This window comes from Acidobacteriota bacterium (genome assembly GCA_040756905.1).
Classification (GTDB): Bacteria; Acidobacteriota; Aminicenantia; order JBFLYD01; family JBFLYD01; genus JBFLYD01.
This window is the reverse complement of record JBFLYD010000046.1, coordinates 1-57,641: the sequence shown is the minus strand read 5'-3', so window position 1 is coordinate 57,641 and position 57,641 is coordinate 1. Positions and strand designations below refer to the sequence as shown.

Genomic DNA, 57,641 nt, shown 5'->3' with positions numbered 1-57,641 from the left:
ATATAAATTATTATTTATTTTTTCTATTTCAACACTATATTTTTCTCCATCCACAGAAACGCAATATCCTCTCTCTTCTTTCCCAATGAGATCAAACTTAATTAATTTACTTCCTGTTTGAAACTCCATATCAAATTTACAATCTGCTCTGTAAATAGAGCCATCTTCCAATTGTTTTCCAAGGAGACGAAATCTTTCTATCATCCTGTCTTATACTTTCTGATTTATCCATAATTTCTCTTAACCCAACTGCGATCACCGCAATTTTTCTTGTCTCTTCAAACTCTTCTTTTTTCTTCTCCAATTTGTCAATAAAATGGGTATTATAACTACCGCTCATAAACTCTGGATGTTTCAGTATCTTCTCAAAAAACGGAATCGTTGTTTTTACTCCAATGATGTAATATTCAGAAAGAGCCCTTAACATTCTGTTGATTGCTTCTCTTCTATCATTTCCCCACGAAATCAGTTTTGATATCAACGGGTCATAAAAAATTGGAATTTCATAACCTTCATAAACTCCACAATCATCCCTTATCCCAAATCCCGAGGGATTTTGAATTGCTAAAATTTTTCCGGGTGAAGGAGCAAAATCATTATCCGGATCTTCTGCATATATTCTGGACTCAATCGAACATCCTTTTGGATTTATACTTTCCTGAGTGTATTGGAGGGTTTTCCCTGAGGCTATCTCAACCTGACATTTAACAAGGTCAATCCCTGTAACCATTTCAGTAATGGGATGCTCCACCTGTAACCTTGTATTCATCTCTAAAAAATAAAAATTTTTATCCTTGTCCACGATAAATTCCATTGTTCCTGCACTCCTGTATCCCAATTTACGAGCGGCTTCTGCTGCAATTTCACCCATTATTTTTCTTGATTCAGAATCCAGGAAAGGAGAAGGAGTTTCTTCAACCACCTTCTGGTATCTTCTCTGAATTGAACATTCTCTCTCTCCTAAATATATTACATTACCATAATTATCGCCAAGAATCTGAATTTCGATGTGATGCGGTTCGTTAATATATTTTTCAATATAAATCGAAGGGTCGCCAAAAGATGATAAAGCTTCAGATCTGGAAAGCTCGTAGAAAGACTTCAACTCATCGATATTTCTTGCAAACCTCATTCCTTTTCCACCTCCTCCCAGGTCTGCCTTTAAGAGAACAGGGTATCCCAATTTTTCTGCTTCTTTTATGAGTTCTTTAATGTCCTTTGCTGGATACAACGTTCCAGGAACAACCGGCACTCCAAGATCTTTCATGGTTTTTCTTGCTTCAGTTTTTGAACCCATCAGAGAAATCGATTCAGGGTGCGAGCCGATAAATATCAAACTCTCCTTTTCCACCAATCTTCCAAATTCGGAATTCTCAGCTAAAAATCCATAACCCGGGTGAATTGCCTGACATCCTGAATCCTTTGCAATTTGAATGATCTTTCCCATGTTTAAATAACTCTCTGAAGATGGAGAAGGACCTACATAGTATGCCTCATCTGCCATTCTAACATGAAGGGCAGTTCTATCTGCATCAGAATAGATCGCCACTGATATTATTCCCATCTCTCTCAGCGTTCTTATAATTCTTACCGCTATCTCTCCCCTATTGGCGATCAAAACTTTTTCAATTGCTCTTATCTTTCTCATAGTGGTATATTTCCGTGCTTTTTGGGTGGATTTTTATCTCTTTTATTATCAAGCAGTTGAAGAGACTCAATGAGCTTCATCCTGGTGTATTTTGGCTCAATCACTTCATCTATGAAACCCTTTTCTGCTGAGATGTATGGATTTGCTAATTTCTCCCTGAATTCTTTAATCTTTTTCTCTCTCAGCTCGTCTGGATTTGGATGCTGGGAAATCTCTCTTTTATAAATAATATTTACTGCACCCTCAGGTCCCATTACAGCGATTTCTGCTGTTGGATAGGCAAAATTTACATCGGTTCTTATGTGTTTTGAGGCCATCACACAATATGCTCCTCCATAAGCCTTTCTCGTAATCACTGTAAGCTTTGGAACAGTTGCTTCTGCAAAGGCATACAAGAGTTTAGCTCCATGCTTTATTATACCGCCATGTTCCTGGTCCACTCCTGGAAGAAATCCAGGAACATCTTCAAAAGTAACAAGGGGAATGTTAAAGGCATCACAGAATCTTACAAATCTTGCTCCTTTTATCGAAGCATTTATATCAAGGACACCAGCAAGATAATCAGGCTGATTTGCAACGACTCCCACAGATTTTCCTCCCAATCGCCCAAAACCGATTATAATGTTTGGAGCAAAATGTTCCTGTATTTCAAAAAAATAATTATCATCTAAAACTTTTAGAATTATTTTTTTTATGTCATAAGGCTGATTTGGATTTTCTGGAACCACAAAGTCTAACTCTTCATCGATTCTATCGAAAGGATCACTTGCCTCTTTAAAAGGAGGATCTTCTAAATTATTTGATGGGATAAAAGATAAAAGCTCCTTTATAATTGAAAGAGTGTGTTCTTCATTTTCTCCTACCAGATGGGCAACTCCACTCACAGTACTATGAGTCTCTGTACCTCCTAACTTTTCCATGGTAACTTCTTCGTGAGTTACAGCCTTTATTACATCAGGGCCGGTGATAAACATGTAACTTTTTCCTTTTGTCATGATGATAAAATCTGTAATTGCCGGAGAGTAAACTGCTCCCCCTGCACAGGGGCCCATGATAGCTGAAATTTGTGGAATTACACCAGAGGCAAGAGTATTTCTGAGGAAAATATCTGCGTATCCTCCAAGGCTTCCCACTCCTTCCTGGATTCTCGCGCCTCCAGAATCATTCAATCCTATAACAGGAACACCTATTTTCATCGCCATATCCATGATCTTACATATTTTAGCTGCATTTGCCTCGCTCATCGTTCCACCAAAAACAGTGAAGTCCTGAGCAAAAATGGCAGCCAATCTTCCATTAATTTTTCCCCATCCAGCAACCACACCATCACCATAAATCCTCTGTTTTTCCATTCCAAAATCATGACATTTATGAACAACAAGTTTATCTATTTCTTCAAAACTACCTTTATCCAAAAGTATTTCAATCCTTTCTCTTGCGGTTAATTTCCCATCCTTGTGCTGTTTCTCTATTTTTTCCTTTCCTCCTCCTAATTCAGCTAATTTTATTTTCTCAGATAATGTTTTAAATTTCTCTTCTATCGCCATTTATTTCCTCACTTTTTTCCAGTCCTCTAAAAATTTATTAATACCAATATCTGTTAATGGATGCCTTACAAGTTTTTCAAGCACTGGAAATGGAACTGTTACTATCGGCGCACCAATTAAAGCAGCTTCTACGATATGCACTGGATGTCTTATAGAAGCAACGATAACCTGGGTTTTGAAAGAATAATTCTCATACATTGTTAATATATCTTCAATTAAATTCATCCCATCTGTACTTATATCATCAAGCCTTCCAATAAAAGGACTTATATAATCAGCTCCAGCTTTTGCGGCAAGAATGGCCTGGGAAGGCGAAAACACAAGAGTCACGTTGGTTTTTATTTTTAAATCATTCAATTTTTTTACAGCTTTTATTCCATCGACCGTCATGGGAATTTTTATTACTACATTTGGAGATATCTTTGATAATTCTTTTCCCTCTTCGACTATTTCATCAGAGGAAGTAGATACAGCTTCGACAGAAACAGGACCATTCACTACTCTGCATATCTCTTTGATTATCTTTTCGAATTTCCCTTCTTCTTTTGATATTAATGTCGGATTTGTTGTAACTCCATCCACCACTCCCCATGCAACACCCTCTCGAATTTCATTTAAATTTGCAGTATCAAGAAATATTTTCAATTTATTCCTCCTAAAATTCTACTTTTTATTATTTTATTTCTCTTCAATAAATCTTATGAACAGTATTGCTCAGTGTTCCAATCTCACTGATTTGAACCTCAACCCTATCCCCTGGAGATAAAGGGCCACTGCCTGCTGGAGTTCCTGTAGCTATTACATCTCCAGGAAGAAGGGTCATAATCTGTGAAAGATAATAGACTAAATAAAAGGGATCAAAAATCATATTTTTTGTTTTGGATGATTGTTTTAATTTTCCATTTAAAAAAGTTTTCAACGTGAGGTTTTTTGGGTCAACTTCAGTTCCTATCCATGGGCCTAAAGGAGCAAAAGTGTCAAAGGATTTGGCCTTTGTGTTGTGTTGCTCTTTCTGTTGAATATCTCTTGCAGTAACATCATTAAAGCATGCATACCCAAGAATATAATCCGATGGATTATCATTTTCTGAAAGACAAAAAGCTCTTTTTTTTATTACTACTGCCAGCTCGCCTTCAAAGTCAACTCTCTTACTCAATTTTGGCAAAATAATACTATCATTCTGACCAATCACAGAAGTTGAAGGCTTTATAAAAATCAGGGGAGATTCTGGAATCTCCACATTCCTTTCCCCAGCATGGCTTTTATAATTATAACCTACACATACAATTTTTGTTGGGGAAACTGGCGGAAGAATTATAGCCTCTGATATTGAAATAGATCTCTCTTCAATTCCAAATTCATTAAAAATAGACCCTCTTATAAAAAATAGATTTTCTTCTCTCAGAACCCCATAAGATTCTTTTTCCTTATAATGAAACCTTACAATCTTCATCAATCCTTATCTCACAATTTCCTGAATTTCTGCAGATTTTTTACTTTCATTTCCATTTCTATCCACAGCTGATATTCTGTATGTATATTTAACCATCGGCTTTAAACCTTCGTCCTTAAAAGTATTTCCCAAAACTGGATTCTTTGTCAACAATATCTCCTTCCCTCTTTCCTCTCTTCTATATATATTGTATCCAAGAATATCTTTTTCTTTGTTTTCAACCCAACTAAGCATTATGAAGCCTTCCCCTGAAAAACTCTGTAACCCATGAGGAGGCTCAGGAGGAAAGGTATCCACTAGCACTATTTTTAAAACCATAGAATCTGAACTCTCTATATTTCGCTCATAAAATGATTTAATTGACCTTACTTTGTAATAGTATTGCTCTCCAAATTCAAAATCTTTATCTCGATAAACTTCTTCTAAAAGAGGTGCTTCATTCATTTTTTTAAATTCTTTTTCCTCTCCAATCTTTTTATATATGTTATAACCAGAAACTAAAGGAGGAACTGATTCATCAATATTTTTTGATGGAGGATTCCATCTTATTTCTATTTCATCTTTTTTTATTTCATAAGAAAAATTCTCAGGAGGAGTAGAGACAATTGAAGGAGAATAGAATATTAAACTCTTTGATTCATATTTTCTTTTTTTATCATCCCAGTAATTGACTGAAAAAAAATAGTTTTTCCTGTTAATATCATTTAATTTAATGTTTTTTTCTGTTGTTATATCCTCAAATGGATTAAAATTTTTAGTTTCAACTCCCATGAGTTCCTTTAAAACAATTGCTTTTTTCTTGAATTTTGAGAATGATAATGATTTTTCCTTCCCAGTGTATTCTAAAACCTGAATTCGTGAGATCCCCTTTACAGGAGTTCCGTTTTTATATGTAGCAGCTATCCTGAATTTTATTACCACTTTATCTCCAATCTGATTGATATCCAGAATTTCAGGTGGTTTTAGATTCAGGATTACTGGGGGAAGTGGAGGACCCTTTATCCCACAAAAATTTAAAAAAAATAAAACTATTATTATAAAAAAATTCTTGATGAACATATTTTTTAATTTATATTAAAGAATGAACCTGCTCAAATCCTGATTCTTCAAAACACCATCAAGCCTTTCTTTTACATATTTTCTATCAATTATTATCTTCTTCTCACTTATCTCAGGCCCCTGAAAAGAAATTTCTTCCATAACTTTTTCCATTACTGTATGAAGTCTTCGAGCACCAATGTTTTCCATTTCCTGATTAACCATTTCTGCAATTTCAGCTATCTCTTCAAGAGAATCATCTGTAAATTCTACATCAATACCTTCAGTTTTCATCAATGCTTTATATTGTTTTACCAGAGCATTCTGAGGCTCTTTCAAAATTCTTATAAAATCGTTCTTATTCAGAGGTTCCAATTCTACTCTTATAGGAAACCTGCCTTGAAGTTCTGGAATTAAATCAGAAGGCTTCGACACATGAAAAGCTCCAGCTCCTATGAAAAGAATATGGTCTGTTCTGAGAATTCCATATTTTGTATTTACCGTTGTTCCTTCTATGATGGGAAGAAGGTCTCTTTGAACTCCTTCACGACTCACCTCAGGTCCATGACCTGATTCTCTTCCTGCAATTTTATCAATCTCGTCGAGAAAAACAATTCCTGAATGCTCAACCTTTTCAATGGCAAGTTTTATCACCTGGTCCATGTCAACCAACTTTTTCTGCTCCTCCTCCACAAGGTATCTGAGTGCTTCCTTTATTTTTAACTTTCTTTTCTTTATTTTCCCACCTAAAAATCCTGGTATTACTTCTTGAATTGATATTCCTATCTCCTCAAAACCAGTGCTCGTAAAAATTTCAAAAGGAGGAAATGCTCTTTCTCTGACCTCTATTTCAATTTTTCTATCATCCAGTTTTCCTTCCATTAACTGTTTTCTGAGTTTCTCTCTTGTCTCTTTAAAATATTCATGATTAGAATTAATTACATTATTGTTCAATTTTCCTTTTATCTTTGGAGGCGGGGGTATGAGTAAATCCAGGATTCTCTCCTCAGCATTTCTATAAGCCTTGTCCCTCACTTCTTCCATCTTCTCAGCTTTTACCATATCTACAGAAAGCTCGGTTAAATCTCTGACTATCGATTCCACATCCCTTCCCACATATCCAACCTCAGTAAACTTGGAAGCTTCAATTTTCAGAAATGGAGATAAGGTCAACTTCGCAAGCCTTCTGGCTATTTCAGTTTTTCCAACCCCAGTGGGACCTATCATCAGAATATTCTTGGGAGCGACTTCATCTGCAAGCTCAGGCGATAACTTTCTCCTCCTTATCCTGTTTCTCAAAGCAATCGCAACAGCCTTTTTTGCTTCTCTCTGCCCCACTATATACTTGTCCAGCTCTTCTACGATTTCTCTTGGAGTCAACTCATCTTTATCTTTTAAAATTACCTCATCTTTTTGAAAAACAGATGGCAATGAAATTTGAGTATTCATATTATAATTCCTCCAGAACGATCTCTGAATTTGTATAAACGCATATCTCAGAAGCAATCTTCATAGCCTCCATGGCGATCTCTTTTGCTGAAAGCTCTGTGTGTTTTCTAAGCGCTCTTGCTGCTGCCAGAGCATAAGGTCCTCCAGATCCAACAGCTAAAATTCCATCATCCGGCTCGATTAAATCTCCTGTTCCTGAAAGAAGAAATGACCTTTCCTTATCCGAAACAATCAAAAGAGCCTCCAGTCTTCTTAAAGCTCTGTCCAATCTCCATTCTTTCGCAAGTTCAATTGAGGCTCTGTATAAATTCCCTCTATATTCTTCAAGTTTTGATTCAAACCTTGTAAAAAGGGCAAGAGCATCTGAAGTAGCTCCTGCAAAGCCGGCTAAAATCTGATTGTTGTAAATTCTCCTTATCTTTTTTGCCTTATGCTTGAAAATTGTCTCTCCCATTGAAACCTGTCCGTCAGCAGCCATCGCAACTGCTCCATTATGCCTTACAGAAATAACGGTTGTGGATTTAAAACCTGATTTCATTTATTATCCTGAGCTATTTTTCACTTAAAATATTTTAAATCAAAAGATATTAACTGTCAAATACATCTTTCCCTTTTTTCTTCTTTCCTTTTCCAGGATGTTCATCATCTTTTTGTTTCCCTCTGCCTTTTCCTTGACTTTTTCCAGTTCCTTTCTTTGCTTTATCCTGATGTTTTTTTAAATTTTCCATTATTATATTTTTTAAACCCAGGTTCCAGGAATAATTTTCTTACAATGCTTACATTTACTTGCTGAATATCATTCCTTAAAACCTCAAAATGATACCTGTGGATTAAAACATTTCCGCTCTTCTTTCATATCTCTTTTCAATTAAATTATACCATACAAAAAAACAATTCTTTATCATCCATCTTTTATTTGTTTTAAATATAGCCTCCTGATCGACAAGAATTCATCCTTCCAGTCTGTTTTTCTCAGGTCAGAATAGGTCCATTCAAGATATTTAATATCATTCTTTTTGAATAGAAATTCCAGATGAGCATATATTCCATGTTGAAGAGGCACTCTATGGGAATAATTTTTTGTTGTTGCCATGATTAAGGCTGTGGCAGTTACATATCCAGGATCGATATTTACAACCCTTCCCATAGGGTTAAAAATTTTTTTATATTTTTTCTCAATTTTTATTGCTCTTAGCTTTATTTTTGAGATTTCTTCAGGCTTTATGAGGGATTTAAATGAATAAAAAATCCTTTTAAGATTTTTCCCCATTTCTTCTTCATAATAATCTGTCAAATCAAATGGAACAATTTTTGTTTTATAATCAATTTCTCCCCATTTTTTTCTTAAATCTCTCTCTAATTTTATGAGGTATTCTTCTCGACCGAATATAACTCCACAGATAAGTTTTACTTTTTTAAATTTATTCAGATATTCCACTTTTATTTTTATATACTTACTTTTTAATAGAAGCAAGTCCAATTCACGGGAAGATTTTTTTTATTTACACTTAATCCTTGTAATTTTTCCTCAGATTAATCTATAATTAATTTCATTATTTTTCCAAGAGTCGAAATCTCTTTAAAAATAAAATGATGATAGAAGAATTTAAAAATAAGTTTGAGAATCAAGGGATACTTTTAAAATCTACAATTATTGATATAAAATTCAGGAATTAGAAATGGAAAACAATCTTATCAAAATGATCAGGGAAATAAGTGCGGAGAGAAAAATCTCTCCCCAAGCTGTCTTTAAGGCAATAAAAGAAGCTATCAGTGAAGCATCAAAAAAATACTTTGGAGCTAATGAAATTGTTGATGTGGATTTCAATGAAAAAACAGGAGAGGTTAAAGTATATGTTAAGAAAAAAGTTGTCCAGAAAGTAGTAAATGAAGCGAAAGAAATCGCCTGGGAACAGGCAAGAAAAATTTTCCCGGATGTAAAGATAGGGAAGATTGTTGAGATCAATCTTCCTGCTGAAACTTTGGGGAGAATTGCAGCTCAGGTTGCAAAAAACATAATCTTTCAAAAAGTTAGAGAAGCTGAGAAAGAAATGGTTTTCAGAGAATTTTCTCCAAAAATAGGAGAATTAACCTTTGGAATAATCCGAAGGTTTGACAACGACGATGTAATTGTAGACCTTGAAAAAGCAGAAGGAGTTCTTCCAAAAAAGGAAAGGCCGGAAAATGAAACCTATCCAAGGGGTGACATGATTAAGGTACTGATAAAGAATGTTTTAAAAGATTCAAAAGGCCCTCAGGTTATCCTTTCGAGGTCAGACCCTAAGTTTCTTATAAAGCTATTGGAATTAGAAATTCCTGAAATATCCGAAGGTATAATTGAGATAAAGGGAATATCAAGGATTCCAGGGGAAAGGTCAAAGGTTGCAGTATGGTCAAAAGAGAAAGATGTTGACCCCGTTGGGTCCTGTATTGGAATGAAAGGAGCAAGAATAAGTTCCCTTCTAAAAGAACTCAGGGGAGAAAAGATTGATATAATTCCATGGTCACCCAACATAGAAGAATATGTAAGAGCCGCTCTGAGCCCTGCGAAGGTTGACAAAATATCAATTCTAAATACAAAAGAAAGAACAGCAGAAATTATAGTATCTTCAGATCAGCTCTCCCTTGCAATTGGAAAAAAAGGACATAACGTAAAGCTGGCATCAAGATTATTAGAGTGGAAAATTGAGATAAAAAGCAACGAGGAAAAGATAGATGAGATACTGAAAAAAATTGAAGGAGAAAAAAATTAAAAAAGAAAAAAATGGACAACATCAAGATTCATGAATTAGCAAAAAAACTTAACAAACCGTCCAGAGAAATAATTGAAATACTCGAAAAATATGGCATCTCTACAAAAAGCTCACAAAAAACAATAAGCTCAGAAATTGCAAAAGAAATTGAGAAACACTTCAAACAGAAGCCTAAAGAAAAAAAAGAAGTCGGGGCAAAACAAATTGTCAGAGAGAAACCAAAAAAAGCAGAAAAGAAAAAAATACCCAAAAAGGTTAAGGAAGAAAAATTGAGAGAAGAAAAGTTAGAAGAAATAAAAATTGAAGAACCTATAGTAATTAAAGAAACAATAGAAGAAAAAAAGACTGAGGAACTAAAAGAAGAAATTAAAAAAGAGATCATACCTGAAAAAGTTCCTATTAAAATCAGAGAGGGTATTTCTCTTAGAGAGCTATCTGAAAGAGCAGGTATTAAAGCAAAAGATATAATTCAGAAATTATTTTTCAAAGGAATCATGCTTACAGTAAACAAATCTCTTGATAGAAGTTTAATTGAGATGATATCAAAAGAATTCAATTTAAATATCGAGATTTTATCTTTTGAAGAAGAAATCTCCCTGGAAATTGAAGAAAAACCTGAGGATTTAAGGCCAAGACCCCCTGTTGTAACGGTAATGGGGCATGTAGACCATGGAAAAACTACTCTCCTCGATTACATAAGAAAAACCCGGGTCGCAGAGAAAGAAGCAGGAGGAATTACCCAGCATATCGGAGCTTATAAAGTAAATGTCAAAAGAAGAGAAATAACTTTCATCGATACTCCTGGCCATGAAGCTTTCACAAGAATGAGAGCAAGGGGTACAAAAGTAACTGATATCGTTGTTCTGGTGGTAGCTGCAGATGATGGAGTAATGCCCCAAACAGTAGAAGCCATTCGTCATTCACAGGCCGCAAAGGTTCCAATAATCGTGGCTATAAATAAAATAGATAAACCAGAGACAAATGTTGAAAGAGTTAAAAAACAGCTTTCAAGTCATGGAATAGTTACTGAGGACTGGGGAGGAAATACAGTATCTGTAGAAATTTCAGCAAAAACTGGAAAAGGCATAGAAGAATTACTCGAGATGATTCTCTTAGTTGGTGACCTCCAAGATTTAAAGGCAAACCCAAATGCCCTTGCTCAGGGTATAATATTAGAAAGCAAGCTTGATCCAAAAAAAGGGTCTCTCGGAACAGTTTTGATTCAAAAAGGAACTCTTCATGAGGGAGATTTCTTTCTTTCAGGGTCAATTCTCGGTAAAGTAAGAGCTCTCTTCAATGAAAATGGCCTCAGAGTGAATCATGCAGGTCCTTCAACTCCAGTTGTTGTAATGGGATTTGACGAAGTTCCTGAAATAGGACAGACTTTTCAGGCAGTAAAAAATATAGAAAAAGCAAAGCAGATTGCGCTTTATAGAAAAGAAAAAATCAAAGAAAGTATGGAAAGAGTACCGTCAAAGATAACTCTTGAAAATCTCTTTAAAAAAATAGAAGAGGGAAAATTCAGAGAGCTTCCTGTAATTATAAAAGCAGATGTCCAGGGTTCAGTTGAAGTTGTCGAAGATGCATTATTGAAATTAGGAAGCGAAAAATTAAAGATAAACATAACTCATAGCTCTCCTGGAGCTCCTTCTGAATCTGATATACTCCTTGCATCTGCTTCAAATGGTATCATAATAGGCCTAAATGTACGGCCTCCGAGGAAAGTAGTAGAGCTTGCCCAACAAGAAAAAGTTGAAATGAGACTCTATACTGTTATTTACGAATTGATTAACGACATAAAAAATGCCCTTGCTGGAATGCTTCAACCAGAATTTCGAGAAGTATACCTGGGAACAGCTGAAGTAAAAAAGACATTTAGAATATCAAGGGTTGGAATTGTTGCGGGATGCTATGTAAATGATGGAAAAATTGCAAAAAATGCTGAGGTAAGAATTATAAGGGAAAACAAAATTGTTTTTACTGGAAAAATAGCATCTTTAAGGAGATTTGAGAATGACATGGATGAGGTTAAAAATGGTCTTGAATGTGGAATTGCAATAGAAAGATTCAATGATATCAAACCAGGAGATTTAATAGAGGCGTTCGTCAGGGAAAAGATCCAATGATAATCGGATTATGTTCTTTTGAAATCTGGATACCATACTCCAGAAGTCTTAAAGAAAAGAGAGCGGTAATCAGAAAAATTATTGAAAAAATAAAACCTAAATATAATGTTTCAATTTCTGAAATCGATTTTCAGAATCTCTGGCAAAGGGCCAAGATAGGGATAGTCTCAATAAATGCAGAGAAAAGTGTTATAGAGAAAGTGTTTAATTCAATTCTAAAAGACCTTGAAAATAGTTTAGATGGGCATATATTAAATTTTGAAACTAAATTTTTTTGAGATGGACAGAAGAAAAGAAAGAATAGGAAGTCTTTTGAAGGAAGAAATTTCGAAAATTATACTTTATCAGATGAAAAACCCAAAAATAGGCTTTATAACTGTAACTGATGTGAGAATGAGTGGAGACTTAAAAATTGCAAGTGTTTATATAAGTGTCCTATCTGAAAAAAGTATGAAGGAAAATACAATCGAAATATTGAATAACTCAAAGGGTTACATCAGAAGAGAAATAGCTAAAAAATTAAACTTGAAATGGAATCCTGAAATAAATTTTTATTTAGACAACTCCCACATTATCGGAGAAAAAATAGATAAGATTCTCAGAAAAAAGGATTGAAATGAAGAAATATTCAGAAGTAATAAATAAAATCAAGAAAAAAATTAATTTTAGCAAATCAATTGTTATTTCATCCCATTTAAGACCCGATGGAGATTCAATTGGCTCAGGACTTGCATTAAAATTAATGTTCAATAAATTAAATAAATCTGCAGATTTCATAAATAAAGACAATACTCCTTTTCCTTTTATGAATCTTCCAGGAGCTGACGAAATAATAATAGGTCAGATTCCTTCTTCAAAATATGACCTGGTAATTCTTTTAGAGTGCAGTGAAATTGATCGTTCAGGCCAGGAAAACATCTCAAATAGTTTTATCATAAACGTGGATCACCATACAATCAATGGAAAATATGGAAACATCAACTGGATCGATGAAAAAGCTTCTGCATTGGGTGAAATGATCTTTTACCTCGCAAAAAGCCTGAGAGTGGAAATTGATCAAAAAATTGCCACAAATCTTTATGGAGCAATTGCTTCTGATACTGGTTTCTTCAGATTTTCAAATACAACACCAGAATCCCTTGAAATCTGTTCATATCTTGCAAAAAAAGGCGTTAACCCTCATTCAGTATCAAATATGCTAATCGACAATAACACCTACCAAAGAATCAAACTTCAAGGACTTGTTCTCTCCACTTTAAATTTAGAGGAAAATGGAAAATTAGCCCATATTACAATGTTCAAGAAATTCCTCGATGAGCTCCATCTGAAAGAAGTGGACACAGAAGAGATAATTTCTCTTGTTAGATCTATAAGAGGGGTTGAAATTGTTCTTTTCTTTAAAGAAATCTCGCATAATAATTTCAGAATAAGTATCAGATCAAAAGGGGATATAAATTCTGGAAAATTAGCTGAGAATTTTGGAGGTGGTGGACATTACCACGCTGCTGGCTTCTCTCTTTCAGGAAAGTATGAAGATGTGGTAAAATGTGCCATAAAAGAAATAAAAACCAGAATTAATTTCTAAAAACCTTATATCTATGCTCTATTTTTACAAACAGATAAGATATCATCTTTTCTGATTGCTCCTTCCCGGAGAATAGTTAATCTGCCTGAAGATAAATCTATAACTGTAGAAGGTCTGAATCCTTTGGTATTTCCACCGTCAATCAGTAACTCTACCTTATTCAGAAGATCTTTAATAGCTCTCTCTGGTGAAGAAATTTCATGCTCACCCGATACATTTGCTGAAGTTGACGTAATAGGAAATTCGCAGGTTCGAATAAGTTCTACACAGAATTTGGAATTTGGGATTCTAACGCCTATCGAATTACTGTTAGCCATTATAGAGCGTGGCGCTTTTGATGATGCTTTTAAAACAACAGTAAGAGCCCCCGGCCAGAATTTTTCAACTAATTTGTAAAATATATCTGGAATGCTTCCAGCCATTTCTTCTGCCATCTTTACATCTGATACAATCACTGGAATTGGCTTGCCCCTTTCTCTCTCTTTGATTCTGTAGATCCTTTCCACCACCTCTCTATTGTAGGGGTCTCCACCCAGTCCGTAGAAAGTATCGGTTGGATAAACCATTATTTTCCCTTCTTTTAGATAAAATGCAACTTCTTCAATTCTTTTGAAATCAGGATTTTCAGGGTCTATTTTTATCAATCTTTTCATTCTTTACCAATATATCCTTTAGTTAACAAACTATTAACACTTTACTCTTTATTGTCTCCAGCTTATGGTTTATTATTCTCTGACTTCTGTCAACTTTTCACTGCTCAATGCTAACTATTTACAGTTTACAGTTAATGGTTTTAATATTTTACTCTCACTCTATACTTCAGGATTGATTCTGAGTTTTTCTTTACTGGAACGCTAAAAAGAATGGTTCTTGCATCTTCCTTCTTGAATTCAAAATTTTTCTCTACCACTTCCCAGTCCCCACTCATCGGCTCAAGAACTTCGACAACTACATCTTCTTCCTTATGATTTCTTATAGAAATTTCCCAAGATGATTCATAAATATTCCTCGCAATTTTTTTAAAATCCATCTGTTTTCTCGATGCTACAACATCAAACGCCTCTCCCATCTTCAATTTAAACTTTTCATCTTTTGGTGTATGGTCAATTCTATCCTCTCCGACAAATTGAATCTCTCCCCTATGATCTTCTTTATAAACTCTTACTATCCCCTTTGGGAGAGCAATTCCTAAATTATTCTCTTTAGAATTTTTAATCTCTATGTAAACTCCAACTTTCTCGCTCTTTTCAAAGTCTGAATAAGAAGAAAGGAAATAGTAATTTTTCCCAAAAAATATAAACCTCTTTCTTAAAGGAATGTCCGCTGAAGAAAGAAGGGTTATCTGCTTGGTTTGATTATTCTTAATCGTTGTCTTTCTTTCAAGAATATAGATATGGTATTCAAAAAATTCTTTCTCTTCAAATTGAGGCACTGCTTTAGCCTCAGCCCTGTATAATTCTCTGCCTCTCACTACCTCCTCCTCAACTCTATGAATTTCTCCTGCTATTAGCTTTAAAGAAGCATTCTTATAGCCTGCTCCGCTTCTATTATCGAGTGTGACCCATCCTGTTAAATCTCCTTTTGTATCATCTTTATTAAGAAGCAGAACATAATCAGCTTTCCAGTTAATTCCATTCGAGAGATATGATGCTTCAATTTTCTGGGTTCCATCAAAATTATTCTTCAATCTCCAGATAAGAGTGGGCCTTGAGATTAAATTTTCAGGAAGTTTTGGAAGTTCTATCCTTCCAGGATGTCCGATCAGAATTCTATCATCCATTTTAAATATATTTCCTTCATTTGTGCTCAGAAGAACTGCTTTTTCTCTTATCTCCTCTTTGGTCTTCGGGTCTGTATGGATCAAAAACAACTCCTTCCCTATGTATTTATCCAAAAGTTTTGATGGGCTCATTAAGTCATACTCATAGTTCTGCTCAAGTACAAAAATAGCATTTGGAGAAGTGATTGATTTAATATGAACTGTCACTGGATTAATCTGATAGGGAACATCTTCAAACTTCAAATCAAATTCACCTTTTGGGAGCTTAAGTTGCCTTATCTCTTTTATAAGGCCGATATTTAAATTGTAAACTGTTAAAGATATTGAGATCTGATCCTCAGAAGATGTTGAAAGCTCTTGAGCAAGAATAAAAGAATTGAAAAATAGAAAAAGGAATAAAAGTACAAAATATTTTTTCATTCTTTTTTCTCCCTACCTCATTCCTTTTCTTTTTTAGCTGATGAAGCTGGAGGTCTCAAAAATTCTCCTAAACTCAAAATTGACCTTCCATCACTTATTATTGCTTGCACATTAGGAGCTACCTTCTGCACATACTCATACTGGATCAAAGCTGGATTCTGGCCCAGAGCTTTTCCTTTTAATTTTATTGCTTCTGCTTCTCCCTCTGCCTCAATAATTTTTCTCTGCTTTTCCCTTTCTTCCCTTTCAAGAACATACTTCATCCTCTCCGCTTCCTGCTGAGCTATCTGTTTCTGCTCAATTGCCTGCTGGAATTCAGTGGAGAATCGAACATCTCTCAACAAAACTTCATCGAGAATAATGAAATTCTCTGCAAAAGACTTTTTCAATTTTTCTTCAATTTGATTCTGAATGTTCTCTCTTTTTCCTGAATAAACATCCATCACAGGATAGTTTGAGACCGTTAATCTTGCTTCACTTCTTACTTGAGGTCTCACGATTTTTTGAATATAATCTCTTCCTATCCTTCTGTGAAGGTTAATCAATTTCTCAGGGTCCGGATGATATCGAACTGTCACATCAAGAGAAACCTGCTGTCCATCTGATGTTAATGCAAGAAGGGAATCATCCCCTTTTACTTCACCCTCTAAAAAAGCTTTTGCCATCGTGTAGGATTGAACTTTTATATCGTAGATAACAACTGATTCAATAATCGGAATGAGTAGATAAAATCCCTCTGCAGATGTAACTCTTAAATTTCCAGATAGTTTATTAAAAATAATTCCTCTTTCTCCAGGTTCAACGATAACATAGGATTTAAAAATAAACACCAAAATCACTATTGCTATCAAACCTATAAAAATCAATTTTGCGATATTTTTTTGCATTTTTCCTCCTCGTTCAAAAAAATCTCTCCTTTTCCTTAAATTTATTATTCTTCTCATTAAAATCTCTTTTTATTTTCTTAAATAATTAAAACAATGTCAAATATACTTTATCTTATCCTTTACTTTCAATAGCTTTTCTGTATCCAAATCTGATGAGGAAATCAATACACTAAGTTCATAGACAACTACAATAAAGCTAATTGTTTCTATTTTTAGGTGAGATGCTCTCCTTTTATCCGTTCCCTATAATCCTCATAATCAGGAATCAGACGATGGTATTCTCCGTGCATCAAGGACGATGAAATCATGAAATCAACGGAAGCCCTGTTGCAGGCTACTGGAATGTTCCAGACCACAGAGATCCGTAGGAGAGCTTTCACATCTGGATCATGGGGGAGCGGTTTGACGTTTGTGGCGGAGAGGCCACCGCCACCACACCTGGTCTATCAGGAACTCTTGATGGCCGCTGAGGCCTCAACTGAATATCTCTCATGAGCTTCACTTTAACCAGGAGGAGAGGTCTGGGAGATTTCTGGCACTTTTGGCGCTTCGGACGGCTTCGTAGAGATTTCCGAGCCCCAAAAGCCTTCCTTGACATTTTTTTGAGTCGTGATTTATACTTCCTCACGATGTTTGAAGGGGTAAATGGAGATAAAGATGCTCCCTCGGCCAACGCAGCCGAAAAGGAATTCCTTGTCCATATCCATCATATCCATCATTTACTTTTTCAAGTTCTCTCCTGAATTCTGAATTATTTCTTATCATCTTCTTAATCCATATTATTGATGGTTATAATCAGCAATAATTATTACATTATTACTGATTATAGTCTACAATAAATAACAATCAATAACTACTCCAGTACGGGCGACCAGAAGGAAAGCTGCAACCCTGTAGATTAAAGCAGATCAACTTTCTACGAAAAATTTAATTTTTGACTCTCAAAGCTGGCTGGAATAAAAAAATTCTATAGTTACACTGAGATCTTCTATTTTAATTATTCTGAAGATAATATAGTTTCCTTCCTCTCCTTCCTGGGCAAGAGAGACATAAGTGTGGCCTTCTACTGCTGATACACCAAAGCGATTGTAACCAATTGATGGGATATCAACCTGATTCAGTGGAACTTGACCGATATCACCTAAATCTAATACTCCTCTCTGACCCTCGTTATTAGCCCAAAACTTTAAATCCAAAAGATAGAAATCACCGCCGGTAGTCTCACCTCTTTTTCCCTCTGAAAAATCATAGCTATCTTTATCATTTAAAGTAATTTTGGGCGAAGGCTTATGTATAAAAACCTTGCGTATAAGCTCTTTTTTGGCAGGGATATCGATACCAGTTCCGCTCAGCCTCCCAGCAGAATAAATGCAAGATATCTTTAAAGTAATGTTTGCCATGAGTGCCTGCCCACCATTAGTCCTGTAAACCCTGAATTCTATATTTTCATGAAGAGGAGTGGAAGGGATATGAATGGTGTCAAATTCAAGAACTGTGCTTTGGTCCGGATCTAATTCTGGAAGCGTTCTTCTGCTTCTCCACTTTAATGTTGGAGAATCAACCATGATTGTTGTCTCTTGTGAACGAAGGCTTCCGTAGTTTTTGACCTCCACCGATATTTGAACTGAACTGTCCAGAGTTGGATTCGAGGGATTGAAAATAAATCGGGTGATCGTGATTTGAGTTTTTTCTGAGAAAGCCTCTGAAAAATTAAATAAAAGAATAAAGGAAAGAAGTAAACAAAATGAAGAAGTTTTTTTATTCATTTACGCACCTAAAAATTTTTAGTTGATATATTTATTTTATTTAATTCTTATCTCATATTCTATCTTTGCTCCTCCCTTGTAACCAGATCCATCCTGTGCAGCATCTTCATTAACAATATGATATATATGGCCATTTTCATAGAATTTTTTACTAAAAACGCGATCCTCACAAGTAATAATGTACTGATCTCCTTCTCTTCTACACCGTGAATAATATTCACAATGTTCTATTAGGTCAGATAGATATAGTGTTTCAGAGGTGATGCCAATTTCGTCATCCGGTTCTGGATCATCTTCATCCCATATGCCAACTTCTACATAAATAGCAGGAATATAAGAATTGTTAAAAAGGCGGCTAAAAATTAATTGAGGACCACCAAAATCCCATGTATCTCCGTCGTCCATGTCGTGCTCTCCAGAATTAGGGAATCTATAAATATCTATAGCAGAGAAAGGATGCTTATCTATCTCATTTTCCCAACTATGGCTACTTCCTGATGGGTTTCCTCCTATGGCAGCAACCTTAGTATTAACAAATATATCTCCCAGACCTCGCCCCGATGTATCTCCATCATCAAAAACAGTTATTCTTTTTAAAATTACTTGAATCTCCTTAACCGGAACAGATTTGACAGATCGGATCCATATTTTTCCCTGCAGCCATGGAAAAGCTCCTTCCGATATGCCACTTGCAGCTTCTCCATTGAAGGGCCTGAGCCTGTCCAAGCATATTGAAGCGTAATTATGTATGGTATCAAGCATATCATTTGATCTTTGATCCGGACTTCCTTTCACAGTAAATTCTCTATAACTGCCATTTCCCATTCTAAGCCCATATTGCTGATTTTTATTAGTGATAAAGTTAGCAGTACCCATATCATCATCTGCTTTACTTCTTATGTGATCAGCTATTCCTGTGACAGCTGCCGTTATGTTACACAAAGCATCTGTGCAAGCAGCAGGGCCACCTACGCCTGTGCTACATGCTATTGCTTCCAGACCTGCCATTAGCAGGTTTTCTGCATATTCAAGCCAATTCAGAGGGTTAAAATAATAAAGTAAATCATGGTCATCTTCAAAAGCACTAAGTGTAATTCCTAAACCATCACCTAATTGATCCCTAGGAAGAGCAAAAATCGGCATTCTTGGCCAGGCAAAAGGAGTTTTATTTCTAGGAGAACCTAAATCATTGACCTGAATCCATTGTTTCTCCGGATATTTCAGTGAAAATTCATTATTATCATCATAACCAGTTGCTGTAAGAAACATTTCTCCATTATCTGTATCTGAATCATGGCTAAAAACAATTTCTGCCAATTCAACTATATAATATTCTGGAGGAACATAATGCTTGACATTCACAACAAATATACCCGGCTTTTTCTGTTCATCATGAGTATATAAATTGATATATAGATAATATTCCACTCCAACTCCATGACCTAAAACTATTCTCCACAGACCTATATCATCCGAATCTGCGTAAAAGGTCTGATGGAATAAATCACGTCCATGAAACTCTTCTCCACTTGGTAAGATTATCTTATAGAACAGGTGCTCCATAGGTTCCCTTCTTAAAGGAGCAAAAGGATGTAAACCTAATAAGATTTCTATTTTTTCATTTTTTTCAAACACTTGAAACTCATAAAGCTTAATGTCACCTAGCACAAAGTTTTCCAGGGGTGGGATTAGACGGGTTTCAAACGTGGGAGGAGTTTCGGGCTCGATAGTTTTCAGGAACTGAATATCACCTTCAGCTGGACCAGCATCTATGCCATAATCGGTAGCATTGTAAATGTAAAAATAGATTATACTCCCAATCTCTTCTCTTGATACCGAAATAAATAGGAAATTGTCTCCTTGTATATCATCTGATATAAATTTTGTTTCTATATAGCCAAATCGATTTTCTAGTTCACGTCTTGCAGTCTCAACATCTACATCTCTATCAAAAACTATAATTTTTATTCGTCCTTGAGTAACATTAACCTTAAATTTTAAAATTCCGGCCTTATCTACTAACCATTTCGCTCCAAGTTGTTTAATATCTCTTGGGTTAGCGAGGAAAAAAGAAGTGATTTCTTCACCAATTTTCTCCAAATCTTTCTTGATAATCTCTGCAGGAGCAGGAATCTTCTCTCTTGTCCAAGAAGGAGGCATAGGGATTTCGGATGGAATTCTACTAACTTCTAATTTTTCTTTCTTAGGAAAGCCTATCCCATCCATAAAAATAGGACCATCGATTTTGCTAAGATCAAAAATAGGCTTTGCATTTTTTGCTATTTGTATCCAATTTTTAATGTCGTTTATAGATGGTATTTTTCCTCTACTCTTAAATCCTGTTGCTACTGCCGTCCATTTTAACAACATATACATCTGATTCAGCTCTTCTGGATTGTTAATGTCAATTGAATTTAATTGAGAAACCGTTCCTACACCAGCTGTAAATAAAAGATCAAGGTGATCGTTTGTAAGCGTATTCTTATCAAAGACTGTACGCATCTCTGTTCTGAGAGCTATTCTCAAGAGGTCATCTTCGGTAATATTAATTTGTTTACTCAAAATTTCTAGCTTCTCATAGGTACAAGCCCTTTCTAAGAGATCTTGTGCAGTAATGATTCCAATAAGATGAAACTTTGTTATTACATCTTGAAATTTTACAGGAAATTCAATATCGGCAATCGTAGGATTCATATTCAAAGGTGGTAAAGTAACTGACGGAGGTTGAGGAGGTATTAGTGGCTTTTTTGGAGTAACCACAGGAGCAGTAACTTTTGGCTTATAAAGAGGTTTCTTAGGAGTAATTTTTGGGTTGAAGTAAATAATTTCCATAGTTGAGCCAGGTGTACGCTTACTTCCTGGTTTCTGAGCTTGGCTAACAACTTTTCCCTCTTTCCCTTTGTATCGAGGATCAAATTGATTTATTTCTTTTACTCTTGTTTCAAATCCCTTTTCTTTTAATGATTTCTTTGCTTCTTCTAACGACATTCCCACTACATTTGGAACCACTGTCATCTTAACTTTTGGAGGGATAAACTTTATCAATGGAGCTATCTTTTTTTCTTCCGGATATGTGACTTTAATAGTTCCTCTTGCTGAACCTATACGACTAAAGTTTACTATTGAAACTTTCCAATTTGTTCCTTTATTCAGGATTTCTTGAGTAACATCATGGGATACTATAAGAGGACTTGTTCCATCTTTTCTTGCAAATTCTTGACGTGTTGGTCCGTTCAATATTAAGGCAAGGTTCGATGCACCGCCTGTCCATGAAGCTTCAACAGTTATTGTCCCTTCTTGCGTAACATTAAATTCAAACACATCACTGTCACCAAAAATCGCCCTTACTTCGAATTGGAATTCTTTTGTCTTGATTTTTTCTTGGAAAGTAGAGAGAGAGTCTGAAAATTGGGATAAGGTAAATAAAAGAATAAAATAAAGAATTAATGAAAAAAGAAGGCGATTTTTTCTCATCTTTTCCTCCTATTACGTTGTTTTTCTCTTCTTTTAAATTATAACATTATTGTCAAGACAGGGGCACATCGCAATAATGAGTGCCTAGAAAGGATTATAAAGAACCGAAGGTATAAATTATATAAATAATTGAGGCGGGTGGAGGCCTGGCGGGAAAGCTCTGACCTCGCGAAATAAAGCAGGACGCTTTCGCGAATTATCGTTTCATTTTATAGACGATAAATGGCGAAAATAATTCTCATTGAATAAAAGAAGATGCTTTTGCATCTCCTTTTTCCTCTCTGCCATCTATTCAAAACGCAAGCTTGCAAAGTAATGAATTATTTATGCTTCATCCATCGCCTTGAACTCTTCAAGGGGAAGGGTCACAAGCTTTCGGCCTCTCCTTTCAAGTTCCACGCTTTTCTCCCAAGTTTCTTCCTTCTGGGCAGCCAGGGCCAGGGCGTTTGCGATTCCGTACTTATCATATTCAGGCTCTGTACCAAATGCTATAAGAATATTCTCTTTTTGGGCCTCGCTAAGTTTGTATTGTTCCACAACGTTGTTTATCACCTTCTGAGGGTTCTTGACTTTTATTTCTGTCGCTTCCCTTAAAATCTGAGTTATTTCTCCAAACCTATTGAATAGTTCCTTAATTGATCTTCTGCCGGAAAGGTAAATCATTTCATCTAAAACCTCATCTCCAAGATGGATTTCTCCTGTGACAAATTCCTCCATTATCATCCCATTTGAGCATTTTACTCTAAAGACCCTTGGCTCAACTCTTAGGGCTTTATGTCCTGTTTCCGAATTAGTGAGGAATATCCCGCCGATCATCAAGTCATCTTTGTGCCTGACGAAATCTCTGAGCTTCTGGCTTTTGACCTTGATATTCATCTCGGTCTCGGAAAGGAAGCAGTCTTCAATTTCAGCTTTATGAGCCTGAAGCTCGTTCAAAGCGCAAAAAAGAATGTCCAGATGGTCGATTACCCGGTACCGATCGCTGAGAAACGCTCGGAACTGAGTCTCCCATTCCTCGGACAAAATACTCTTTTTCGCTTCTTTCAAGCCAGGTGTTCACATTCTGAGCCAGGAGTTCCGGGGTTTCCTCTTCCATCTTGTGATAGTATTTAAGGGGGATGTCGAGCTTTTCGGCTATCTGACCATGGCAGGGCTTTGTGATAGAAAAAGCACTTTTTCCATTTCCATTAATTTGAAACTTCATCTGATTCTCGGCCAAGACTTTTTCATTAAAATCTCTTTTTATTTTCTTAAATAATTAAACCAATGTCAAATATAGTTTATCTTATCCTTTACTTTCAATAGCTCTTCTGTATCCAAATCTGATGAGGAAATCAATACACTAAGTTCGATAGACAACTACAATAAAGCTAATTGCTTCTATTTTTAGGTGAGATGCTCTCCTTTTATCCGTTCCCTATAATCCTCATAATCAGGAATCAGACGATGGTATTCTCCGTGCATCAAGGACGATGAAATCATGAAATCAATTGAATCGTGCCCATTCCAATAGCTCATGCTTTTTATTGTCAAATTTTTACATTATTGTTTTTAAGAAGACGGTATAGATGCTGTCTGCTTATGCCAAGAAGTTTGGATGCTTTTGATTTGTTTCCATTGCACTTCTTTAGTAAATCTATTACATCGGATAAATTCCTTTTCTTAAAAATAATTTCTCTTTCGATAGAATCTTTAAGACATCGATTTATTATATTTTCATCGATACAGTCAGAACTTGAATAAAACATAGCTCTATCAAGGATGTTGTATAGCTCCCTTATATTTCCTGGAAACATATAGTTTAAAAGGATCTTTTCTGCTCCCTTTGTGAGATAGACTTCTCTCTTCACCATTGCTTTTTTCCTATTAAGATACTCATCGATCAGCAAAAGAATATCCTCTTTTCTCAGTCTCAGAGGAGGGATGAACAATTCAAAATTGCTGAGCCTGTAATAAAGATCTTTTCTGAATTTCCCTTCCTTTACTTCATTTTTTATGTCTTTGTTAGTTGCTGAAATAATCCTTACATCAACCCTTATCTCCTTTCTTCCTCCGAGTCTGAAAAACTTATAGTTTCCCTTTTCTTCAATTGCCTTTAGAAATTTCGCCTGGGAATTTTTTGACATCTCACCAATCTCATCCAGGAAAAGAGTGCCTCCATCTGCTTCTTCCAAAAACCCAATTTTTCTTTCATGGGCTCCAGTAAAAGCACCTTTTTCTGAGCCGAAAAGCTCGCTTTCGAAAAATTCATCCTTCACATTTGCGCAATTTAGCTCAATGAAAGGACCATTTTTTCGAGGACTTTCCTCATGGATTAATCTTGCAACCAAACTTTTTCCGACGCCTGTCTCTCCATAAAGAAGAACAGGTTCTTCAAATCTTGAAATTCTATAAATAAATTCAATAATTTCATCTGAAATTTTGCTTTTCCCTTTAAATTTTGTTTTTAATTTCTCAAATGTTTTTCTTTTAATTGCATTTGCAACTCTATCTCTTGAAGAAAGATGGCTCGCCCATTCACTTTCTTTCTTCAATACTATTTCAATTACTGGAATAAAAATTTCTTTTATTTTATCTGTGTTATCGAATAACTCTTTTCTCACAAATTTAAAGGCAAAATAAATTCCCCAATCAAAATCTCTCATTCCATTTGAGGATATTGAATAAGAAACTATATAATAATCTCTGAAGTTATATCCAGGATTCTCCTTTATCTCTAAATTTGCATTTTCCCTCAGGCTGACAAGAGCTTTTAGCTTGTCTTCTGGTAATCTCATTCCAGCAGAAGATCTTATCGAAATTTTATCCTCTTTTTCTTCAGTTATTGCTCCCCATTTTGCACCTGAGAATTTTATTACTTCTTCTAATAAATATTCTAAAGTTTCATCAAAGTCTTTCTTTGATAGAATCATAGAAATTAATTTTTCAACAATTTCAGACCAACTTTTTTCCTCGTAAATCATAGCACTTCCTTACCTATCAAATTTCTGGAGATTATAATAAAAAAAATTCTTATAATCAACAAAAATTTTTAGAGCCTTCCAATAAATAATTGACGGCTATAAATGTGTATGCTATTATTTAACTTAAAGATATCTTTCCTCAGATGATAAAAGAAGGAAGCCTCTCCAATGGTATCAAAATAGTATCTGAAAAAATTCCCCATTTAAGGTCTATCAGTCTCGGCGTCTGGATAAAGAGCGGGTCAAGAAATGAAGAAAAAGATCATAATGGAGTGTATCATTTCATAGAGCACATGCTTTTTAAAGGCTCAAAAAAATATAAAGCAATTGACATAGCAAAAATTACAGACTCTATCGGTGGAAACTTAGATGCATTCACATCAAAAGAATTTTTATCAGTAAACTTCCATGTGCATGATGAAAATTTTAGTAAGGCATTTGATGTTTTATCAGAACTTATACTTAACCCAACTTTTCCCTTGAATGAACTTGAAAGAGAAAGACAGGTAATCCTTGAAGAGATAAAGTCCGTAGAAGATTCTCCTGATGAGCTTATCCTTGATTTATTTCTTGATTCTTACTGGAAAGACCACCCTCTGGGAAGATCAATACTTGGCTCAAAAGAAACAGTATCATCCATAAAAAGAAAAGATTTAATTGAATGCTATTTTTATTCTTTCACACCATCAAATATCGTATTTTCAGCTTCTGGAAATTTAGAGCACAACGAAATATTCGAAAAGATTGAGAAAAATTTCTCTTCCCTTAAAAATGCTAACCCCAGAATTCAGAATCCAAGCCCTCCTTTAGATTTTCCAGGAATTTATTGCAAAAATAAAAAACAGCTTCAACAGGTGCATTTTATAATCGGGATGAGAGCCCTTCCCCAGCCTCATCCTGAGAGATACTCCCTATTTATACTAAATGATATTCTTGGCGGTGGAATGAGTTCCAGGCTTTTTCAGAAAATCAGAGAGAAAAAGGGCCTTGTTTATAACATATTTTCTTTTGTATCCACTTTCATCGACACAGGTTTCTTTGGAATATATGGAGCCACTGACAAAAGAAACATCCCTGAGGTTGTTAAAATCATCGATGAGGAATTAGTTAAAATTAAAGAGGGAAAGATAAAAGAGGAAGAACTTGCAAGGTCAAAGGATCATCTTAAGGGCTCTGTTGTTTTAAACCTTGAAAGTGCTGTAAGCAGAATGGCGCAGATTGCCAGAAATGAAATATATTTTAAAAAACAAATATCATTGGAAGAAATTCTAAAATCAATCGATTCAGTAAATCTTGATGATTTAAAGAGGGTTTCAAAAGAAATAATTAATTCCAAAAATTCTGGAACATTTCTTCTTGGAAATATAAATTCATATGAATTAAAATATAAATTTAATTTTTAAAATGATTGAAAGATATTCCCTTCCTGAAATGAAAAAAATCTGGAGCGATGAGACCAGGTTCAGAAAGTGGTTAGATGTAGAAATTGCAGTCTGTGAGGCATGGACTTATCTTGGAAAAATTCCAGAGGATGCCCTGAAAAGAATAAAAGAAAAGGCAAATTTTTCAATTGAAAGAATAAGTGAGATTGAAAAGGAAACAAAACATGATTTAGTCGCCTTCACAACCTCAGTGTCTGAATTTATCGGTGAAGATTCCAGATTCTTTCATATGGGACTTACTTCCTATGATGTTGTTGACACAGCTCTTTCCCTTTTAATAAATGACTCGTTAGATTTAATCATAAAAAAGGCTGAAAAGTTTTCAGAAACCCTAAAAGAAAAAGCTCTCAAGTATAAATATACACCTATCATAGGAAGAACCCATGGAGTCCATGCTGAGCCAGTTACACTCGGTTTCAAGTTTCTTATCTGGTATGCTGAACTCAAAAGAGACATCGAAAGGTTAAAAAGAGCAAAGGAGAACATAAGAATTGGAAGAATTTCAGGGTCTGTTGGGACTTACTCCCATCTTGACCCTGAAGTTGAAGAAATCGTTTGTAAAAAACTCGGCCTGATTCCCGAAAAAGTGTCCAGTCAGGTAATTCAAAGGGATAGGCATTCAGAAGTTATAGCAGCACTTTCGATCCTTTCAAGCACTATAGAAAAAATAAGCACTGAAATAAGACATCTTCAGAGAACAGAGGTTCTTGAAGCAGAGGAATTTTTTTTAGAGAGCCAGAAAGGCTCATCCTCTATGCCCCATAAAAGAAATCCTGTGAGGTCAGAGAGAATATCAGGCATTTCCCGTTTGATAAGGTCGCATGTAAACACTTCTCTTGAAAATAACCTTCTCTGGCATGAAAGGGACATATCCCATTCTTCTTCAGAAAGAATTATGTTTCCTGATGTTTTTCTTCTTTCTGATTTTATCCTGGAAGAAATAAACGATGTAATTTCTAATTTAATCGTTTATCCGGAAAGGATGAAGGAAAACATCCAAATTACAAAGGGTGTTATCTTTTCCCAAAGACTCCTTTTATTGCTCGGAGAAAAAGGTTTATCAAGGGAGAAAGCTTATAAAATTGTTCAGGAAAAATCGATGAAAGCATGGAATGAAAAAATCTCACTAAAAGAGCTTATAAAAACTGATGAAGAAATAATGGATTTAATCGGTGAAAAAGAACTGGAAGATGCGTTTGATATGAATTATTTTTTCAGGAACATTGACTATATATTTAATAGAGTCTTATCAGATTAAGGAGAAAAAGATGAAGCTTCGAGTTCTTGTATCTTTCAAGAAGGGAATTTTAGAGCCACAAGGGGAAACGATAAGAAGGGCTCTTCTCAGTCTTGGATATAATTCAATAAAGGATGTAAGGCAGGGAAAGTTTTTTGACATTGTAATGGATGAAAACAATAAAGAAAGAGCTTTTGAACTTGCAGACGAGATAGGAAGAAAAGTTCTATCAAACCCTGTGGTTGAATCCTATGAAGTAAAGAAAATAGAATGAAATTTGGAATAGTAGTCTTCCCTGGTTCCAATTGCGATTGGGACACATACTATGCTCTTAAGGATTTGAATCAGGATGTAAAATTTCTATGGCATAAGGATAAAAGTTTGAATGGAGTTGATTCAGTAATCCTTCCAGGAGGATTCTCCTACGGTGATTATCTCAGATCCGGAGCAATCGCAAAATTTTCTCCAATCATGGAAAAGGTAAAAGAATTTTCAGAGAAAGGAGGATTTGTACTTGGAATCTGCAATGGTTTCCAAACACTTTTAGAATCCGAACTTCTGCCGGGAGCGATGCTGAGAAATCGAGATTTAAAGTTTATCTGCAAATTTGTTCATATAAAAGTTGAAAACAGAAATACTCCTTTCACCAACCTGATGAAAGATGGGGAGATTTTAGAAATTCCAATCGCCCACATGGATGGAAATTACTTTATAGATAAGGAAGGCCTGGAACAACTCAAACAAAATAATCAGATTGTCTTCAGGTATTGTGATGAAAACGGAGAGATAAACGGCAGCTCGAACCCAAATGGCTCTTTAGAAAATATTGCAGGCATAATAAATAAAAGAGGAAATGTCATGGGAATGATGCCCCATCCTGAAAGAGCAAGCGATAAACTCCTTGGAAGTGAGGACGGAAGAAAGTTATTCCTTTCACTGACTAACTGGATGAAAAATGATCGATAAAAAGACCTTAGAAGACCACAATCTAACAGAAAAAGAGTTCAAGATGATAAAAAGACTGATTGGAAGAGAGCCAAATTTACTTGAATTAGGAATGTTCTCTGTCATGTGGTCAGAACATTGTTCTTATAAAAGCTCAAAGGTTCATCTAAAAAAACTTCCAACAAAAGGAAAAAGAGTTGTCCAGGGACCTGGTGAAAATGCAGGAATTATCGATATAGGAGATAATCTCGTGGCTGTTTTTAAAATCGAATCCCACAATCATCCATCTTTCATCGAACCATACCAGGGAGCTGCTACAGGTGTGGGAGGAATCCTCAGAGATATATTTACGATGGGAGCAAGACCAATCGCTCTCTTGGATTCATTAAGATTCGGGTCTCTTGATAACCCTAAAAACCGCCTGATATTCGAAGGAGTTGTATCAGGAATTGCAGGATATGGAAATTCAGTTGGAGTTCCGACAGTTGGAGGAGAAACATATTTTGATGATAATTTCTCCCAGAACCCTCTTGTAAATGTTCTCTGCCTTGGAATAGCAAGAAAAGATAAAATATTTTACGCAAGGGCCACTGGACCAGGAAACCCTGTAATCTATGTAGGAGCCACAACCGGAAGAGATGGAATCCATGGAGCAACGATGGCTTCTGAGGAATTCGGAAAGGATTCAGAGGAAAAAAGACCCAATGTCCAGGTTGGAGATCCTTTTAAAGAAAAAGTCCTCCTTGAGGCATGTCTTGAAGTAATGGAAAAGGAGCTAATTGTAGGAATACAGGATATGGGAGCAGCAGGAATTACTTCCTCATCGACAGAGATGGCAGGAAGGGCAAAATCAGGAATTGATATTCATCTTGAGCATGTTCCTTTAAGGGAAGAAGGAATGACACCTTACGAAATAATGCTCTCTGAATCCCAGGAAAGAATGCTTCTCATCGGAAAAAAAGAAAAAACCGATAAGATAATTGAAATATTTAAAAAATGGGATATCGATGCTATCAAAATAGGAGAAGTAACTGATACAGGTAGAGTTAGAATCTTCTTAAACGAAGAACTCCTCGCAGACCTTCCTGTAAATGCTCTAACAGAAAAGGCTCCAAGATACAGAAGGCCTTTTAAAATAGTAAAAACTTCTGAAGAACTTAATATAAAAGAACTTCCTGAATTAAATGATTTAAACGATATATATAAAAAGATAATCTCTTCGCCAAATATAGCCCATAAAGGATGGATATTCACTCAATATGACCACATGGTTCAAACAAATACTGCCCTTCTACCAGGTAGAGATGCATCTGTTTTGAGAATCAGAGTCACAAACAAAGCCCTTGCATTAACCCTTGATGGAAATCCTTTCTACTGTGCAATTGACCCAAAAAAGGGAGCGATGATAGCAGTAGCAGAAGGTTCAAGAAATTTATCGTGCGTTGGAGCTAAGCCTGTTGGAGCTACAAATTGTCTCAATTTTGGAAATCCTGAAAAAGAGGAAATAATGGGGCAATTTAAACAGGCTGTTGAGGGAATTGCAGAAGCATGCAGATTTTTATCGATTCCAATCACAGGAGGAAATGTTTCATTTTACAATGAAACAATCGGGTTTCCTGTATATCCAACGCCTGTATTGGGAATCCTTGGATTGATTCAAAATGTTAAAAACATTATGACACCCTCTTTTAAAAATAAAGGAGATCTTATAATCCTGATCGGCCCAGAAAATTATGAGCTTGGTGGCTCAGAATTTTTAAGGGTAATGAAAATTGGAAACAAAGGAGAGACTCCTTCTTTGAACCTTGTGGCTGAAAAGAAAATCCAGAAATTTCTCTTAAATTTAATAAATAAAAAGATTATTAACTCTGCCCATGATGTCTCTGAAGGAGGGTTGGTGGTATGCCTTTCTGAATCGTCGTTTTACGGAAATTCAGGTTTTGAAGTAAACTATGATGTTAAAAATGGAATAAGAAATGAAGCAATTTTATTTGGTGAAAGCCAATCAAGAGTTGTAGTTTCTCTGAACGAAACAAAACTCAATAAATTTGAATCCATGGCAAACGAGAAGAAAATACCCTATAGAATAATTGGAAGGGTTGGAGGGGATTCACTTAAATTCAGGGTTAATGGAAATGAGGTTTTAAACATTAAACTTGATGAGGCAAAATATCTATGGATGAATTCAATAACGGAAAAAATGAGGCATTTTTAAAAAAATGAAAAAATTAAAGGAAGAATGCGGTATTTTTGGAATTTACAATTCTGAAAAGGCTGCTGAATTAACCTATTATGGACTTTATGGATTACAGCACAGGGGACAGGAGAGCGCCGGAATAGTTGCTTCAAATGAAAAAAGACTCATCGCTGAAAGAGGCCTTGGATATGTATTCGAAATATTCGATACAGAAGCATTAAAGAAATTAAAGGGAAAAATTGCAATTGGACATACAAGATATTCTACCCATGGAGAATCTACTCTAAGGAATACTCAACCTTTTTTAATCGACAGTCATCGAGGCCCGATTGCGGTTGCCCATAATGGAAATCTTGTCAATGCAGTTCAGCTTCGAGGAAAGCTTGAGAAAGAAGGATCTATTTTTCAGTCCACATCTGATACAGAAATAATCCTTCATTTAATAGCGAAATCAAAAGAGGAAAAAATCGAGATTTCAATAATAGATGCTCTTATGGAACTGAAAGGAGCGTACTCCCTTCTTTTTCTTACTCTTGATAAACTTATTGCAGTAAGAGACCCAAGAGGATTCCGTCCCCTTTCCCTTGGAAAATTAAGGAACTCTTATGTCACTGCTTCTGAAACCTGTGCGTTTGACCTTATCGGAGCAAAATACATCCGCGATATCGAACCAGGTGAAATGATTATCATAGAAAAAAATCGAATTAATTCAATCCGTCCCTTCAGGGATGAGATGCCAAGATTCTGCATATTCGAATACATCTATTTTTCAAGACCTGATTCTCTTGTATTCAAAAAAAATGTTAACGAGGTAAGAAAAAGACTTGGAAGAATGCTTGCAATCGAGCAGCCTGCAGATGCTGATATTGTTGTTCCGATACCGGATTCAGGGCTCTGGGCAGCTCTTGGATACTCAGAAGAGTCAAAAATCCCCCTGGAATTTGCATTGATAAGAAATCACTATGTAGGAAGAACATTCATTCAGCCATTTCAGTCAAAAAGAACTTTTGGTGTAAGAATTAAGTTAAACCCTGTAAGAGAGCTAATCCAGGGAAAAAAGGTTGTGTTGATCGATGATTCAATAGTGAGGGGAACTACAAGCAGAAGAATAGTAAAAATGGTGAGGAATGCTGGAGCAAAAGAAATTCACTACCGGGTATCTTCTCCTCCAATTATCGGTCCCTGTTTTTATGGGATTGACACCCCAATGAAAGACGAGTTAATCGCTTCCTCTCACTCAATTGAAGAAATTGCAAAATTTTTAGGTGTTGGAACACTCGGTTATCTGAGCCTTAACGGAATGCTTGAAGCTGTAGGAGACAGAGAAAATTTCTGCACAGCCTGTTTTGATTTAAATTATCCTGTTGAGTTGCCAGAAGATAAGTTCCTTCAGATAAGGCTTTTTGAAAGGACTGAGAATTTATGAAACACCGAATTCTCTACAGGGATTCTGGTGTTGATATTGATAGAGCTGATGAAGCAAAGAGGAGAATAAAAGAGCTTCTTAAAAAATCAAAATTAGAATCACTTTTTGGAGGGATAGGTAAATTTGCGGGATTTTTTCCGCTGAATCTAAGCCAGTTTAAAGAGCCTGTTCTTGTCTCGAGCGTTGATGGGGTAGGGACTAAACTTAAAGTTGCATTCATGGCAGGAATTCACAACACGGTTGGAAAGGATCTTGTTAATCACTGCATCAACGACATTCTAACCCACGGTGCATTTCCCCTCTTTTTTATGGATTATATTTCAACTGGAAAAATGAACCCGGATGTTGTTGAAGAGATTGTGAAGGGAATTGTCGAGGCCTGCAAGGAATCTGGAGTTTATCTTATAGGTGGAGAGACTGCAGAAATGCCTGGATTTTACGAGGGAGGAGAATATGACCTTGCTGGATTTATCGTAGGAATAGCTGAGAAAAATAAAATAATCGACGGATCCAGAATAGAAGAAGGAAATATTATATTTGGGCTTCCCTCATCAGGATTGCACACAAACGGGTATTCCCTTGCAAGAAAAATATTGTTTGAGAAAAATAAATTCGATATAAATCAGGAGATAAAAGAATTGAATGGAAGTATAAAAGAAATTCTCCTTAAGGTTCATAGAAACTATTTACGTGTATTAAGATTTTCTGTGGAAAAAAATCTTCTCAGAGGACTCTCTCATATCACAGGAGGAGGATTTATAGGAAATATCCCCCGCATCCTTCCAGAAGAACACTATGCTGAGATAAACCTTAATTCATGGAAAATTCCTCCGATTTTTAAGTACCTGATAAAAGAAGCTAATTTAAATCTTGAGGAAAGCTTCAGAACCTTCAACATGGGAATAGGCATGATAGGAATCTCAAATGAAGGGGAAGCTGAGAAAATCTTTTCCCATTTTGAATCAATTAATGAAAAGTATTTTATTATTGGAAAGATAAAAAAAGGCAAAAAAGGCGTCAAATTTATCGAATGAAAAAAGGTAGAATTGCAATACTCCTTTCCGGAAGAGGTTCGAATTTTCAGGCAATCCACAACTCAATTCTCGAAGGCAAAATAAATGCAGAAATATCTATCGTTGTATCGAATAAGGAGGAAGCACCTGGGCTAAAAATTGCAAAAGAAAGAGGACTTGAGGCTATGTTTGCAGACCCGAAAAGATTCCAATCAAGAGAAGAATATGACAGATATCTTGTCGAGGAACTTGAGAAAAGAGAGACTGACCTTGTTTGCCTTGCTGGCTGGATGAGAATTTTAACACCATATTTTGTCCAGAAATTTGAAAACAGAATTATGAACATTCATCCAGCTCTTCTTCCAGCGTTTCCGGGCCTTGATGTTCAGAGAAAAGCCCTTGAACACGGAGTAAGATTTTCTGGTTGTACAGTGCATTTTGTAACAGAAGAAGTTGATGCCGGACCGATCATTCTTCAAGCAGTTGTTCCTGTGCATCAGGAAGATACTCCTGAAACACTCGCTGATAGAATTTTAAAAGAAGAGCACAGGATATATTCTGAGGCCATAAAGTTATTCTTTGAAAATCGCCTGGAAATCCAAGGCCGTCGAGTATTTATTAAATAAGAGAGAGAATTGAAGAATCCCCACCCTCTAAGCTATTGGCTTTATTGAAGATATTTCTAATCACATCTTTCCCCTATAATTAGGTCTCTCATGCCAATATAAAACATAGAGGGCGGGGCAGGATTGCGGCGAGCATTCCGTTCAAACATTCCCTTCGCTCAGAATTGTATAGTGATCAGGAAGGGTGACGGTTTTCTCCGCCACCCTTCCTGCCCACTCTCATATATATTCATTATTCAGAATTCAATGTTTCTTTGATATTAATATGCTCGTCGATATATCGCTCTGGAAATGGTTGACTCCTCGAAAAAATTTAGACATGTCCTTTTTCTTTATTTGTAAGATTTATTGAATTTATTGGATTGTTTGAATAGAATATATTTTTAAAACAATAATGACTAAATTAAAATTTTTGAAACCTGAACAGCAGTTCGAATACATAAAAAAAGGGACTGTCGAGATAATCCAGGAAGAGGATTTATTAAAAAAGCTCGAAAATTCTTATAAAAGAGGTGTTGCTCTTACCGTTAAAGCTGGGTTTGACCCTACTGCTCCAGATATTCATTTAGGTCATACAGTTCTTATAAGAAAGATGAAACATTTTCAGAACTTAGGACACAGAGTTGTTTTTCTGATTGGAGATTTTACAGGGTTAATCGGAGACCCTTCAGGTAGATCTTCTATGAGAAAACCAATGACAAGGGAGGAGATAAACAAAAATGCTGAAACTTATAAGTCTCAGATATTCAAAATCTTGGATCCTAAGAAAACAATCATTGATTTCAACTCCCGTTGGTTGGCTTCCCTTTCTTCAATAGAAATCATAAACCTTCTCTCAAAATACACTGTCGCAAGAATACTCGAGAGAGATGACTTTACTAACAGAATGAAAAACTCTCAGCCGATTGGAATCCATGAAATTCTCTACCCTGTCTTTCAGGCATACGATTCAGTAGCGTTAAGAGCAGATGTGGAATTAGGAGGTACAGATCAGAAGTTCAACCTATTAGTAGGAAGAGAAATACAGAGAGAATATAATCAGGAGCCCCAGGTTATCATTACAATGCCCCTTCTTGAAGGCCTTGATGGAATCGAAAAGATGTCAAAGACTGCAGGAAATTATGTGGGAATTAATGAACCTCCTTCAGAAATCTTCGGGAAAATAATGTCAATTAATGATTCTTTAATGTTTCGATACTATGAGTTATTGACTGATATAACAGAGAATGAAATCAACAGAATGAAAAATGATGTATCAAATAACTACAAAAATCCGATGGACTTTAAACTTGATTTAGCATATCTCATTGTAAAAGATTTTCATGGAGAGGCTAAAGCCAGAAAAGCAAGCGAGGAATTCATAAAAATCTTCTCCAAAAAAGAAGTGCCTGAAGAGATTGAAGAAATCCATTCTCCATCCATCGAGGTCAATTTGATAAATTTTCTTATCGAAAAAAAGATTTTTTCATCAAAAGGAGAAGCTAAAAGAGCAATTAAAGGAGGCGGAGTTTACATTGATAGCGAAAGAGTTAACGATATAGAGAAGAAAATTAATTTCAAAGAAAAGTCTACCTTCATTCTCAAAATTGGCAAACGCAGGTTTTTTAAACTCAAATATAATTAAATTAAATCTGGTTAAACTTTAAATAAGAAGCCAACCATTCTTTATTCTATTTTTTTTAGCTCCATTATTCCATATCCGCCTCTTCCTTTTTTACTATAAAGCTCCATTCTAAGAGACTCTCGAATAATATCCATATTCTTTTCATCCCACTCTACTTCCCTTATGTAAGAAGTTATGTGATAACCGGACCATATCTCAACATTTGGAAATGCTTCTCCCCTAATTTTAAAAATTCCATTTTCTTTTTCTTTTAAATAATATCTCACAGAAAAAGGTTTTTCCTGATGGAATACAACAAAATCTCTTATAACCTGTTCAAGCATTCTTCCGATTTTATTAAAGTCATATGTGAAGTCCAGCCCATTATCAAGCCACTCTTCAGGTAAATTTTTCAAATCTTCAATATTTCCATTCGGAGTGAATGGCCTTGAAAAAAATTTCAAAGCTTCTGTCAATGCTCCGTATGCAGCAAGGGGAATTTCGTCTTTAGCTGTCCAGAGATATTGAGGGTTTATTCTGGTTCTCACTGAATCAGGAATAACAAGACCATTTTCATCCATTAAAAAAGAAAAATTATCAGGATCATCTACATCAAACCCAAATGGAAGCGCCTTCCTTTTCTCAGGTTTTATAACTCTACTAAATTCAGGATATTCATCCACCCAGTTAATTAAAATTTTTCTTCCCGTGTATAATGACTCCTCAAGGCTATGAGAAGCTATCCTTATATGGATTTCATGTCCCATAAAATCAATAGTTCTGAAAAGATATCCGGGAAAGCCTATATCCACATATCTAAACTCCGTGGTTCCATCTGAATTTTTTCTTGTTTTTAAAATCAATGATGCAAAATTCTCATAATAAACCCTGAAAGGTATTATAAAAAGTATTCTCCCATAAGCTTTTCCCTTCATTATATACCAGAGGATATAGGTAGATTCATTTGTTAATCTGGCTTCACCAAAGTTTCGATTTTTATTCTTCTCTGTAGTAAATTCATCTTTTTTCCAGGAAATATAGCTCATACATGAATATTTATTAGTAAAAACATTTACCATATCAGTGGATAAAAGATAATTAATTGAAATCACTGACAATATTGATGTTAGAAAAAAAATTTTTAAAATTAGTTTATTTCTCACTTATAAATTTTTTAAATAAATTCTTAAAATCTTCTAATTGTAATCTTGAACTCTCAAAAAATTTTTTTGCATTCCTCTGTCTAATTGCTTCATATAAAATTATTCCTGCTGAAACTGAAACATTCAAACTCCTTACCATTCCCAGCATCGGAATTTTTATTTTATAATCTGAAAATTTTAATGCCTCTTCAGATACACCTTCTCTCTCATTTCCAAAAATTATACAAACTTTATCCGAATAATCTACATCCCAGAATGGGATTGAATCTTTACAAAGACAAGTTGAAATAATTTTATAGCCATTTTCTCTGGCAAATGAATAAAATTCTGAAAAATTTTTAAAATAATTTATTTGAAGCCATTTCTCAGCGCCAGTTGAAATTGCTTCAGTTATTGAAAATTCCTCATTTTCGCTAAGAACTACATCCACATTCAGCACCCCTGCTGCATCGCATGTTCTCAATAAGGCACTGGCATTATGAACATTTTTAATATTTTCAAGAACAACTCTTAAATCCAGTTGTCTTAAAGAGAGAACTTCTTTTATCTTCTCAATTCTTTCCTTTGTAGGCACAAAAAAAATATACCAGAACTATTTTATTGATTCAATAATTAGAGGTCAACCCTCTTAACTTTGCTGCTCATTCTTTTAAATTTTCTAATAAAAAATCTGTAATCAATGTAAAAAGATGCCTTGTTGCATTATCGCCGTATATTCCATGATTTCTTCCAGGATAAATCATAACCATAAACTGTTTATTCTTGCTGATAAGGCTATTAGCCATCTGAACTGAATTCTGAAAATGCACATTATCATCGAGCGTTCCATGAATTATTAGCAACTTTCCCTTTAGCTTATCAGCATGATTTATCGGAGCACTTTTTTCATAACCTTCAGGGTTATTTTTTGGCTGCCCCATGTATCTTTCAGTGTAAATAGTATCGTAATTTTTCCAGTGAGTAACTGGAGCAACTGAAACTCCCACCTGAAAATAATCAGGTGCTGTAAGCATTGCCATCAGAGTTGAATATCCTCCGTAACTCCACCCCCATATCCCGATTCGTTTTTTATCAACATAGGGAAGTTTTGATAAATACTTAACCCCACTCACATAATCGACAATTTCCCAGTAGCCAAGATTTCGATACATCCTGGAGGCTCCTTCTTTGCCAAAGTGAGCTGAACCTCTATTATCCATTGAAAAAACAATGATTCCATTCTGGGCTAGGTATTGATACCACATGCCTCTCGTTCCTCCCCATCTATTTATTACAGATTGACTCAAAGGGCCTCCATAAATTGAAAAAATTACAGGGTACTTTTTCTTAGGGTCAAAGTCTGATGGTTTTAATATCATCGCTGGCAATTTTAATCCATCTTCAGTCGGTATGTATAAGAATTCCCACCGATTTAATCTGTATTCTTCCAATTCTTTAACTCTATTTTCATCGATTGTCCTGATAAAACTTCCATCAGCATTATATAGATCCATCCTCGGAGGAGTTGATATAGTGTCATATGTGTCAACAAAATAATTAGCAGCTGGTGATACTTTTACAGAGTGGGAACCCATCCCACTTGTTAATTTCTCCAAATTATCTCCATTAAATCTCACTTTGTAAAAATGCCGCTCTAAACTTGATTCTTTGTTGGAGATAAAATATATCCACTCATTTTCTTCGTCTACATGCAAAATATTTCCTATTGACCATTTCCCTTTAGTAATTTTTTGAATCAGCTTCCCCTCTAAATTATAAAGATATAGATGATTCCAGCCATCAGCATCAGAAGTCCATAGTAAATACGGTTTAGTCTTGAAAAAATATGCACTCCCTTTTACATCAACCCATGTGTCCTGCCTTTCCTGAAGAATCTCCTTGCATTCGCCATTGTTTGAGTCTGCAAGTAATAAATCTAGTTTATTCTGATCTCTATTCAATATCTGAAGGCTTATTTTTTTACTGTCAGGAAGCCAATTGGCTCTTGCTATGTAAATCTCTTCATTATATTCAGGGTTCATCCATATAGTTTTCTGAGTATCCAATGAAACAATACCAACTTTCACAAGGGGGTTTGTCATGCCTGCTTTTGGATATATCACAGGGACTTCTCTTGCAGCAAAAGGCATATGGTCTATCATTGTCATCTTAAAAACTGGAGATTCATCAAAATGATAAAAAGCAATCTTTTTACTATCTGGTGACCACCAGAATCCCTTGGAACTTCTGCCGAAAAGCTCTTCAAAATAAACCCAGGTTAAATATCCATTGAGAATATCATCACTTCCATCAGAGGTGAGCTGAATTTCAAGTCCAGTTGAAACTTCAATTGCATAAAGATTATTTTTTCTTGTGTATGCGATGTATTTTCCATCTGAAGAGAATTCAGGGTTTTGTTCTTCATCAATACTTGCTGTGAGTTTTTTTAATTCCTTTGTTCCAAATATGTAATAAAATAAATCTCCTGCGTGGGAGAAAAGAAGGTGTTCTTCATCTGGAGAAAAAGTATATCGCAGAAAACTGAATCTTTTTTTCTTTTCCTCCTCATTCCTTGCAATTTTTTCCCATGCTTTTTGAACCTCCTCAAAATCTAAAAAAACTTTCTTCTCTCCTTTTTCAGCATCATATTTCCAGAGTAATGATTTCTTAGTTTTCTCATCAGTAGTAACAAAAAAAAGATTTTTTCCATCCTTTGCCCATTCGATCCGGGTAGGTAAACTGCCACTGAAGCCTGCTTGATCTGGGTCGAAAAGCCTCGATATAGTCAATTTTTTAAATTTTTTTGCATAAAGCTCACTCAAGTCAGAGAAAAAGATACATAAAAAAATTAAAATAAAAACAAATAAAATGTTATTTTTTTTGAAAGCCTTCATTTTTAACCCCTCTCTTAAATATATTTAAACTCACCCAAATTTTTAAACTTCTGAGAAAAATTTCCCTTTTACCCACTCTTGATTAATTAAAAAATATATTAAACTAATTTTTTTTATTCTTCAACTTTTATGCATACAAAGTTTTATGTAAAATTTAAGAGTTGCACATGGATAAATATTTAGAGTGAAAGAATTAGAAAAACTCCATTGAAAGATAAAGCATTAAAATATAATATTTAAGAATAAATCACCTGATGGGAGGCAGATATGAATGAAAGGATAAAAATTGGTATCTTTTCTCCAAACGACCCGAGGCCATGGGTAAGAAAAGAAAATATCGATTTAATGATAAAGCACGAATCCCTGCTCATAAACGCACTAAGAAATGAAGGAATAGAAGTTCTAAGGGGAGGAGAAGGTTATCCAGAACAGGATCAGATAGCCTGGAATACAAAACTTGTAAGAGAACATGCAAAAAAACTGGCTAATTTTAAACCAGATGCTTTAATTATAAATGAGGGCTCCTGGACGTTTCCTTATGACTCAAGGGACGCTATTCAGACATTTATGAATCAAATTAAAGGCGATGATAAAGGAATAGCCAGGGTAATAATTTTTTCTTACAAAGACACTAAGGTTCCCGGTATGGTTGCTGGAATGGCAGTTGGAGGAGCTTTGAAGAGAATCGGAATCAGTTATCAACTTGTATATGGAAAAATAGATAAAGAAAAGAAAGCTTTAAATGATCTAATTGACATAATCAAATTTTATAAAAAAAGAGCCGATTCTTCCAGAACTGTTATCAAAGCTATAGAAATGTTAAAGCGACAGAAATATCTGGCTCTCGGGGGGATGAGCCTTAAAATGTGTACAACCACTGCAGATGTTGATCAGTGGGCAAAGGCTTTCGGGATATCCTATGAATCACTTGACCAGTCTGAGCTGAAAAGAAGAGCTCTCATGATGGTAAAATGGGAAGGAATTCCTGGGGAGAGCAGACCAGAAAAAATAAAAGATTTGAGATTAAAAAAAGCCTTTGATTTCCTTTTTAAAAGAAAAACAGGAAACTTTGATTTTTCAAGAGATAAACTAAAAAATGAAAATAAATTTTTATACCAGCTATCCTATTACTATTCTGCCCTTGATGTGATAAATGAATACAATGTCACATTCCTGGGCATAAAATGTCAGGATGAGCTGAGTGCTTTCGACTGCACACAATGTATAACAACAGCATTCTTATCAAATGATGTTGGTCCTAACGGAAAAAAGAAAAAAATATTTCCGACTGCATGTGAGAATGATATGGATTCTGCTTTAACACAGTTAATTCTATATCTCTTAAACGGTGGGAAACCAGCTGGATTTGGAGATTTCAGGGATTTAGAAAATGGAATTCTCGCAATTGTCAACTGCGGACAGCATCCTCCATATTTTTTTGGAAAACTTGAGGAAAATCCAATAAAGAAATTAAAAAACATAGAATACATGGGTCAGGAAATATTCTACGATGCAGGAGGTTCATCTGTAAGGGGAAGAACCCCTGGTGGTATAACTATGACAGTCGCAAGGCTCGGAAGGGAAAACCTTAGGTATCAGCTTGTCGCAGCTCCAATTAAAACCTTAGATGTAAAGAAGGAAGACCATGAAAAATATAATTTCTCGTGGCCTATAATACTCGGAAAGATTCCAATCCAGGATGAACTTATGGTAAATGTCTGGCCATGCAACCATTTAGGTTTTTCATTTGGAGATTATACTCCCCATCTTGTTGAATTTGCGGAAAGAGTTGGAATCGGCTACCGAGTGTTTAGTTCTACAGGCCGCGAGTACTCCCGGCCTTCTTAATAATCATAAAACCATACTTTCATCGTCTCTCCTTGAAATGGATGTATTAAAGTATTTTTATTTTAATAATAAATTAAGATCTCTTTAGAACCAGCAGGAAAATGGACCTCTGTTTTCTTGAATTCTTTTAATTCTTTTCCATCGATGAAGACTTTCTTTATCTCAAAATCTTTAAATGGAATGATTAATTTATAACCGGAAGGAGGTTGGGCATTCCCTTCTATTTTTAAGATAAGCTTTCTCTCCTCATCTTTCCTTCCTAGATAGTATGAAAGATTTCCAAAATATGAAGGAAGGTTTTCTATATTAATCTTATTTCCATTTTGAAACCATTCTTCTTTAATCCCTGAGCACAATATTAATTTTTCCTCATCTTCTCTTAAAAACAGGGCTCTTACTAAGTTCACATAATCAGCAGCTACCCAGCAATGGGGCATGTCTCCTGATTGAAAATAAAGAGTCTTAGGGTCAATTTGCTCTGCCCATGAATAATTCTCAGGGAAGGTTTGATGGTTTAAATGCCAATCAATTATCTGATGGACTTTATCGTTCATTCCTAAAATCAGGAAACAATAACCGAGTTCAAATCCATAGGGCCAAAATCTATTCTGATGGAGATATGCTCCACCATAAGGAGCAATCCATTTTTCATGATACCTCTCAAAAGATTTTCTAACTTTTTCATCTTCAGGACTCAACCCTCCTCCTGGCCATAACCCTGGAGATGTCCCTCGAGCCATTGAAGAACCCTCAAGGTCATCAGGCCCATTGGGAATCCAGTCGATTTCTTTTTCTCTCATTATTTTTTCATATGAAGCTTTAACAGACATCTTTAAATTTTCAGCCTCATGTTTCATCCATTTACTTTCCTCTTTTTTTCCAATCTCCTTTGCAAGGTATGCTCCATCGTACAATCCTCTTATTGCCCAGAAATCATCCCAGTAATGATGCCAGGTTCCAGGACCTAAATCTTCTGCAGACACAGAAGGAGGAAGAATCCCGTAGAAAAAAGTTTCCCTCAATTTTTCATCGAGATTTTTCTCTCTTATTTTTCCTAAAAACTGACATCCTTTTAAAACATTCTGAAAATAATTTTTTAAATAATCTTTATTTTTTGTGAATCTATAATATTCAGCCAGGGAAAATATAGCCTGACCCTGAGCATCCCATTCATGAGGTCCAACTGATTTAAGGTTTATATCAAAAATTGATGGAAACTCTCCGTCTTCCTTCTGGGATTTCATATAATATGGAAGGGATTTTTCAACAACATCTGAAAATCCGGCTCTAAGTAAAGCAGCTGTAATATATGCTGAATCTCTTGCCCAGAAAAGATTGTAAGCAAGGGGACCGGGGTGTGGCATATTGTTATCCATGCTGATTAGTATATACGCTAAAGAAGCATAAAAAGCATCGATGACTCTTTTGTCAGCGATTTCAATCTTTGCTTTCTTCAGCCTGTTTTCCCAGCTTGAACTAAGATTTTGCAATATCTTTTCAAAATCAATTTCTTTTAAAGATAAAAAATCTTCCTTAGAAAACCTGTGAGGGTCAAAAAACCCTATTACATTAATTTTAGCTATAATTTTTGGAGGTATACTCAAATTATACAACAAAAAACCATTCGCCATTCCTGTTTCATCTTCGATTTTTGATTCTAACTTTTCCTGGTAATTTCCATCTAATATAAATTTTGATATATCATTTTCCTTTCTTATGGAAGATGCATAAAACCCTGATATCATAACATCTGAGCTAATGCTTAAATTATCGTTTATTATTATCGAATTGGACTCCTTATCCCATTCCAATTTATGAACTTTTCCTACATTTCCATTTACAAGATATGGCCTAATGCTGACAAAAATTTTTATTTTTTTTGTTTTATTTGTAGGATTCTCAATTAAAATTTGATAAATTCCAGACTCTTTTTTGAACATTAAATCTTTATCAATGTCTGCTGAAAAAAATGAAGTTTTGAGGCTAATTTCATTTAGTTTAAAACTATATTCAGAAATAGGTATGTATCCTCCATATAAATTTGATTTTATTTTATCAAACGGCATCTTTTCAGGAGCTACCACTTTATTATTCTCTCCATCCATTACCCAGCAATTCAAAGTAAAAGGCCAGGTTGTTGCACCAACAGACCCATCATGGCTTCTGAGAAACTCTTCGAGGGTATTTTCAGTTCCAACCATTGTCCAGGCAATTCCTTTTCCCTGAACCCAGTAGGGCCAGAATAAATCCGGATATTTCTTCGACTTTTCGATAACATACTCTCGTGGGTCTAAAAGCAACTCTCTTTCAATCGATAAACCTGCAGGAAGTTTAGAAATACCTCCACCACCTCCCCAATCGTTAATTCTCAAAACAATAAGGTTAGAGGCACCAAATTTTACATACTCAGTAATGTCTGTGGATGAGCTTCTGTTATGGAAACTCTCAACTTCTTCTTTACTGCCAAATGCAGCAACCTTTTTACTGTTAATAAAAAGTTCATATTCGTCATCAACTCCACCAAACCCGATATAAACACGATTTCCCTTCCATCCTTCAGGAATTATGACTGACTTTCTGTACCATCCAGTTCCATCATATTCTTCAAATCCCTGGTTTTCCCATATCTTTCCTGCTTCTAAAATTTTCCACTCTGAATCATCAAAGTTTAACTTGAACCATCCATTTTTGATTCCGAGCTCATCCGGGTCTATCTGAAATTTCCATTCTTTAGAAATATCAATGAATTTAACTTCTTCCGAATATGTTAAAAATGAACTGGCTTGTATAAAGAAAGATAAAAAAGAAATGACAACAAAAAATAATTTTACTCTTCTAAACACATAATTCATTTTTCCTCCCTTTTGATTTCATTAACTCAATCGCCCCATTTTATCCGTTTAAAAAACAATTCGAGAGTGATTATATCAAACATTAAAACTTGATAGAAGAATTTTTTACTCCATTTTGATCACACTTCTCTAAAATTCCTTTTGCCTATCTTGGAGTTTTCCTTCTTTTTTTCTTAGACTCTGTCCCCTTTTCAAAGATCAATCCATCTTCTGGGGACCATCCCGATGTGCCATCGTCATAGTAAATTTTGCACCATGTCCAGCATCTTCCGAAACAGGATGCGCTTATGGGTCCATCAATTATCCTTCCTCCCATAGATTCTGAGGATTGAGTAACCATAAATGAGGATGAGAAAAAAGGAAAAATATGCTATAGCTATTTATATGAAATTACATTCCATTATTAAGTAAATTATTATGAGAGGAGAAAATGAAAAAATTTTTTTACGGAAAAATTACAAGGAGAGATTTTTTTGTAATGGGAGGAATAGGGTTAATATCTTTTAAATCCTCAATAAACTCTTCTTTTTTCAGAACCAAAAAAGAGGAAAAGTTTCCTTCAGATAAAAAATCAAAACAAGAAAAAACCCCAGTTTCTTTAGTTAAAACTGATGATCGAAGAACAGGTGTGAGAAAATCGATTGAATTTTTAAACATAAACCCATTCAAGGATAAGAATGTCCTTGTAAAACCTAATTTCAACACCTCTCATCCAACGCCTGGTTCAACCCACAATGATACATTAAGAGAAATTATCATAAAGGTAAAAGAAATGGGCGGAAAAAAGATATCAATCGGAGATAGAAGCGGTCCTGAAACAACAAGTTTAGTATTGCAGAGAAAAAATATTTATGAACTGGCAAAGGAATTAGATACAGAAATGATAAATTTTGATGAACTCGGCGAAGATGGATATGTGAAAATAGTTCCTCCAGGTTCCCACTGGAAAGATGGGTTTTTAGTTGCAAAGCCAATCATCGAATCTGAATGTATAATCTCCACATGCTGCCTTAAAACCCATCAATATGGAGGAATATTCACAATGTCCCTAAAAAATTCAGTTGGAATTGTTTCACGAAAAGGACACCCTTTTATGAGAGAGCTCCATGGATCGCCTGACATGAGAAAAATGATTGCAGAAATAAACTACGCTTATAAACCTTCACTCATTGTGTTAGATGGAATTGAAGCCTTTGTGGATGGAGGTCCCATGACAGGAGAAAGAAAAAATGCAAATGTCTTCCTTGCAGGAATAGATAGAATTGCAATAGATGCAGTAGGTCTTGCCATATTGAAAGAGCTGGGGAGCAACAGAGACATTATGGAAAGAAAAATTTTCGAGCAGGAGCAGATTTCAAGGGCAGTTGAGCTCGAACTTGGAATAAAATCTCCTGAACAAATAAAAATCATTACCGAAGACAAAAAAAGTTCAGAATATTCTAAAAAGCTAAAAGAAATCCTTTACACCTGAAGCGCTCTCCGTTCGCTCCTTACCCCTAACTATTAATTTTGAGAGATTGTAACTCATAGGTCTTAAAAATCTTTAGAAATGAGCGGCACATCCGAATTTATCAAGATTGTATTCCATGAACTTGGAGATTTCTTTAAAGAATAAAATAGTGAGCAGGAAGGGTGGCGGAGAAAACCGTCACGAATGCGTAGCGGGCATGGTTTTCCCGAGCTTAAAGGCTCGGGAAAGAGCGAAGCATGAGTGCCGAGCTGGAGTTTTCCAAGTGTGCTGTCCCATAAATCTTTTCCCAGAGAAAGGAGTTCTTTGACAGCACACTGAAGGGGTATGGGGAAGGTATCTTCCCCATGTCTGGGGGGTGCTCAGCGAAGCGTCTAAGGGGGGCTTGCCCCCATAGGGAAAGTGTTGTGACACAAATAAATAACAAAGACAATTTTGAGTGTCACAACACTTTGATGGGGAAAATACAGCGTGTTTTCGTAGTCACTCTTCCTGCTCACGTTCTAATTAATCTAATTAATTCGGATGTGTCCCTAATTTTCTAATTTTTAGAAATACTTTGAGCATATTCCTGCAAGAAAATTTCTAACATTTTTTCCGAGTGCTCTTGTTGTGTAACCTCCCTCCTGAACGATTAAAATAGGAATTGAAAATGTTGACAATGCCTTCCCTATCTCCCTGAAACCCTCTGATGTAATCATCCAGCTTCCTGTGGGGTCATCCTTAGAAATATCAAATCCCGTTGATACCACAAGAAACTTTGGGCTAAATCTCCTAATTGTTCTCAATGCTTTTTTTAATATCTTTAAATATTTCTCATCCTTTACCTTCTCATCAAGAGGAAAATTATAGTTATATCCATATCCCCTTCCCCTCCCTTTCTCCTCAGAAAAGCCACTGAAATAAGGGTATTCTGTGTATGGGGTTCCATGGATAGAGACAAAAAGCACTTTTTTAGAATTATAAAAAATATTCTGGGTTCCATTCCCATGATGAAAATCTATATCCAGTATTGCTACTTTTCCTTTCTTTGAGAGATAATTTGCAGCTATTGCACTGTTGTTAAAGTAACAGAAACCTCCATATGAATCCTTCTCTGCATGGTGACCAGGAGGCCGGCAGATTGAATAAACAATGTGTTCTCCCTTTTTCATAATCAACTCTGCTCCAGTAAGAGCACAGTTAACTGCATCTCTTGCTGCGGGGTACACATTCCCTGTAAGGGGGGTGAATGTGTCAATGCAGTAATATCCAGCCCTGATCCCCCTATCCCTCGGTTTTCTATCAGGATATCTGATCGGAAAAACATATGGGTATATAACCTCATTTTCTTTCAGACTCTTACATACATTTTTTATATAATTTACATAATATTTAGCATGAACTTCTTTTATATAATTTTCGCTGAAAACCCTTGGTGACTTAAATTCAATGAATGGCAGGTCTTCTATCGCTTTTAAAATAGTTTGGACTCTTACAGGCCTTTCAACATATCCTATCTCTTTTATGTGATGGATCTTATGCTTTTCATTATAAACAACTTTTAGAGGATTAAACAAACTTTTCTTCACGGAAGGGAAAATTTTTTCGACTTTTTTTATGTACTTAAATGGTCTTGTAGATATATTTTCTTTTTTAATTGATTTAATCATTTTCTTTAAATATCTATCAGTGGGAGATACTCCATATCTCTCCACCAATATTTTTTTTACTATTTTTTTGCAATCAGATGCTTTTAATGGTCTATTTCTACCAAGATGGTCATAAAGAAGAAAGGGAGGAACCCACTTTCCAAAAGGAGGTATATCATAAAGAATTCCCTGAATCGGCCTCACATCATATGACTCATAAAATTTCATCCTGATCTTGTTCTGTTTTAGTTCCTCTTTCTGTCTAACCAGCTTTGACACATCAGGCCTTGCCTCAAGAAATAGGCCCTTTGACCCATGGTAGAAAAGGGTTTCTCTTAATGATTCATACAGTGCTCCTCCAAGCCCCCTTCCTCTTATGTCCCTCCTTGTCACTATGAATTCAAGATAGCTTAGCTGGACATCCCAGAAATGATTGTAAAGGGCAAATCCTACAACTCCATCCTTCAGACTCTCAGCTATTATCATACCAACCTTATAACCAAGCTCAGCCTGCTGTTTTATTTTCTGAGGTATCTTTTCAGCATAATCCTCATAATAATTGTAATATTTTTTGAATATATCCAGAGATGCATTGAGCTTTTCCCTCTGATACTCTGAATCAGGGTCAAAAATCTGATAAAACCTTATCATCTATTCAATCTCCTCATCTAAAAAATAATTATACAATTTTTTTTGTCTTCCAGTAATAATATGCAGGGATGCCCAAAAACATGATGAAAATTCCAATCAAAGAATCTCTTGGATTTGATGCTATTGTGTTTAAAACAAGGGCAGCAGAAAATAAAATAAACACTACAGGAGTATAAGGATATCCCCATGTTTTATATTCTCTTTTTAAATCAGGCCTCTTTCTTCTTAATAAAATCACACCAAAACTTGACATCCCATAGAATAAAAATGATGTAAATATCACATATGTAAGCAACTGTTCATAGCTTCCTGAAAGAACAAGCACTGAAGACCATAAACCCTGGATTAAGATAGAATTTACGGGTGTATGATATCTCTTATTTATCTTCGATAAAAAACTGAAAAAAAGCTGATCTTCAGCCATAGCATAGTAAACTCTCGGACCAGCCAGTATCATTCCATTGTTAGCGCCAAAAGTGGCTACAATAACCATTATTGATATTAGAGCACCACCGTAAGATCCGATTATTTTTTCGGCAACATCAGCAGCTACCCTCTCAGAATTTGCAATTTCTTGAATCGATAAAACCTTTATATATGCTATATTTGCTAATAAATAAATGCCCGTTATTATCATGATTGAAACTATAAGAGAAACAGGGATATTCCTTGAAGGATTCTTTACCTCGCCTGCTATATAATTTATATGAATCCATCCATCATAAGTAAATAAAATATAGACCATTGAAAGCCCAAAGGCTGCAAGAAATGGGAATGTATTATTTTCAGGAAAAAGTGGAAAGAAATTTGAATAAGTCGCTCCTAATTGCTTTGAAAAAGTAAGAAAAATCAATACAATGATTGCAGAGATTTTTAAAACACTAAAAAAATTTTGAATCTTTGCCCCTAATTTTACTCCAAAGCAATTCACAATCGAAAGAAACACAATCGATATTATCGCTATCCCGACGATAGAATATCTTGATAGCTCTACGAAATGTCCCAAATAAGTGGCAAAAACTACCGCAACTGCTGCAATTGAAGCTGTTTGGATTACGGTAAACAATGTCCAACCATACAAAAACCCCCAGAATTTTCCATAAGCTTCCTTAAGATACACAAACATCCCTCCAGCTCTCGGGTACAATACTCCGAGTTCTGCCAGAGAGAGCCCTCCAAATAGAGTTATTATCCCTCCTAACATCCATCCTATAATCGTTGGTATTGAATATTTTATATGTCCTGCCACCACTGTAGGAACGAGAAAAATCCCAGATGCGATAGTTGTTCCAATTATTATCATCGATGAATCAAATAGATTGAGAACCCTTTTTAATTCTACTTTTCCTGAATCCTGTTGAATTGACATTATTTTGCCTATTAAATATACTCAAAAAATGAAAATTGCGAAAGGCTTTATTACCTGGAGAAATAAATGAATAGAGAGGTACTTTTCAGCCAGATGAAAAATGCTATCATTGTGGGAGATAAAGAAAAAGCCTTGGAACTTGCAGAATTATCTTTAAAAATTGGGATTGACCCTTCCGAATCGATTGATGATGGGTATGTACCAGGAATTCAAGAGGTTGGAAACCTCTGGGAAAAGGGAGAATATTTTCTTCCGGAGCTTATTCTTGGCGCTGAGGCAATGAAAGCTGCCCTTGATATATTCAACCCGATTCTCTCCAAAAGAAAGGAAAAAATCCATTCCTTAGGAAAGGTTATAATCGGGACTGTTGAGGGAGACATTCATGATATTGGGAAAACTCTTGTTGCCTCAATGTTCACTGCAAATGGGTTCGATGTGATTGATCTTGGAGCAGATGTAAAGTTAAACCTTTTTGTTGAAAAAGCTGAAGAAGAAAAGGCAGATATGATATGCATGTCAGCACTGCTCACAACAACAATGATTGGACAGAGAAAAGTTATTGAGATTCTCAAACAAAAAGGATTAAGGGAAAAATATAAAGTTATGGTCGGAGGAGCCCCTGTCACAAAAGAATGGGCCCTTTCAATTGGTGCTGATGGAACTGCTGACAATGCTGCCCTTGCAGTAAAAATTGCTAAATCATTCTTTGAGTAAAATTTGCAAGCATGTAAAGTCTTTTGGTGGTTAATAATTTGAGCAGGAAAAGTTATATTAAATTCTCATGTTACAAAACCTTACTCGCTTACTAAAATTTAGACCGCTGGAGGTATGGAAATAATTATAAGAGAAGTTAAATTTCCTCTTCCTGAATTAGACACAAGAAGATTAATCCGACTCATCGGATATAAAAAAAAGATAACAGAAAAAACAGATTCTATAATTTCTATGGTTGAAGAGTGCAAAAAAAATTCGATGAAATATATTGAACCAAAATATGTCTGCAAGATCTTTGAAAATAATGAAATACCAGAGCATTCTGTGTTTAACAGGGCTGAGAAAATAGCTCTCTGTATATGCACGATTGGTAATAAACTTGAAGATTTAGCGAAAAAGCTAATGAGAGAAAACAATCTTTTGGAAGGTTTAATTTATGATGTAATCGGGTCAGAAATGGCAGAAAGCGTAGCTGTTCAAGCAAATCAGAGAATATGCAGTGAAGCAAAAAAACTAAAACTTTTCCCATCGAAAAGATTCAGCCCTGGATATGGAAAATGGACTCTCGATTATCAGAGGTACATATTCGAACTTCTTCCAGCCGAATCAATCGAAGTAACCCTCACCTCTCATTTTATGATGGTTCCTCGAAAATCCGTATCCTTTGCGATTAACTTATTCGATAACCCGACTAAAATAAAAGGTTCTTCTGGCTGTAAAGCCTGTCCGATAAAGAATTGTAATTTCAGAAAGAATTAACGATTACTGTAAGGAGAAAATGTATGAACAATACATTAAGGCCAAAAGTTAAATTTCTTGAAAAGAATCTTATCGAAGATATTATCCAGGAGGCATTTGAAGTCCTTGAAAAAATAGGTGTAGAAGTGGAAAACAGGGAAGCAATAAAATTACTTTCAGATTCAGGAGCAAACATTAACATATCAAAAAATAGAGTTCACATCCCTCAGCACCTTGTGGAAAAAAGTCTGAAATCAGTGCCTTCATTGATTGAAATTTACAATTCTACCGGAGAAAAATCATTCAAGCTTGAAGGAGATAATGTCTATTTTGACCCAGGCTCTGCAGCAATCAAAATTCTTGACTTTAAAACCCAAAGATTCAGAAAACCTTTAACTGAAGATTACATAAACTTTTGCAAAGTAACTGAAGAAATGGAAAACATAAAACTTCAGAGCACAGCAATTGTTCCTTCAGACGTACCAGAAGAAATTGCTGATAGATACAGATTATTATTATCTTTAATTTACTGTTCAAAGCCAGTTGTCACAGGAACATTCACTGTAGAAAGTTTTAAATTTATGAAAGATATGCTTGTAGCAGTAAGGGGAAATAAAAAAAATTTAGAACAAAAACCCCTTGCGATTTTTGATGCATGTCCCTCTCCTCCTCTAAAGTGGAGCAACCTTACATGTCAAAGTTTTATTGAATGTGCAAAATCTGGCATTCCTGTCGAACTCGTTTCCATGCCTCTTGCTGGAGCAACATCTCCTATAACTCTTGCAGGAACCCTTGTCCAGCATACCGCAGAAAATCTAAGCGGAATCGTGATTTCTCAACTTGCAAGAAAAGGAGCTCCTATAATATATGGAGGTTCGCCTTCGATATTTGATATGAAAAATGGAACCACACCAATGGGTGCAATTGAAACAATGATGATAGATTGCGCATATGCAGAAATAGGGAAATATCTACGACTTCCCACTCATAGTTATATGGGATTGAGTGATTCTAAATCGCTTGATTCTCAATCTGGAATTGAATCCGGAGTTGGGATAATCCTTTCCGCTTTAGCCGGAATAAACGTAGTCTCTGGAGCTGGGATGTTAAGCTTCGAAAGCTGCCAAAGCATAGAAAAATTGATCATAGATAATGAAATATGTGGAATTGCTTTAAGGTTAATTAGAGGGATTGAGAAAAAAGAAAGACCCTTCGCTTATAATCTCTTATCAAGGTTTGAAGAAAAGAAACATTTTCTTACAATGCCTGAAACTTTAAGAGAGTATAAAAATGAATTTCTATTTTTAAGTAATATAATAGATAGGGGAACTTATGAAGAATGGGTTAGAAATGGAGCTAAAACTTCTCCTCAAAAAGCCCTTGAAAAAGCAAATGAAATATTGAGTAAAAAAGATTTCTATCGCCTTGATGAATTCACGAGAAGAGAACTTACCAAAATAATAGAAACTAAGAATTTTAAAATATCCCAGTGTCAGCCTTGAAACCAATGCTTTCTTGGGTCAAGACTAATTTCAGTCTTGACACCGTAATTAATACAAACGTATTTAATTCTGATGCATTCCTGTCCCCTCACCCCTCCCTCTCCCCTGAGGGGAGAAGATTAAAGCCTGCCCTGTACTTGATACGGGGGTGAGGGGCAAAAATAGTGTGCTGTCCCATAAATATCTTTATAAACAAACAATTTCTCATAAAGCCCACTGAAGGGGTATGGGGAAGGAACTTTCCCATGTCTGGGGGGTGCTCAGCGAAGCGTCTAAGGAAATCTTTCTCCCATAGGGAAAGTGTCGTGTCACAAAGGAATAACAAAAGATATTTAAGTAACACGACAATAGAATGTAACAAATATTAGTGTGTTCGTATTAGCAAATTATATTTTTTTACTCCTTCTTTTTCTCACTCATCTCAAGAAGAATAAGGGCAATAGCAAATCCAATACAAGCTATGACAAATCTCCAGATTGTTAATGGAGGCTGTCCGAGGAAAGTTTCAATTCCAGCAAATCTCATCACAATGCCAAGAATAAACGCAAGAGCTGCTGCAACCAATAAAATAATAGAAACTAATTTCATTTTTTTCTCTCCTTATTAAGATGATTAAATTTTAATTTTGTAATCTATTTGTGTCAACAAAAAATTGAGGGGTACATTTTTATGGAGAGGAAACCTGTCTTCTGAGAGAAGGGGATGAATGTCTTTTTAATAAAAATTAACGAAAAAGCTTTAATATATAGTTATTCAATACACTGCTATTCGCCGGAGTCCATTTAAAAACCTCTTCCCATACATCTTCGTTTTCCATACAGAGATAAACAGGGATATTTATTTTCCTTATAGACTTCTTATCTCGGGAATATTTTTGAATATTTTCCTTTATAAAATTATAAATTTTTTTATAAAGCTCTACCCGTAGTGGTCTGAAATACCTGAGTTTTCCATCTTCTCCCTTTATTAACTCTCCATAGATAATTTTTGATTTAGGAAATCTTTTCTCGATAATAGGTTTTAATTTTGGATTAAACCTAAGGGTTCCAAGGGAAATCCAAGCTATTTTTTCTGCTTCAACTTTTGAAAAAAGAAGTTTAATAACTCTATGATAATCAATTTCCCAGTTTTTATAATGTACAATTGGATCAAAATGGAATCCCACTCTCCACCCTTCTTCTGCTAACTTTGATGCGGCTTCAATTCTCTTAAGAGGTTCTGGAGCTTTTAATTCTTCTTCTTTGGCAATCTTTTCAGTGTTCAATGAAAAAGAAAAGACTGCATTATTTATTGGTTCTAAATTCAAAAATTTTTTTATATTTTCAGATTTTGTTTTAAATTCAAAAATCACATTTTTCCTATTTTTTAAAAATTCCAAAATCTTTTCTGAAACAGGGAATATATCTTCAATTGCCAGACTATCTGAAAGCTCACCTGTTCCAAGTCTTATTAAATCATTTTTTTTCTCCGAAAGAAATCCATTGATTTCATTGAATGAATCTTCCCAGTTTGCAAATAATGTTATAAAAGGGTTCATTAAATATTCCTGTAGTATGCAGTATGTGCAATCAATCACACAATTTTCAGAAATGTTTAATACATAATAATCACAGCACAAATACTCAGAAGTTCCAGGGCATGGTTTTAAAAAACCTCCCTTCTTCTCTGTCAATAAAATAAATCTCTTTCCTCTGGTAATTGAATTATCTTCAAGAGCTAAATCCTCTACAACTTTTTTTGCATCCTTTATTATTTTTACCGGGATTCCCTTTGTTTTCTGCAAAACTATTCCAGTAAATTCATGATCTTTAACTTTCTCATCCACAAATATTTTTTCAAACTTAAAAGTTTGGCTCATCTATCATCTTTAATTCTCAATTGAACTTCTTTAATTTTCTCCCTTAACTCTTCCCAGGTTTTAAATTCTATCTCCATTCTATATTTTTCAGACTCAAAATATTTTGAGGGATGAACTCTAATTCCTTCAGTAAAAAATTGAAGATTCTTTAGAAAATCATCAATTTTTTTACTAAAAATTGGATATCTTAATTTTTTGAGCCTGCCTCTCAAAATCTTTTTCTTTTCCTTTAAATTTATATTCTTTAAAATCTCTTCTAAATTCAAATCTGAAAATATCCCATCAAGAGATTTTTCATCTCTCTTCATTATTTCCCATATCATCTCAAATACTTCTCTTTGCTCACTGGCTGTGAGATGAAATCTTTTTAGAATAGTAAAGAGTTTTAACCTTGAAGAATGATTAAATTTCATTAACAAATTTGCGTTTGATACTAAAAACTCTCCTTTTGCTATTGATTTTTTAATTTTTTCAGGAAGCTCTCCAATTCTTATATATCTTTCGAATGAATTACGGTTCGGGATTAAATCCACAAATTTAAGATATTTTCTTATTATATTCTTGTCACTCAATCCAAACTCTCTGAACTTATTTAAAATATTGGAGATTTCAACGGGATTAAAAATTCGTTCTGATACATTCTCAAAAAAAGAAAATGCAAATGCTTTCAGGTCATCTTCTTTATCAAAAATTTTGAATAAAGTCTTTTTTATTTTCATTTTCTTTAAACACTCAATCCTCCTCCAGCCACATAAAATAATCGGATTTCCATTTCTTCTTACGAGAACAGGCGGGTTTATTATGCCGATTTTTTTTATTGATTCCATCAATTTTCGTGAAAGAAGGGGATAGCTTATAAGAAACCTTTTATCATCAATGTAGATATCAGAAATCTTTAATACTTGATTTCTCATAATACCTATTTTATCTTAAAAAATATATATGAAAAAGCAAAAACTAAAAGAGTCCAACCATCTCCTCCGCCTAGAAATTATCTGTAATTATAGTTTAAGAGTGATCAGCAAGGGTGACTCCGTCCCGCACTAACTTATTATTACCTAATACAAACGCATTGAATAAATTGGAGGGCAACCCTTCCTGCTCACTCTGTATGTTTAGAATTCATTCTCTCTTAAGTAGTAATATGCTTGTCGATATATCGCTCAGGAGATGCTTGATCTCTTTATTTAAATTAGTTTTTAAAATATCTATTTCTGCTAATATAATTAATTTTGTACTTCAAATATTTATATAGAAATTTGTAAAATAGAGAGTAAAATAGAGAAGAGAATATTTTATGAAATATAAAGTTCTGCTTACAAGAGAAATAATAAAAGAAGCGATGGATTATTTGAAAGCTCATGCAGAAGTGGAAGTGTGTTGGAAAAAAAGAGCTCCGGAGAAAAGGGAAATAATCCAGAAAATTAAGGATAAACAGGGTCTGCTTTGTTTATTAACTGATAGAATTGACAGAGAGATTATAGATTCAGCTCCCCAACTGAAAATAATTTCAAATTGTGCTGTTGGATATAATAACATAGATTACCACTATGCGATATCAAAACGAATATGGGTAACAAACACTCCTGGGATTTTAACAGAGACCACTGCTGACCTAACATGGGCACTTATTCTCTCTGTGGCAAGAATGATTCCTGAGGCCGATAAATTTACAAGGAAAAAAAGGTTTAAAGGATGGGATCCATTACTTTTTCTTGGAAAGGATGTATATGGAAAAACCATCGGAATAATTGGGCTTGGAAGAATTGGAAAAGCAGTTGCAAAAAGAGCAACGGGCTTTTCGATGAAAGTGCTGTACTGGGATAAAATAAAATTGCAAAATAAAGAAGAAAAATCTATTGGAGTAAGATTTGAAGAATTAGAAAATCTTCTAAAAGAAGCAGATATCATCACAATTCATGTTCCCCTCAATGAACAGACTTTTCATCTTATGAGCAGAGAAAGAATCTATATGATGAAAAAGGGTGCAATTTTAATTAACACATCAAGAGGAGAAGTTATTGATGAAAAAAGCCTTGCTGATGCCCTTGAAGATGGACATCTCTGGGGAGCAGGTCTAGATGTATATGAAAAAGAGCCAGAAGTTTATGATAAGCTTTTAAAATTAAATAAAGTTGTACTTCTTCCTCACATCGGTTCAGCTACTTATGAAACGAGACTTAAGATGTCAATGATGGCCGCTAAAAATCTCGCAATGGGATTGGAAGGAAAAATCCCAGAAAACCTGATAGATGAATGGAAAACAGTCTCATCTTAATCACAAAAAATGCAAAGAAATTGGGGTCAGGTCTCATTTTTTGCATTTTTAATCAGAGATGGATTCTACTTTTAGGCCCATTCCTGGTGTAATATATTATCTTATTAATTATATGCTTTGAATCAATTTAAAGATAAAAAAATGATTTTGATTAATTTTTATTTGAAAATCTGTTAATTTAAAATATATAATTATCAAAAAATATGAAAAAATTAGATAATAGAATTAGCAAAATCAAAGGAGAAAAATTAAGGGTGAAAAAAAATTTTTTTATTTTTTTTGTCATTATTACATTTCTTTCAGTATCCAACCTCAATGCCATTGACCTGACAGGATTTGGAGGGTTCGACACTGAAACACAAGAAAAAATATATGGTATTTCCCTAGGATGGTCTATGTTTCCATTTGCAAGATTAGAGCTTGAGGGTTTCCGATATGTTCATTCTCCAATAAAGAATGTTTCGGGAAACATCGTGGTCACATTTCCTTTAAAAAACCTTAGGCCTTATCTTGCAGGAGGAATTGGTTACGAAGGTGAAAAGTTCGATCTGGATTTGCTTAGCAGATATAGAAGCTACGGAGGAGGGGTGATTCTTTCAATGAGCGAACTCCTATCTATGAGATTCGACTACAGAACCCTTAAATTTAAAGACTATAAAACCAATCGAATCTATGCAGGCCTTTTCTTTTCCTTTTAGTGTGCTGTCCCATAAATATCTCAGTATATAAAAAATCCTTCTGTCAGCATACTGAAGGGGTATGGGGAAGAGGAAAAAAGTAGCCTGTCCCCTTTTTCCTTTTTCCCCTTGCTATAAATCATTTGCATTTGAAGATTTTAATGGTAAAGCACCATAGTCAATTTATAAGAATTGAAATGAAGAATAAGAGAGATAGTGTTTCTGAGAGGAAAGAATTGTAACTTTAAGGGCTTCTCTGCTCCATATAAAAACCTGCTGGAGAATTATCATGTAAACAATCGATATCCAGTTTGTAATGGGAAATACTCTTAAAAGAAGGAAGAAAATTACAAAGAGAACAACCCCTGTAATACTTAAAATTAGATAAAGTAAATAGGACCTCCAGATATTTTTTAAGGAAAAAGACAAAGCCTTCAAACACGATTTGACTGCTTTTCTGCTTTCCTCTTTTACGATGATTACCTTGGCATAGTTAAAAACCATCTTAAAAAATAACGCATGTATGAAAGCGCTGCCTATGTCAAGAGCTTTAAATAGTTATTATCCCATGTTTTCTCCTTTATTTCTAAAAGGAAACATTTCGTCTCCTGGGCTCAAACACCTTTTCGTCGGATGCATGT

General features: G+C 35.0%; 50 protein-coding genes and 1 pseudogene. 21 read left to right on the top strand and 30 right to left on the bottom strand.

Translation table 11 applies throughout. The features are described 5' to 3' along the window. Window positions 1–136: 136 nt before the first annotated feature. The 9 genes from accC to AB1410_07990 all read right to left on the bottom strand — a co-directional run bounded on the left by accC (window position 137) and on the right by AB1410_07990 (window position 8,573). Window positions 137–1,648 carry an acetyl-CoA carboxylase biotin carboxylase subunit gene (gene accC / locus AB1410_08030; protein ID MEW6456641.1) on the bottom strand — a complete coding sequence of 504 codons (1,512 nt, stop codon included), beginning with the start codon at window positions 1,646–1,648 and terminating at the stop codon, window positions 137–139. Further along, window positions 1,645–3,195 carry an acyl-CoA carboxylase subunit beta gene (locus tag AB1410_08025; protein MEW6456640.1) on the bottom strand — a complete coding sequence of 517 codons (1,551 nt, stop codon included), beginning with the start codon at window positions 3,193–3,195 and terminating at the stop codon, window positions 1,645–1,647. Before AB1410_08025 ends, accC begins: the two co-directional genes overlap by 4 nt. Next, entirely contained in the window at window positions 3,196–3,840 is a 645-nt protein-coding gene (gene fsa / locus AB1410_08020; protein MEW6456639.1) for a fructose-6-phosphate aldolase, read from the bottom strand. 43 nt (window positions 3,841–3,883) lie between these two features. Then, complete coding sequence (locus tag AB1410_08015) at window positions 3,884–4,648, bottom strand: fumarylacetoacetate hydrolase family protein (GenBank protein MEW6456638.1); 765 nt, start codon at window positions 4,646–4,648, stop codon at window positions 3,884–3,886. A 6-nt stretch (window positions 4,649–4,654) separates the two neighbouring features. Continuing rightward, window positions 4,655–5,569, bottom strand: coding sequence for a fibronectin type III domain-containing protein (locus tag AB1410_08010; GenBank protein MEW6456637.1), 915 nt, complete (start codon window positions 5,567–5,569; stop codon window positions 4,655–4,657). Between the two features lie 153 nt (window positions 5,570–5,722). Beyond that, window positions 5,723–7,135: an ATP-dependent protease ATPase subunit HslU gene (gene hslU / locus AB1410_08005; protein MEW6456636.1), complete on the bottom strand. Its 1,413-nt coding sequence runs from the start codon at window positions 7,133–7,135 to the stop codon at window positions 5,723–5,725. Between the two features lies 1 nt (window position 7,136). Then, entirely contained in the window at window positions 7,137–7,673 is a 537-nt protein-coding gene (hslV, locus tag AB1410_08000; GenBank protein ID MEW6456635.1) for an ATP-dependent protease subunit HslV, read from the bottom strand. Window positions 7,674–7,722: 49 nt separating this feature from the next. Continuing rightward, on the bottom strand, window positions 7,723–7,863 hold the full coding sequence (locus tag AB1410_07995; protein ID MEW6456634.1) for a hypothetical protein: 141 nt from the start codon (window positions 7,861–7,863) through the stop codon (window positions 7,723–7,725). A gap of 173 nt (window positions 7,864–8,036) precedes the next feature. After that, entirely contained in the window at window positions 8,037–8,573 is a 537-nt protein-coding gene (locus AB1410_07990) for a DUF4416 family protein (GenBank protein ID MEW6456633.1), read from the bottom strand. A 241-nt stretch (window positions 8,574–8,814) separates the two neighbouring features. On the opposite strand from AB1410_07990, the gene nusA reads away from it, so the two are divergent. The 5 genes from nusA to AB1410_07965 are packed head-to-tail and all read left to right on the top strand — an operon-like array spanning window position 8,815 to window position 13,599. Further along, window positions 8,815–9,888, top strand: a complete 1,074-nt coding sequence (gene nusA, locus AB1410_07985) for a transcription termination factor NusA (protein MEW6456632.1) — start codon at window positions 8,815–8,817, stop codon at window positions 9,886–9,888. 11 nt (window positions 9,889–9,899) lie between these two features. Next, window positions 9,900–12,014, top strand: coding sequence for a translation initiation factor IF-2 (infB, locus tag AB1410_07980; protein ID MEW6456631.1), 2,115 nt, complete (start codon window positions 9,900–9,902; stop codon window positions 12,012–12,014). Further along, complete coding sequence (locus AB1410_07975; GenBank protein MEW6456630.1) at window positions 12,011–12,292, top strand: DUF503 domain-containing protein; 282 nt, start codon at window positions 12,011–12,013, stop codon at window positions 12,290–12,292. Before infB ends, AB1410_07975 begins: the two co-directional genes overlap by 4 nt. Further along, on the top strand, window positions 12,273–12,629 hold the full coding sequence (gene rbfA / locus AB1410_07970; GenBank protein MEW6456629.1) for a 30S ribosome-binding factor RbfA: 357 nt from the start codon (window positions 12,273–12,275) through the stop codon (window positions 12,627–12,629). Before AB1410_07975 ends, rbfA begins: the two co-directional genes overlap by 20 nt. Before the next feature lies 1 nt (window position 12,630). Continuing rightward, window positions 12,631–13,599 (top strand): bifunctional oligoribonuclease/PAP phosphatase NrnA, encoded by a 969-nt coding sequence (locus AB1410_07965; GenBank protein ID MEW6456628.1) that lies wholly within the window; start codon window positions 12,631–12,633, stop codon window positions 13,597–13,599. An 11-nt stretch (window positions 13,600–13,610) separates the two neighbouring features. On the opposite strand, the gene AB1410_07960 is transcribed toward AB1410_07965, so the two are convergent. From AB1410_07960 to AB1410_07915, 10 genes and pseudogenes are all read right to left on the bottom strand, one after another. After that, on the bottom strand, window positions 13,611–14,252 hold the full coding sequence (locus tag AB1410_07960; GenBank protein ID MEW6456627.1) for an L-threonylcarbamoyladenylate synthase: 642 nt from the start codon (window positions 14,250–14,252) through the stop codon (window positions 13,611–13,613). Window positions 14,253–14,392: 140 nt separating this feature from the next. Next, the gene (locus tag AB1410_07955; protein ID MEW6456626.1) at window positions 14,393–15,799 is read right to left on the bottom strand and encodes a DUF4139 domain-containing protein; all 1,407 of its coding nucleotides are present in this window, start codon (window positions 15,797–15,799) and stop codon (window positions 14,393–14,395) included. Window positions 15,800–15,816: 17 nt separating this feature from the next. Beyond that, window positions 15,817–16,686 (bottom strand): prohibitin family protein, encoded by an 870-nt coding sequence (locus AB1410_07950; protein ID MEW6456625.1) that lies wholly within the window; start codon window positions 16,684–16,686, stop codon window positions 15,817–15,819. 212 nt (window positions 16,687–16,898) lie between these two features. After that, a pseudogene (locus AB1410_07945) lies at window positions 16,899–17,090 on the bottom strand (methylglyoxal synthase). A gap of 220 nt (window positions 17,091–17,310) precedes the next feature. Next, window positions 17,311–17,451, bottom strand: coding sequence for a hypothetical protein (locus AB1410_07940; protein ID MEW6456624.1), 141 nt, complete (start codon window positions 17,449–17,451; stop codon window positions 17,311–17,313). Window positions 17,452–17,627: 176 nt separating this feature from the next. Beyond that, window positions 17,628–18,452 (bottom strand): hypothetical protein, encoded by an 825-nt coding sequence (locus tag AB1410_07935; protein MEW6456623.1) that lies wholly within the window; start codon window positions 18,450–18,452, stop codon window positions 17,628–17,630. Between the two features lie 36 nt (window positions 18,453–18,488). Further along, window positions 18,489–21,926, bottom strand: coding sequence for a DUF4332 domain-containing protein (locus tag AB1410_07930; GenBank protein ID MEW6456622.1), 3,438 nt, complete (start codon window positions 21,924–21,926; stop codon window positions 18,489–18,491). Window positions 21,927–22,250: 324 nt separating this feature from the next. Then, window positions 22,251–22,862 (bottom strand): hypothetical protein, encoded by a 612-nt coding sequence (locus tag AB1410_07925; protein ID MEW6456621.1) that lies wholly within the window; start codon window positions 22,860–22,862, stop codon window positions 22,251–22,253. Next, window positions 22,840–23,130 (bottom strand): hypothetical protein, encoded by a 291-nt coding sequence (locus tag AB1410_07920; protein MEW6456620.1) that lies wholly within the window; start codon window positions 23,128–23,130, stop codon window positions 22,840–22,842. The genes AB1410_07925 and AB1410_07920 overlap by 23 nt, the downstream gene beginning before the upstream one ends. A gap of 325 nt (window positions 23,131–23,455) precedes the next feature. Continuing rightward, on the bottom strand, window positions 23,456–24,889 hold the full coding sequence (locus tag AB1410_07915; protein MEW6456619.1) for a sigma-54 dependent transcriptional regulator: 1,434 nt from the start codon (window positions 24,887–24,889) through the stop codon (window positions 23,456–23,458). A 143-nt stretch (window positions 24,890–25,032) separates the two neighbouring features. Between AB1410_07915 and AB1410_07910 the strand changes: the two genes are divergently transcribed. The 9 genes from AB1410_07910 (at window position 25,033) to tyrS (ending at window position 35,399) form a co-directional block, all read left to right on the top strand. Beyond that, window positions 25,033–26,292 carry a pitrilysin family protein gene (locus AB1410_07910; protein ID MEW6456618.1) on the top strand — a complete coding sequence of 420 codons (1,260 nt, stop codon included), beginning with the start codon at window positions 25,033–25,035 and terminating at the stop codon, window positions 26,290–26,292. 1 nt (window position 26,293) lies between these two features. Then, window positions 26,294–27,589: an adenylosuccinate lyase gene (purB, locus tag AB1410_07905; protein ID MEW6456617.1), complete on the top strand. Its 1,296-nt coding sequence runs from the start codon at window positions 26,294–26,296 to the stop codon at window positions 27,587–27,589. Window positions 27,590–27,599: 10 nt separating this feature from the next. Next, a complete protein-coding gene (gene purS / locus AB1410_07900; GenBank protein ID MEW6456616.1) occupies window positions 27,600–27,842 on the top strand; it encodes a phosphoribosylformylglycinamidine synthase subunit PurS in 243 nt (80 codons plus the stop codon). Beyond that, on the top strand, window positions 27,839–28,534 hold the full coding sequence (gene purQ, locus AB1410_07895) for a phosphoribosylformylglycinamidine synthase subunit PurQ (protein MEW6456615.1): 696 nt from the start codon (window positions 27,839–27,841) through the stop codon (window positions 28,532–28,534). The genes purS and purQ overlap by 4 nt, the downstream gene beginning before the upstream one ends. Beyond that, the gene (gene purL, locus AB1410_07890) at window positions 28,524–30,728 is read left to right on the top strand and encodes a phosphoribosylformylglycinamidine synthase subunit PurL (GenBank protein MEW6456614.1); all 2,205 of its coding nucleotides are present in this window, start codon (window positions 28,524–28,526) and stop codon (window positions 30,726–30,728) included. Before purQ ends, purL begins: the two co-directional genes overlap by 11 nt. Window positions 30,729–30,732: 4 nt before the next feature. Continuing rightward, window positions 30,733–32,136, top strand: a complete 1,404-nt coding sequence (purF, locus tag AB1410_07885; GenBank protein ID MEW6456613.1) for an amidophosphoribosyltransferase — start codon at window positions 30,733–30,735, stop codon at window positions 32,134–32,136. Then, complete coding sequence (purM, locus tag AB1410_07880) at window positions 32,133–33,170, top strand: phosphoribosylformylglycinamidine cyclo-ligase (GenBank protein MEW6456612.1); 1,038 nt, start codon at window positions 32,133–32,135, stop codon at window positions 33,168–33,170. The genes purF and purM overlap by 4 nt, the downstream gene beginning before the upstream one ends. Next, a complete protein-coding gene (purN, locus tag AB1410_07875) occupies window positions 33,167–33,775 on the top strand; it encodes a phosphoribosylglycinamide formyltransferase (protein ID MEW6456611.1) in 609 nt (202 codons plus the stop codon). The genes purM and purN overlap by 4 nt, the downstream gene beginning before the upstream one ends. 394 nt (window positions 33,776–34,169) lie before the next feature. Next, window positions 34,170–35,399 carry a tyrosine--tRNA ligase gene (tyrS, locus tag AB1410_07870; GenBank protein ID MEW6456610.1) on the top strand — a complete coding sequence of 410 codons (1,230 nt, stop codon included), beginning with the start codon at window positions 34,170–34,172 and terminating at the stop codon, window positions 35,397–35,399. Between the two features lie 41 nt (window positions 35,400–35,440). Here the strand turns inward: tyrS and AB1410_07865 are convergent, their stop codons facing one another. The 3 genes from AB1410_07865 to AB1410_07855 all read right to left on the bottom strand — a co-directional run bounded on the left by AB1410_07865 (window position 35,441) and on the right by AB1410_07855 (window position 39,414). After that, a complete protein-coding gene (locus AB1410_07865) occupies window positions 35,441–36,541 on the bottom strand; it encodes a hypothetical protein (protein MEW6456609.1) in 1,101 nt (366 codons plus the stop codon). After that, on the bottom strand, window positions 36,531–37,115 hold the full coding sequence (locus tag AB1410_07860) for an RNA methyltransferase (GenBank protein MEW6456608.1): 585 nt from the start codon (window positions 37,113–37,115) through the stop codon (window positions 36,531–36,533). The genes AB1410_07865 and AB1410_07860 overlap by 11 nt, the downstream gene beginning before the upstream one ends. A 67-nt stretch (window positions 37,116–37,182) precedes the next feature. Continuing rightward, on the bottom strand, window positions 37,183–39,414 hold the full coding sequence (locus tag AB1410_07855) for a S9 family peptidase (GenBank protein MEW6456607.1): 2,232 nt from the start codon (window positions 39,412–39,414) through the stop codon (window positions 37,183–37,185). A 267-nt stretch (window positions 39,415–39,681) separates the two neighbouring features. Between AB1410_07855 and AB1410_07850 the strand changes: the two genes are divergently transcribed. Then, complete coding sequence (locus tag AB1410_07850) at window positions 39,682–41,262, top strand: hypothetical protein (protein MEW6456606.1); 1,581 nt, start codon at window positions 39,682–39,684, stop codon at window positions 41,260–41,262. Between the two features lie 62 nt (window positions 41,263–41,324). Here AB1410_07850 and AB1410_07845 read toward each other — a convergent pair whose 3' ends face one another. After that, entirely contained in the window at window positions 41,325–44,114 is a 2,790-nt protein-coding gene (locus AB1410_07845; protein ID MEW6456605.1) for a sugar-binding domain-containing protein, read from the bottom strand. A 145-nt stretch (window positions 44,115–44,259) separates the two neighbouring features. Beyond that, window positions 44,260–44,430 (bottom strand): hypothetical protein, encoded by a 171-nt coding sequence (locus tag AB1410_07840; GenBank protein ID MEW6456604.1) that lies wholly within the window; start codon window positions 44,428–44,430, stop codon window positions 44,260–44,262. A 114-nt stretch (window positions 44,431–44,544) separates the two neighbouring features. Here AB1410_07840 and AB1410_07835 point away from each other — a divergent pair, with 114 nt between their 5' ends. Further along, window positions 44,545–45,585 carry a DUF362 domain-containing protein gene (locus AB1410_07835; protein MEW6456603.1) on the top strand — a complete coding sequence of 347 codons (1,041 nt, stop codon included), beginning with the start codon at window positions 44,545–44,547 and terminating at the stop codon, window positions 45,583–45,585. 545 nt (window positions 45,586–46,130) lie between these two features. Here the strand turns inward: AB1410_07835 and AB1410_07830 are convergent. After that, window positions 46,131–47,864, bottom strand: a complete 1,734-nt coding sequence (locus tag AB1410_07830) for a histone deacetylase family protein (GenBank protein ID MEW6456602.1) — start codon at window positions 47,862–47,864, stop codon at window positions 46,131–46,133. Between the two features lie 28 nt (window positions 47,865–47,892). Further along, window positions 47,893–49,233, bottom strand: coding sequence for an amino acid permease (locus AB1410_07825; protein ID MEW6456601.1), 1,341 nt, complete (start codon window positions 49,231–49,233; stop codon window positions 47,893–47,895). Between the two features lie 66 nt (window positions 49,234–49,299). Between AB1410_07825 and AB1410_07820 the strand changes: the two genes are divergently transcribed. The 3 genes from AB1410_07820 to AB1410_07810 all read left to right on the top strand — a co-directional run bounded on the left by AB1410_07820 (window position 49,300) and on the right by AB1410_07810 (window position 52,187). Further along, on the top strand, window positions 49,300–49,947 hold the full coding sequence (locus AB1410_07820) for a corrinoid protein (protein ID MEW6456600.1): 648 nt from the start codon (window positions 49,300–49,302) through the stop codon (window positions 49,945–49,947). Window positions 49,948–50,061: 114 nt separating this feature from the next. Next, the gene (locus AB1410_07815) at window positions 50,062–50,706 is read left to right on the top strand and encodes a vitamin B12 dependent-methionine synthase activation domain-containing protein (GenBank protein ID MEW6456599.1); all 645 of its coding nucleotides are present in this window, start codon (window positions 50,062–50,064) and stop codon (window positions 50,704–50,706) included. Window positions 50,707–50,729: 23 nt separating this feature from the next. Beyond that, a complete protein-coding gene (locus AB1410_07810) occupies window positions 50,730–52,187 on the top strand; it encodes a trimethylamine methyltransferase family protein (GenBank protein MEW6456598.1) in 1,458 nt (485 codons plus the stop codon). Window positions 52,188–52,583: 396 nt separating this feature from the next. Here AB1410_07810 and AB1410_07805 read toward each other — a convergent pair whose 3' ends face one another. The 3 genes from AB1410_07805 to AB1410_07795 all read right to left on the bottom strand — a co-directional run bounded on the left by AB1410_07805 (window position 52,584) and on the right by AB1410_07795 (window position 54,959). After that, on the bottom strand, window positions 52,584–52,775 hold the full coding sequence (locus tag AB1410_07805) for a hypothetical protein (GenBank protein MEW6456597.1): 192 nt from the start codon (window positions 52,773–52,775) through the stop codon (window positions 52,584–52,586). 136 nt (window positions 52,776–52,911) lie between these two features. Then, the gene (locus tag AB1410_07800) at window positions 52,912–54,045 is read right to left on the bottom strand and encodes a spore photoproduct lyase family protein (GenBank protein MEW6456596.1); all 1,134 of its coding nucleotides are present in this window, start codon (window positions 54,043–54,045) and stop codon (window positions 52,912–52,914) included. Next, a complete protein-coding gene (locus AB1410_07795) occupies window positions 54,042–54,959 on the bottom strand; it encodes a ParB N-terminal domain-containing protein (protein ID MEW6456595.1) in 918 nt (305 codons plus the stop codon). The genes AB1410_07800 and AB1410_07795 overlap by 4 nt, the downstream gene beginning before the upstream one ends. 383 nt (window positions 54,960–55,342) lie before the next feature. Here AB1410_07795 and AB1410_07790 point away from each other — a divergent pair, with 383 nt between their 5' ends. Beyond that, window positions 55,343–56,323, top strand: coding sequence for a D-glycerate dehydrogenase (locus tag AB1410_07790; protein ID MEW6456594.1), 981 nt, complete (start codon window positions 55,343–55,345; stop codon window positions 56,321–56,323). Window positions 56,324–56,577: 254 nt separating this feature from the next. Continuing rightward, window positions 56,578–57,021: a hypothetical protein gene (locus tag AB1410_07785; GenBank protein MEW6456593.1), complete on the top strand. Its 444-nt coding sequence runs from the start codon at window positions 56,578–56,580 to the stop codon at window positions 57,019–57,021. A 162-nt stretch (window positions 57,022–57,183) separates the two neighbouring features. Here the strand turns inward: AB1410_07785 and AB1410_07780 are convergent, their stop codons facing one another. Next, window positions 57,184–57,504, bottom strand: coding sequence for a hypothetical protein (locus AB1410_07780; protein ID MEW6456592.1), 321 nt, complete (start codon window positions 57,502–57,504; stop codon window positions 57,184–57,186). Window positions 57,505–57,641 lie beyond the last annotated feature (137 nt).

Coding starts and splice junctions, on each gene's coding strand:
- AB1410_07955 (MEW6456626.1), bottom strand. CDS start 15,799: ATGAAAAAATATTTTGTACTTTTATTCCTTTTTCTATTTTTCAATTCT.
- AB1410_07915 (MEW6456619.1), bottom strand. CDS start 24,889: ATGATTTACGAGGAAAAAAGTTGGTCTGAAATTGTTGAAAAATTAATT.
- AB1410_07950 (MEW6456625.1), bottom strand. CDS start 16,686: ATGCAAAAAAATATCGCAAAATTGATTTTTATAGGTTTGATAGCAATA.
- purM (MEW6456612.1), top strand. CDS start 32,133: ATGAAACACCGAATTCTCTACAGGGATTCTGGTGTTGATATTGATAGA.
- AB1410_07960 (MEW6456627.1), bottom strand. CDS start 14,252: ATGAAAAGATTGATAAAAATAGACCCTGAAAATCCTGATTTCAAAAGA.
- tyrS (MEW6456610.1), top strand. CDS start 34,170: ATGACTAAATTAAAATTTTTGAAACCTGAACAGCAGTTCGAATACATA.
- purQ (MEW6456615.1), top strand. CDS start 27,839: ATGAAATTTGGAATAGTAGTCTTCCCTGGTTCCAATTGCGATTGGGAC.
- AB1410_07820 (MEW6456600.1), top strand. CDS start 49,300: ATGAATAGAGAGGTACTTTTCAGCCAGATGAAAAATGCTATCATTGTG.
- AB1410_07790 (MEW6456594.1), top strand. CDS start 55,343: ATGAAATATAAAGTTCTGCTTACAAGAGAAATAATAAAAGAAGCGATG.
- AB1410_07795 (MEW6456595.1), bottom strand. CDS start 54,959: ATGAGAAATCAAGTATTAAAGATTTCTGATATCTACATTGATGATAAA.
- purF (MEW6456613.1), top strand. CDS start 30,733: ATGAAAAAATTAAAGGAAGAATGCGGTATTTTTGGAATTTACAATTCT.
- purN (MEW6456611.1), top strand. CDS start 33,167: ATGAAAAAAGGTAGAATTGCAATACTCCTTTCCGGAAGAGGTTCGAAT.
- purB (MEW6456617.1), top strand. CDS start 26,294: ATGATTGAAAGATATTCCCTTCCTGAAATGAAAAAAATCTGGAGCGAT.
- purL (MEW6456614.1), top strand. CDS start 28,524: ATGATCGATAAAAAGACCTTAGAAGACCACAATCTAACAGAAAAAGAG.
- AB1410_07975 (MEW6456630.1), top strand. CDS start 12,011: ATGATAATCGGATTATGTTCTTTTGAAATCTGGATACCATACTCCAGA.
- AB1410_07940 (MEW6456624.1), bottom strand. CDS start 17,451: ATGATAAGAAATAATTCAGAATTCAGGAGAGAACTTGAAAAAGTAAAT.
- AB1410_07845 (MEW6456605.1), bottom strand. CDS start 44,114: ATGAATTATGTGTTTAGAAGAGTAAAATTATTTTTTGTTGTCATTTCT.
- AB1410_07780 (MEW6456592.1), bottom strand. CDS start 57,504: ATGGTTTTTAACTATGCCAAGGTAATCATCGTAAAAGAGGAAAGCAGA.
- AB1410_07830 (MEW6456602.1), bottom strand. CDS start 47,864: ATGATAAGGTTTTATCAGATTTTTGACCCTGATTCAGAGTATCAGAGG.
- infB (MEW6456631.1), top strand. CDS start 9,900: ATGGACAACATCAAGATTCATGAATTAGCAAAAAAACTTAACAAACCG.
- AB1410_08025 (MEW6456640.1), bottom strand. CDS start 3,195: ATGGCGATAGAAGAGAAATTTAAAACATTATCTGAGAAAATAAAATTA.
- AB1410_07920 (MEW6456620.1), bottom strand. CDS start 23,130: ATGAAGTTTCAAATTAATGGAAATGGAAAAAGTGCTTTTTCTATCACA.
- AB1410_07815 (MEW6456599.1), top strand. CDS start 50,062: ATGGAAATAATTATAAGAGAAGTTAAATTTCCTCTTCCTGAATTAGAC.
- AB1410_07805 (MEW6456597.1), bottom strand. CDS start 52,775: ATGAAATTAGTTTCTATTATTTTATTGGTTGCAGCAGCTCTTGCGTTT.
- purS (MEW6456616.1), top strand. CDS start 27,600: ATGAAGCTTCGAGTTCTTGTATCTTTCAAGAAGGGAATTTTAGAGCCA.
- AB1410_07935 (MEW6456623.1), bottom strand. CDS start 18,452: ATGAATAAAAAAACTTCTTCATTTTGTTTACTTCTTTCCTTTATTCTT.
- AB1410_07965 (MEW6456628.1), top strand. CDS start 12,631: ATGAAGAAATATTCAGAAGTAATAAATAAAATCAAGAAAAAAATTAAT.
- AB1410_07840 (MEW6456604.1), bottom strand. CDS start 44,430: ATGGGAGGAAGGATAATTGATGGACCCATAAGCGCATCCTGTTTCGGA.
- AB1410_07855 (MEW6456607.1), bottom strand. CDS start 39,414: ATGAAGGCTTTCAAAAAAAATAACATTTTATTTGTTTTTATTTTAATT.
- AB1410_07800 (MEW6456596.1), bottom strand. CDS start 54,045: ATGAGCCAAACTTTTAAGTTTGAAAAAATATTTGTGGATGAGAAAGTT.
- hslV (MEW6456635.1), bottom strand. CDS start 7,673: ATGAAATCAGGTTTTAAATCCACAACCGTTATTTCTGTAAGGCATAAT.
- AB1410_07835 (MEW6456603.1), top strand. CDS start 44,545: ATGAAAAAATTTTTTTACGGAAAAATTACAAGGAGAGATTTTTTTGTA.
- AB1410_07910 (MEW6456618.1), top strand. CDS start 25,033: ATGATAAAAGAAGGAAGCCTCTCCAATGGTATCAAAATAGTATCTGAA.
- nusA (MEW6456632.1), top strand. CDS start 8,815: ATGGAAAACAATCTTATCAAAATGATCAGGGAAATAAGTGCGGAGAGA.
- AB1410_07825 (MEW6456601.1), bottom strand. CDS start 49,233: ATGTCAATTCAACAGGATTCAGGAAAAGTAGAATTAAAAAGGGTTCTC.
- accC (MEW6456641.1), bottom strand. CDS start 1,648: ATGAGAAAGATAAGAGCAATTGAAAAAGTTTTGATCGCCAATAGGGGA.
- AB1410_07930 (MEW6456622.1), bottom strand. CDS start 21,926: ATGAGAAAAAATCGCCTTCTTTTTTCATTAATTCTTTATTTTATTCTT.
- AB1410_07995 (MEW6456634.1), bottom strand. CDS start 7,863: ATGGAAAATTTAAAAAAACATCAGGATAAAGCAAAGAAAGGAACTGGA.
- AB1410_08015 (MEW6456638.1), bottom strand. CDS start 4,648: ATGAAGATTGTAAGGTTTCATTATAAGGAAAAAGAATCTTATGGGGTT.
- hslU (MEW6456636.1), bottom strand. CDS start 7,135: ATGAATACTCAAATTTCATTGCCATCTGTTTTTCAAAAAGATGAGGTA.
- AB1410_07810 (MEW6456598.1), top strand. CDS start 50,730: ATGAACAATACATTAAGGCCAAAAGTTAAATTTCTTGAAAAGAATCTT.
- AB1410_07850 (MEW6456606.1), top strand. CDS start 39,682: ATGAATGAAAGGATAAAAATTGGTATCTTTTCTCCAAACGACCCGAGG.